Genomic DNA, 57,389 nt, shown 5'->3' with positions numbered 1-57,389 from the left:
GGTCCCCAGCAAGAATACCGGCAACGGACGCCACGGTACCTGACACGTGACCAAGCCCATGTTTCACCGTATGACCGACCGGGAAGCAATCCATGCGGCCCGTCGTTAGTGTTGAAGCAGGCCGGGTCCGCAACCTGCACCACCTTCCACGGCCTGGCTCCGTCCGTTGTCAGTGAAAGGCCACCATGTCCTACCCCGTTGAACAGAACGAAAAGTTTGCCTCATACGCGAATCCTGAGCGGCTCGTCTCCACCGACTGGCTCGCGGCAGCAATAGCTGACGGCGCTCTAGCCGACGGCAGATTGGTGCTGGTCGAGTCGGACGAAGACGTCCTCCTGTACGAGACCGGGCACATCCCCGGAGCGGTCAAGATCGATTGGCACACCGACCTGAACGATGAAGTCACCCGCGACTACGTCGATGGTGCCGCCTTCGCGGCCCTCGCCGCCTCCAAGGGCATTTCACGGGACAGCACCGTGGTGATCTACGGAGACAAGTCCAACTGGTGGGCTGCGTATGCACTGTGGGTCTTCACGTTGTTCGGCCACCAGGATGTCCGCCTCCTCGATGGCGGCCGCGACAAATGGATCGCAGAGGGCCGCGAGCTGACCACCGAGGTTTCCCAGCCCGCCCCCGGTGAATACCCGGAGGTGGAGCGCAACGACTCCCCCATCCGCGCCTTCAAGGAAGACGTCCTGGCACACCTGGGCAACCCCCTGATTGACGTCCGCTCCCCGGAGGAATACACCGGCCAGCGGACCCACATGCCTGCCTACCCCGAAGAGGGCGCATTGCGGGGCGGCCACATTCCCACGGCCGCATCCATCCCGTGGGCCCGTGCCGCCGCCGAGGACGGTACCTACCGCAGCCGCGAGGAGCTTGAGGCCCTGTACCTGGGTGAAGCCGGCCTGAAGGCAGGCGACGACGTCGTGGCGTACTGCCGCATCGGCGAGCGTTCCAGCCACACCTGGTTCGCTTTGAAGTACCTGCTGGGCTTCGACACCGTCCGCAACTACGACGGCTCCTGGACCGAATGGGGCAACGCTGTACGGGTCCCCATCGTCAAGGGCGCCGAGCGCGGTTCCGTTCCTTCCACGCTGGTCCACAACTAGCACCGGCCACTTCATCGCCTTTGTGCGTAAGCTGGAAGAGATGAGTACGAACACCTTGCCTACCGCCCTGGCGGAAATCGTTGACGACTTCCAGGCGTTGACCGAACCTGACCGCCTCCAGCTCTTGCTGGAGTTCTCCAGGGGGCTGCCGGAGCTTCCGGAGCGCTTGAAGGACCACCCCGAACTGCTGGAGCAGGTCGTCGAGTGCCAGTCGCCACTGTTCCTGACGATTGAGTCGGAGAAGAACGACGACGGCGACCGCGCCTACCGCCTCTTCTTCAAAGCACCGCCGGAAGCACCGACAACACGCGGGTTTGCAGGGGTGTTGCACGAGGGTCTGGACGGCCTGACCGCACGGGAGATCCTGGCGGTTCCCGACGACATGCCCGAACTTTTGGGACTGACGCGGGCCATCACGCCGCTGCGGATGCGCGGCATGACGGCAATGCTTGGCCGCATCAAGCGGAAGGTCGCGGCCGCGAGCCGTCTGGATCACTGAAAGGTATTGCCACTCGGTATGGCCAGGAAAATGGCTTCACAGGGAACGCCGGCTACTGCAGCACTCGCTGCGGCCGGCGTTCCCTTCGTGCTTCATCCCTATGCCCATGATCCCGCTGCGCCAAGCTACGGGCTGGAAGCGGCTGAAGCGCTGGGTATCGATCCCGAACGCGTCTTCAAAACCCTGATGGTGGAAGTGGAAGGCAGGCTGGCCGTTGCCATTGTCCCCGTGTCCGGAAATCTGGACCTGAAGGCCGTGGCGGCCGTTCTCGGGTCCAAGAAAGCGGTGATGGCCGATCCCAAAGCCGCTGAACGCCGCACAGGCTACGTCCTGGGCGGAATATCACCCCTGGGGCAACGCCAGGGGTCCCCCACCGTCCTCGACGACTCAGCGCTGGCCTTCGACACCATCCTCGTCTCCGGCGGCCGGCGGGGCTTGGATCTGGAGCTTGCTCCCGCGGATTTGCTCCGCCTCACCAACGGCACAACCGGACCTATCGGCACAGGACGCAGCTGACCTCAGCTTGCCGGCGCCGAAGGATATGAAGCCGCGGCGTCGCCGGATTGTCCCGGGTTCTTCCGGGGAGCGAGCTGGGTTTGGAGCCACGAGCGCACCAACCGCTCCCAACGTTCCGGATCAACGTTCCACTCCTTGGTATGGCGCGCGCCATGGAACGGCTCAAAGGTCACCATCTCGGGATTCTTTTCGGCGAGGCTGGCCGATGGTCCGAAGGGGACGTAGTCGTCGTCGACGCTGTGGATCAGCAGGGTCGGCGTGCGCAGCTCAACGGCGCGGCTTTCCCAGTCCATTGCTTTGAAGTCCACGGGTGCCGCTAGCCCGGTCAGCCTGCGTCCCAGGGGATGGCCCAGCATCAGCTGTCCGTGACGCCCCACGTTGTAGGGAATCCTGTTCATTTCGGCATGGTGGGCCATGACGTTCACCCAGTTGATCACCGGCGCGTCCAGGACCAGTGCCCTGACTACGTGCCGGTATTTGGAGAGGTCCGCGGCCTGGAGGCTGATCGCACCGCCCATCGACCAACCGAAAAGCACAACCTCCCGCGCTCCATTGTCCAGGGCGTACCCGATGGCTGCCTCCACATCGCGCCATTCCGTCGAGCCCAGGCCGTAGCGGCCGTCCAGGGCGGAGGGGGCCAGTCCATCATTGCGATAGGAGATCAGCAAGCTGTCCAGTCCCAGCCCCTGTGCGGTGCGTACCGCCCGGAGCCCTTCGAGCCGGGTCGCTCCCCGGCCATGGACCATGATCGCCCACACCGGGGCTGGGCCCGATGCTTGGGCGCGGACCAACCACGCAGGCGCCTTGCCGCCGTCGACGTCTATGTCAACGTCCTCGGCCGAAAGGCCCATCGCTGCCGGGTCCGGATAGGTTGCCCCGCTCCACCACGCCCTGCGGGCCTCCGCGAGGTCACCACTGTAGACCTCTTCGACCTCCCGAAGGACGGTCTGTTCTGCCGGCGAGTAGGACACGATCCGACCTATCCTCGCGTGCCCCGTGCCGCCGGAGAAGAAGAGGCTGAAGACGCCGTCGATGGTCGAGTCGGGGGTGGCAGCCAAGATGACCTGCGGGCCCTTGTCTCCCTTGATGACGGCAAGGACTTCCTGGTCCTCGTGGCGTGCAGCCGGGGTGATGACCCGGCGGGCGAAGTAGACGGCGAGCGCTGAGGATCCGGCTCCGACAAGCCCCGCAATGGTTCCTCCGGCGAGGAAGCCGGCAATGGCCCACTTGGTGCGGGGGGTCAGTTTCTTCGCGGCAGCGTCGCTCGCTGGCCTTGTAGTCGATGCCATGGTTCCATTTTGCCGTGAGTCGGGGCACCTCGGTGCAGGCGGCGCCGCGCGGCGGCCGGGTGTGGCCGAATCGTGCCCGGAAACCCTGCGGACGGCCGCGCCCGGGACTACGCTGTAGCCATGAGTGATCCCATAGTCATCCTGACTGAAGAGCCCCTTGGCCCCGACGACCGCGTGAACATTGCCAAACTGATCGACGGCGGTGATACCCCGTTGGTCTTGTTGGTCCCCGCCAATACCGAGCGCCACCTGTTGGTGGATTTTTTGGAGAACCTTTCGCTGCTGGACGTAGCGAAGGCGTTCCGGGAGCTTACTGCGCAGTCTCCGGATCCTGCCACGGAGCGCGCAGAGGCTGCGGAGACTTTGTCGACCTCGCTGGCGGCCTTGGATGGCTTGGGGAGCGGCGTCACCGGTGAAATCGTCGACGGCGGTGCCGTGGCGGGCTTGGTGGCCAAGGTCCGGGACGTGGATGCCGCACAGGCCGTGGTCATCACCCGTCCGCACGCGATCGCCGACACGTTCCGCACGGATTGGGCCAACAAGGCCCAGGATCAGTTGGGACTCCCGGTGCTCCATCTGTATGCGGGCTCGGGATTTATCGGCGACTCGTGAGCGTTGCATAAGACATGAACACTCCTGAGAACATCAGCAAGACACCTTCTGTGCCCGTCGAGAAGAGCGATGCCCAGTGGCGCGAGGAGTTGACCCCTGAGGAATACCGTGTGCTGCGGCAAGCCGGAACCGAGCGCCCGTATACCGGTGAGTACTGGGATACGCACACTGAGGGCGTCTACCAGTGCCGGGCCTGTGGCAGCGAGTTGTTCACCAGCAAGGAGAAGTTCGACTCGCACTGCGGGTGGCCGTCCTTCTGGGCACCGTTGGCCGAAGGTACTGTCAGGTACCTTCATGACCGCACCATGGGAATGGACAGGGTTGAGGTCCGGTGCGCCACGTGTGATTCGCACCTGGGCCATGTTTTCGAGGGCGAAGGCTACGGCACGCCCACGGACCAGCGGTTCTGCATCAACTCCATCTCGCTCCGCTTGGTGAACCCGGACGAGAGCTAGACGCCTCAGTGGCCCCCGAACTGGATCTCAGGGTCCAAGTTCGGGGGCTATGAGCAACAGTTTCTTATGCTCACCCCATTCTTGAATTAGCGATGCTTTTCGCTTGCTACGCTCGGCCCAGAAGCAACAACAACTTCGGAAAGGGCCGAGCACCATGACCAACACCGCAATCGCAACCCGCCCCCGTGTCACCGCTGACAACGCCGAGTGGGTAACCCTTAAAGCCGCTGCCACCGCCCTCCAGGGCCACCAGGAGCAGGACGGCTCCATCATCGATCCTGCCGTCCATGAGGAAGCAGCCGAACTGGTGGGCACCATCACCACAGCCATCATCAACCTGGCACCCAGCTTCGAGCACGATGCCCAGTACCTTTCGCTTCTGGTGGAGGACTTCAACCGCTGGGTCGAGGGCGGCTTCGGAGTCCCGGACTTCCTTGACTCCCTCCAGGCGTTCCAGCCCCAAAAACTGCGCATCGATGGCCTCCAGCACCTGGTGGTCTTCCCCATGTACACCCAGAACGGCAGCACCAACCGGCTGGTCGAAGCCGTGCTGATCGAGGTCATCTGGCCGGAATTCATCAGTGGCCTGGAGGCCGGCGATTACTCGAACAAGCTCTTCGTCCCCATCCGGTTCGTCGACTTCACGCCCGGCTACGACACCAACTCTGCTGTGCTGTTCCCCGAGACCGTCGCCGTCCGCGAGACCCCCACGTTCACCTGGGGCGCCATCTTTGCCGACCGGGAAGCCGCGCGTTTCCGCCGCGTCCTCAAGTCGGCAGCGGAAACAACTTCCCTGGAACTGCCGGAGGACGCTGCACAGCTGATCGATGACCAGGAACTCACGCAGCGCACGTTCGTCATGTGGGACCTGATCCACGACCGCACCCACATGCGTGGCGACCTTCCGTTTGATCCGTTCATGATCAAACAGCGCATGCCGTTCTTCCTCTACTCCCTTGAGGAGCTTCGCTGCGACCTTACGGCATTTCGCGAATCCGTCCTGATCGAGAAGGACGAGAACGCCGATCCCGATGCACGCAAGCACGCCAAGCTGGTTCAATACGCAGTGATTTTCGATCGGATCTTCCGCTTCGCCATCACCGGAAACCGCGTCCGCAACTACGACGGACTGGGCGGCCAGCTCCTGTTCGCATGGATGCACCAGCACCATGTACTCCACTGGACGGACAGCAAGCTCTCCATCGACTGGGATGACGCGGCTGCCGTAGTGGTTGAACTCGGTGCCAAAATCGAGGAACTATACTGGCGTTCCATTGATCGTCCCAAGGCGGCCCACTGGCTGGCCGCCTATGAGCTGATCTCCAGCACCGTGACTCCCCACCCGGCTTCGGTCTGGGCCAAGGGTCCGGACGCCCTGCCTTTGGACGGCGCTCCCCGCGGGCTCACCGACCAGGTCCTGGACGATGAATTCCCGCTGTCCATGTTCTACGAAGCCCTGGAGAAGAAGATGCGTCCCGTCATTGAATCCACCACCGGCATCACAGGCGCCACGGCGGCCTGATGACTCCACTGACAGTCTTGGTAACGGGCGGTAGCAGCGCTTCAGGCGTGGCTGCCGCCCGGGCCTTGTCCAGCGCCGGCCACCGGGTCTTGACTGTTGGTTCCGACCAGGCACGGATCGAGGCGGCCGCACGGGAAGCAGGCGACGCCGTGACTCCCATGGTGTGCGATCTCGGCAATCTGGAATCCGTACGCAAGCTGGCTTCGACGATCACGGACCGCGGCATTGGGGGCATCGACGGTGTAATCCACCTCGTCGGTGGTTGGCGCGGGGCCAAGGGCATCGAAGACCAAACGGATGAGGACTGGGAGGCGCTGGAACGGGGCGCCGTTACTACGCTGCGCAACGTATCCCGGGTTTTCTACGGTCAACTCGAAGCGTCGCCCCACGGCCGGTTTGCCATGGTGTCCTCAACCGCCGTCAGCCATCCCACAGCCGCAGCTGCCAGTTACGTTGCGGCGAAGGCCGCCGCCGAGGCATGGACGATGGCTATGGCCGACGGCTTCCGGCGGGCGCAGTCGGCCGACAGTTCCGAAGAACAGCACAGCGCGGCCGTTGTCTTTGTGGTCAAAGCGCTGGTGGACGATGCCATGCGACGTTCGCATCCGGAACGGCGGTTCCCCGGCCATACGGACGTCGAGGAACTGGCCGCTGCCGCCGTCGGCCTTTTCGAACAACCTGCCTCCATCCTTAACGGCCAGCGGATCCAGCTGGCCAAATAGACTTGAAAGCGTGAATGAACAAGTGACGAGCACAACAGAGGCATTGCCCAGCACGACCCACACTTCGGCCAGCCAGCTGCACGACCCCTCGGTCCGCGGCTTTGCTTCGGACAACTACTCGGGCGTGCACCCGGAAATCCTGGCAGCGCTGGCCTCAGCCAACGGAGGCCACCAGGTTTCCTACGGCGAGGATGTCTACACCGCCAAGCTGCAGTCGGTCCTTGAACAGCAGTTCGGCCAGGGCATTGAATGCTTCCCCGTTTTCAACGGCACTGGCGCCAATGTCTTGTCGCTGCAGTCATTGCTGCCCCGCTGGGGGGCCGTGATCTGCGCGGCCACTGCGCACATCAACATGGACGAGAACGGCGCGCCGGAACGGGTCGGCGGCATCAAGCTGCTGCAGGTCCCTACAGAGGACGGCAAGCTCACTCCTGAGCTCATTGACCGCGAAGCGTGGGGCTGGGGCGATGAGCACCGCGCGCAACCCCTGGTGGTCTCCATCACCCAGACCACGGAACTGGGCACCTGCTACACCCCCGAAGAGGTCCGCGCCATCGCTGACCACGCCCACTCCAAGGGCATGAAGCTGCACATGGACGGCGCCCGGCTGGCCAACGCCGCAGCCCACCTTGACGTACCGCTGCGGGCCGTTACCCGCGACGCCGGCGTGGACATCCTTTCCTTCGGCGGGACCAAGAACGGCCTGGTTTTCGGTGAAGTGGTTGTGGCCCTGAACCCCGAAGCCGCGGACGGCCTGAAGTTCCTGCGGAAGATGAACATGCAATTGGCTTCCAAAATGCGGTTCATCTCGGCCCAATTCATTGCCCTGCTCGAGGACGGCTTGTGGCTGCGCTCGGCGGCGCACGCCAACGCCATGGCGGCCCGCCTGCGGAGCGCGATTGACGGAATCGACGGCGTCGAACCCACCCAGGCCACCCAGTCCAACGGCGTCTTCGCCATCCTGCCGGAAGGGGTTGCCGACCGCCTGAGGAAGTCCTTCGCTTTTTACGACTGGGACGCTGCCCGACGCGAAGTCCGCTGGATGTGTTCCTTCGACACCACGGAGGAAGACATCGATACCTTCGTCGCAGCCATCAGGCGTGAGCTGGCGTAACGCTGGCGCCCCCTGCAGTCCGGGGCGGCGAGCCTGCACAGGATCGCCGCCCCGGACGCATAATCTGCGAGTGTGAACGCCCTCGCACAAGTTCCCCCGGACTTTCTCTTCGCCTTGGGAACGCTACGAAAAGCACAATGCCGCAGCGAACTGCGGCTTGACGAAATCCCAGCACCGGCACGTTTGGCCCCCTACGCGGTAGCCCTGGGAGCTGAAGTCTTCAGCCCCACCGCCGCCACCCGCCAGGTTCCCGTCCATGGACCTGCAGCCAAGGCCTTTGCCAAGAGCCAAGGCAACAGCCCATCCAGCGAAGACGAGGACGAACTGGCCACCGGCCGCTTCATCCTGCTCTACGATCCCGAGGGATCGGCAGTGTGGGAAGGCGAGTTCAGGATCGTCACCTACATTCGCGCCCAAATGGATGCCGAGATGGGCAACGACTCCATGCTTGGTTCTGTGGCATGGACCTGGCTCGTTGAAGCCCTGGAGCACCGCTCAGCGCCGTACCGCGCCGCCGGTGGAACGGCAACAAGGATCCTCTCCGAGAGCTTCGGCACGTTGGCCGAACGTCCCGACACCATCGACATCGAGCTCCGCGCTTCCTGGACGCCCGCCAGTTCCAACGTCCAGTCACATCTGGAGGCCTGGTCCGACATGGTGTGCACCTTCGCGGGGTTGCCTCCCCTGCCGCCGGGAGTTACCGGCCTGCCCAACAGGAGGCGCAATTGAGCACCAGGCAAGCGAGGGGAACTGCCCTCCGGAACCCAAAAGCGCACCACAGCGGGACGAATCGGTAAGCTTAAGCCACCATGACCCCTGAAAACCTGGAAAATACCACAGCCGGCGATCCGGTTGCTGATCCCACCACCCACATCAAGGTTGACGGCTTTGACAGCCACGTCCCGGAAGTGATTGACCTCGACACTCCCCGTGAAGGCGTGCCTTTGGTCATCGACACACCGGCCGGACTTGAACGATGCGCAGCCGCCATCGCCGCCGGCACCGGGCCCGCCGGCGTCGACGCAGAGCGTGCTTCCGGGTTCCGTTACGGCCAGCGCGCCTTCCTGGTCCAGATCCGCCGTGAAGGAGCCGGGACCTGGCTCATCGACCCCGAACCGTTCGACAACCTGGATATCGTCAATGATGCTTTGCGGGGCGTCGAATGGATCCTGCACGCCGCCACACAGGACCTGCCCTGCCTGTCGGAGCTCGGCATGTGGCCGGACAAACTTTTTGATACCGAGCTTGCCGCCAGGCTGGCCGGCCTGCCCCGCGTCGGCCTGGCAGCCGTCATTGAGCAACTGCTTGGATTCGGGCTCGCCAAGGAGCACTCTGCCGCAGACTGGTCCACGCGGCCCCTTCCGGAACCTTGGCTGCGCTACGCAGCGCTCGACGTCGAGGTCCTTGCCGAGCTGCGCGAGGAACTCATCGAATTGCTGGAAGCCGACGGCAAGCTGGAGTACGCCGAACAGGAATTTGCCGGGATCCTCGCCGCAGGCCTTCCTGCGCCAAGGGTCGACCCGTGGCGCAAAACCTCCGGCCTCCACCAGATCCGTGACCGCCGCCAACTGGCAGCGGTCCGGGAACTGTGGCAGGAACGCGACCAACTGGCACGCAAGCGCGACGTCGCCCCGGGCCGGCTCATTCCCGACTCCGCCCTCGTTGCCGCCGCCAAGGCCATGCCCACCACGGTCCCCCAACTCCTGGCCACCAAGGGATTCCACGGCAGGTCCGCCCAGCGCGAAGCTCCCCGCTGGTTGCGCTGCATCACCACGGCCAGGACCATGACCGACCTGCCGCCCCTCCACCTGCCCACCAACGCCCCACCGCCTCCCCGGGTGTGGGCCGACCGGGACCCGGAAGCCGCTGCACGGCTCGCCACGGCAAGGCCGGCGCTCCAGGCCAAAGCCGACGAACTCAAATTGCCCGTCGAAAACCTCCTCACCCCTGACTACCTCCGGCGGGTAGCCTGGCGGCCACCGGCAGAGGTTTCAGTGGACTCGGTCGCCGCGGAACTGAGGGCTCTTGGCGCCAGGGAATGGCAGATTTCCTTCGCCGCGCCAATACTGGCCGAGGCCTGCTTGAACCCCAAGCCGCTGCCCGCCAAGGAGTCCAAGGACGCCAAGGACTCCAAGGCCAGGGAAGTCCAGCAAGCCAAGGACTCTGACTGAGCACCGCCTTCGCCAAGGCCCGCCCCCCGAACACTCGTTCGTGGCGGCGGGCCTTTTGCGTGCCGGATTCGGGGACCACGCCGACAACCCTTGGCCTTGCACGCTAAGTTACCGACGAGTAACATGGCGTTAATGCCAACCGTAACCGCCCAGCGGGACACGGTGCCATGTCTCAACGAGGAGTTAACACATGAGTCCATCACGCAGTGCTCAGCGGAACGTCCGCGACGTCGTCTTCGTGGACGGCGTCCGCACACCCTTCGGCAAAGCCGGCGAAAAGGGCATTTACGCGGGAACCCGCGCCGATGACCTGGTGGTGAAATGCATCCGCGAGCTCATGAGGCGAAATCCGTCGCTGCCAGCGGAGCGCGTCGATGAGGTAGCCATTGCCGCTACTACCCAGACCGGCGACCAGGGCCTTACTATCGGCCGGACAGCGGCACTGTTGGCCGGCCTCCCCCGTTCGGTTCCCGGGTTCGCCATCGACCGCATGTGCGCCGGTGCCATGACGGCAGTAACGACGACGGCGAGCGGCATCGGCTTTGGCGCCTACGATGTCGTCATTGCAGGCGGCGTGGAACACATGGGCAACCACCCCATGGGTGCCGGGGCCGACCCCAACCCCCGCTTCATGTCCGAGCGACTCGTGGATCCCGCGGCCCTGAATATGGGAAACACCGCCGAGAACCTGCATGACCGCTTCCCCGCAATTACCAAGGACCGCACGGACGCCTACGCCGCAGCTTCGCAGGCCAAGCTGGCCGCAGCCTATTCCAACGAGCAGATCCAGCACGACCTCGTGCCCGTAGCCACCATGAAACCCGGCCAGGGATGGGCGCTCCACACCACGGACGAGCCGCCACGCCCGGGCACCACCGTGGAGGACCTGGCTGAACTTCGCACTCCTTTCCGCGCCCACGGCCGCGTCACCGCCGGCAATGCCGCGGGGTTGAACGACGGAGCCACAGCAGCCGTCCTTGCCTCGGCGGATGCGGCCGAAGAACTTGGGCTCTCCGTCAAGATGCGGCTGGTCTCCTACGCCTTCGCAGGAGTCGAGCCGGAAGTCATGGGCATCGGCCCCGTCCCGGCCACCGAGAAAGCCCTCAAGAACGCCGGCCTGGGCATCGAAGACATCGGACTGTTCGAAATCAACGAGGCATTCGCAGTCCAGGTACTGAGCTTCCTGGACCACTTCGGGATTGCCGATGACGACCCCCGGGTCAACCGCTATGGCGGGGCGATCGCCGTCGGACATCCGCTTGCCTCCTCAGGCGTGAGGCTGATGAACCAGCTCGCGCGGCAGTTCGAGGAAGACCCGACCGTCCGTTACGGCATCACCACCATGTGCATCGGGTTGGGAATGGGCGCCACGGTCATCTGGGAAAACCCGCACCACGCCGATTACGCATCCTCCGTCACTGAGCAGGCCACTGCCACCACCGCACCCACTGAAGGAGCCGCCGCATGAGCGCCGCAGAATTCCAAAAGCTCGCAGCCCTGTTCCCCGACGAAGTAGTCACGCACTCCTATGTCCAGGACATCGAACTCCCGGGCGGCGTTGGAACCTTCGCGCTCATCACCCTGGACAACGGCCTGGACCACACCAAGCCGACCACGCTGGGTCCCAACACCCTGGTGGAACTCGGCGGCGTCCTGGAGAACCTCAAGGAGCGGGCGTCGCGGGGCGAGATCGTGGGAGCAGGCGTCACTGGCAAACCGTATTTCCTGGTTGCCGGTGCCGACCTTTCGGCGGTGAAAACCCTCAAGGAACGCGAACACGGGCTCTGGATGGCCCAGCTTGGCCACGCTGTCTATGCCACCCTGGCTGACCTGGGAGTGCCCAGCTTCGCCTTCATCAATGGCCTGGCACTTGGCGGGGGGCTCGAGATCGCCCTCCAGTCCACCTACAGGACCGTCTCCACGGGGGCCGGAGCGCTGGCCCTCCCTGAAGCCTTCATCGGCCTGGTTCCGGGTTGGGGCGGCGTCTATATCCTTCCGCGCCTGATTGGCCCGGAAAACGCGGTCAAGGTGATGATCGAGAACCCGCTGAGCAACAACCGGACCCTCACAGGACCACAGGCCTACGAGCTCGGAGTGGCCGACGCCATCTTCGAGCCCGCTGATTTCCTGGAACAGTCACTGGCATGGGCAGCACGCGTCATCGCCGGTGACACCACGCCGGATCGCAAGAACGCCGTTGATGTTTCCGACGACGCGGTGGCTGCGCGCTGGGCAGCGGCAGTGGCGGCAGGACGGGCCTTCGTTGAGGCCAAGACCTCCAATGCGTCCCCCGCGCCTGCCAAGGTGCTGGACGTCATGGAAGCCAACCGGACCATGACGCAGCAGGAATCGGCGGAGCTCGAGTGCGAGACCTTGGCCGACCTCATGCAGACCGACGAATTCCGTTCCACCGTGTATGCGTTCCTGGACCTCGTGCAGAAGCGCTCCAAGCGCCCTGCCGGAGCACCCGACCGCAAGCTGGCACGCCCGGTGACCAAGGTGGGCGTGGTAGGCGCCGGACTCATGGCAAGCCAGTTGGCGCTACTTTTCGCGCGTCAGCTCAAGGTGCCTGTCGTGATGACAGACATCGATCAGGCCAGGGTGGACAAGGGCGTTGCCTATGTTCACGCTGAAGTCGACAAATTGCTGGCAAAGAAGCGGATCAAGGCCGACGCCGCCAACCGGACCAAGGCGCTCGTAACCGGTTCGGTATCCAAGGAAGTCTTCGCTGATGCCGACTTTGTCATCGAGGCCGTGTTTGAAGAACTGAACATCAAGAAGCAGGTCTTCGCTGAGGTCGAAGAGGTCGTCTCCCCCGAGTGTATTCTGGCCACCAACACCTCCTCGCTCTCCGTCACTGCCATGGCCGAGGACCTGAAGCACCCTGAACGCCTTGTGGGCTTCCACTTCTTCAACCCGGTGGCCGTCATGCCACTCCTGGAGATCGTGAAGGCACCAAAAACCGACGACGCCGTCCTGGCTACCGCTTTCGAGCTCGCCAAGGGACTCAAGAAGACCGCTGTGCTGGTCAAGGACGCGGCCGCCTTCGTGGTGAACCGCATCCTCCTGCGCCTCATGGGCGAGGTCATCGCAGCGTTCGACGAAGGCACGCCGGCCGAGGTGGCCGATACCGCTTTGCGTCCCATGGGCTTGCCCATGTCCCCGTTCACGCTCAGCGCCATGGTTGGCCTTCCTGTGGCACAGCACGTTCAAGAGTCACTGCACGCAGCATTCGGTGACCGCTTCCCGGTATCACAAAACCTGCAGAAGCTGATCGACAACGGAGTGAAATCACTGTGGGTTCCCGGGCCGGATGGCAAACCGGTCATTCCCGCTGAGACGCTGGCCATCCTGTCCTTCGGCAACACCCCCTCAACAGGCGAGGAAGTCCTGCGACGCACGCAAGACGCCCTGGCGGAGGAAATCGGGCTCATGCTCGAAGAGGGCGTCGTAGCAGGACCGGAGGACATCGACCTCTGCGTCATCATGGGCGCCGGCTGGCCAATGTTCCTCGGTGGCATCACCCCGTACCTGGACCGTGTGGGTGCTTCCGAGCGGGTCAACGGCAAGCGGTTCCTGGCACCAGGAACAGCTTCCGCGCCAGCCTAGGCAAAGCGTTGGAAACGGGCCGGGCCCGGAGCTGTTGCTCCGGGCCCGGCCCTGTTTGTGCTTTGGGATCAGAAAAGTGCAACCTTGGGCGACCTCGGGAAGATTTCGTCGAGCTCGTCACGGTCCTCCTGCGTGGGAACCCAGGCGACGGCTTCGGCGTTTTCACGGATTTGTTCGGGCCGGGTCGCACCAGCTATGACGCTGCTGACGCCCGGTTGCGCCGCCAGCCATGAGAAGGCCAACTGCAGCTCGCTGAGCCCGCGCTCCTTGGCGAACTGGCCAAAACGGCCCAGCTGCTCCCAGTCGGCGTCGTGCACGAGGTTGGTGCGGGTGTGGCTCAGCCGCGACCCTTCGGGCGCCTTGCCCGCGGAGTACTTTCCCGTCAGGAGTCCATTGGCAAGGGGGAAGTACGGCAGCACCCCCAAGGAGAAGGCTTGGGCTGCCGGAAGGACTTCGAGTTCGGCCCGCCGGTCGAGCAAGTTGTAGTGGTTCTGCGTGGAAATAAAGCGCGCACCACCGGCCTGGCGCCCAACATACTCTGCCTGAGCAATCTGCCACCCGGCAAAATTGGAATGCCCGATGTAGCGGACCTTACCGCTGGAGACCAGGTCATCCAGGGCGGACAACGTCTCTTCGATGGGCGTCCGAGGATCCGGTGTGTGGAACTGGTAGAGGTCGATCCAGTCGGTGTCCAGGCGCCGCAGGGACTCTTCAACGGCCTTGACGATGTACCGGCGCGAACCACGGGCATCGAAATCATTGCCATTTACTCCGCGCATGTCCATGCCGAACTTGGTGCCGATGACGACGTCGTCGCGGTAGCCCTTCAGCGCTTTGCCGAGCATGGTTTCGCTGAGCCCCGGCTCGCGTCCGTAAACATCGGCGACGTCGAAAAAGGTCACCCCGGATTCGACGGCGGCGCGGACTACTGCGTCGGTGCCTTCCTGGGACTCCGTGGGCGTGTTGGCCCGCCCCAGGTTGTTGCAACCCAGCCCTACAGCTGAGACGGTCAGTCCGGAATGGCCAAGGCGTCGGTATTCAGTCATGAAGCCAGCCTATCCCGCCCTCAAGCGGAGATGGTCACCCCGGGCAACCAAAACTAGCTGCCGGCGGCTCCGTAAGGGATACCGGACTCTTCCAGTGCGTCCTCGAGCTGGGCGATCGCCACCGGCCCCATGCCATGGAGCTTGGAGATCTGCCCGTCCCCGTACTCCGCCAGTTGTTCCAAGGTTTCTATGCCCTGGTGGGCCAGGGCCCGCCTGGCAGGTGCCGCCAGGCCCTTGGGCAGAGGCGTATGTCCTGGCCAATTGCTCTTGGATGACATGGGGATCCCTCCTGATGCGTTGGGTGCTACTTAGAGACTAAAGCCCAGACCCTGCTTCGGCGAGTGCTTGACCTTGAAAGCCGTGGGATCGCCAGGGGGCGCGGCCGCCACTGTGAGCTTGGTGAAGTCCAGGTCTTCGCCGCGGACGCAAATCTTGATGGCGTTGACGGCCTTGTTGACGTCCGGGCAGAGGCAGAAGATGTTGAGGTGGCCGTTGCCGATTTCGGAACGGTCGACGATTCCCAGGCCACGCCACGCCAGTTCGCCGGTCAGGGCAGCCTTGGCCTTTCTCTCGAGGTGGCGGTCCCGTTCGGTGCCGTCCTTGGTCTTCAGCGCAATCTGCGCCACCACCCAGAACTGCTCGGAATCGGGGATCTCCGCATAGCCGTCCTCCTCGCACTGGGCAGCGAACGCGGTCATCAGTCCTTCAACGGCGGACTCGTCGTCCACTCCGGTTTCGTTGGTCTTGCTTTGGTGGCCGACGACGCCGTGGTTGACCACGAACTGCTGGTCTTCCTCGTCATACCAGGCTTCCCGAAAGTGAAGGACACCCTCGTCGTCTGTCTTGTACGTCCGGATGATGCCGGTCATGCGCGTCCTTTCCTGAACCACTCGGCGCTGGCGCTGTTGGGGCCTGCAACATCGAATGGTGCTTTCATGGTGTCCACTGCTTCGAAAAGCGCTGCGCACTCGGTGCGCATGGCATTCACCGTTTCGTCCGGATAACCCATGGCCACCCGGTGTTGCTCAAACTCGTCCTCGTCATCGACGAACACTCCGTGCGTGGTGGAGCGAATGACGTCCAAATCCATGTCGATCATGTGGAACTCGGTCACACCAGGCTTGATCGGCGTCCAGTCGTGCGCGGTTGCCAGGTCCACGTAGATGCGGAAGTCGCCGGGGTAGCTATCGTCGTAAAAGGTCACTACGAACTCACCCGCGCGCGGAACCAACAACAAGCAATCGGAGGCGGTGTAAAAGGCCGCACCAGGGCGGGAACAGAACTCCCCCGCACCTTGGAAGATCCACCAACCATGGATGTCTTCGCCCAGATAGCGGCCGGGAACCACCCAGTGGGCTGTGCCATCCCACTTCCTGTTGCGGGCCACGACGAGGTCCCCGGGCTGCAGCGCGCCCGGTCCGCGATCCGTCCTCACAGGGTGGGCAAGCTGCCTGTAGTGGGGTGTTCCTGGCCCGGGAGGGGCCTCGCGAAGGGGACTTTAGTCCCCAAAACCTGCGCAACGACGTCGTGCGTGATTTTTTGGGCGGTCAGGCCGACACGTTCCAGTACCTGGCCACGGGAGCCGTGCACCAGGAACTCCACCGGCAAACCGACTTCGTTAAGGGCGGTGTCCACGCCTGCTGCACGCATTTCCTGACGGATGCGGGAACCGACGCCTCCGGCGCGTACCCCGTCCTCGATGCAGATCACCAACCGGTGCCGGGCGGCGAGGGCAATGATCGACTTCCGGACGGGAAGTACCCACCGCGGGTCGACCACCGTTGAGCTGATTCCTTGTGCTCCCAAGCGTCCGGCCACATCCAGGGCGAGCTCGGACATCGCACCCACACTGACAATCAGGACGTCGTTCTCGGTGGAGCCCTCAGGCCGCCGCGCGAGGATGTCCACACCGTCATGAAGCCGTTCGATGGCTTCCACTTCCGAGCCGACGCTGCCTTTGGAGAAGCGCACCACGGTGGGAGCATCGTTGATGGCAACGGCCTCCCGCAGTTCCTCCCGGAGCCGGGTGGCATCACGCGGGGCAGCCAAATGCAGCCCGGGCACGATCTGCACCATGGCCATGTCCCACATGCCGTGGTGGCTGGGCCCATCGGGTCCCGTCACGCCGGCGCGGTCAAGCACGATGGTGACACCGGCCTTGTGCAAGGCGACATCCATGAGGAGCTGGTCGAAGGCCCGGTTCAGGAAGGTGGCGTACACGGCAACAACCGGGTGAAGGCCACCAAAAGCCATACCAGCGGCAGAGGTGAGGGCGTGCTGTTCGGCAATACCTACGTCAATGACGCGCTCGGGGTGGCGCTCGGCGAACTTGTGCAGGCCGACCGGGATGAGCATGGCCCCGGTGATGCCAACGATGTCCTCGCGTTCATCGGCTATGTCCGCGATCTCCTCGGCGAATACTGAGGTCCAGGACCTGGCTCCCGGGGTTTCCGTGGACTCCCCTGTTTCGGGGTCGATAATGCCCACAGCGTGGAACTGGTCGGCCTCGTTGGCAAGCGCCGGTGCATACCCGTGGCCCTTTTCCGTCATGGCGTGCACGATTACCGGTCCGCCGTAGGCCTTGGCGGTGTTCAACGCGTGTTCCAGGGCTTGGAGGTTGTGTCCGTCCACCGGCCCGATGTACTTCATGCCGAGGTCCTCGAACATGCCCTGCGGGGCCCACCAGTCCTTGATGCCCTTCTTCATGGCGTGCAGGCTCTTATAGGTGAACTGGCCGGCGGGGCCGCCATTCTGCAGCTTCTTTTTCCACCAATCGAGCATGCGCTCGTAGGCCGGTGCCGTGCGAAGCGAGTCGATGGTGGGGCGCAGCGAGGCAAGGTAGTCGGCCAAACCACCGACTGTGGGGGCATATGAGCGGCCGTTGTCATTGACCACGATCACGACGCGGCGCCGCTTGTCAGCGGCAATGTTGTTGATGGCCTCCCAGGTCATCCCGCCGGTCAACGCGCCATCGCCGACAATCGCGACGACGAACCGGTCGCCTTCGCCGGTCAACTGGCGGGCGCGGGAGATGCCATCGGCCCAGGACAGCGAGGACGACGCGTGTGAACTCTCCACGATGTCGTGCTCTGACTCGGCACGTTCCGGGTAGCCTGAGAGGCCGCCCTGCTGGCGGAGGGTGCTGAAGTCCTGGCGGCCGGTCAGGAGTTTATGCACGTAGGACTGGTGCCCTGTATCGAAGACGATGCTGTCCCGCGGGGAATCGAACATACGATGGACGGCGAGGGTAAGTTCGACCACACCCAGGTTCGGGCCCAGGTGGCCCCCTGTCGCGGCGACGTTGGTGATCAGGAATTCCCTGATTTCGCCGGCCAGTTCTTCCAGCTCTTTGCCGGACAGTTTGGCCAGGTCCTGTGGATCCTTGACGGTTTCCAAAAGTCCCAACGGCCCTCCTTAGGGTGAATGACGTGCTCGTTAACTTTAGCGCGTGCCCGGCGTCCGCGTGTTTTCCGCTGGCTTCGCATCGATGGGGCGGGAATCTCCCGAACGCCAGCAGCCCCGGCCGGTCAAACGACCAGCCGGGGCTGCGTGGCACCGGAATCGGCTGTAATCCAGCCGGATTCGCTAAGCGGAGATCTGGCGCAGTACGTACTGCAGGATGCCGCCGTTGCGGTAGTAGTCAGCTTCGCCCGGAGTATCGATGCGCAGGACGGCGTCGAAGGACTTCGAGGTGCCATCCTCAGCCGTCGCCGTGACCTTGAGCGTCTTCGGCGTGGTGCCGTTGTTCAGCTCGGTAACGCCTTCAACTGCGAACGTTTCGGTACCGGTCAGGCCCAGGGTGGCTGCCGATTCTCCTGCCGGGAACTGCAGCGGAAGAACGCCCATGCCGATCAGGTTGGAGCGGTGGATGCGCTCGTAGCTCTCGGCGATGACTGCCTTGACGCCCAGGAGCGCGGTGCCCTTGGCTGCCCAGTCACGCGAGGAACCGGAACCGTACTCCTTGCCGGCCAGGACCACCAGGGGCGTTCCCGCGGCCTGGTAGTTCTGCGCAGCGTCGTAGACGTATGCCTGCGGAGCACCTTCCTGGCTGAAGTCGCGGGTGAAGCCACCCTCGACGCCGTCCAGGAGCTGGTTCTTGATGCGGATGTTGGCGAACGTGCCACGGATCATGACTTCGTGGTTTCCGCGGCGCGAGCCGTAGGAGTTGAAGTCCTTCCGCTCCACACCGTTTGCCAGCAGGTACTGGCCGGCGGGGGTGTCGGACTTGAAGGAACCGGCCGGGGAGATGTGGTCAGTGGTGACGGAATCGCCAAGCTTCAGGAGCACGCGGGCACCCGAGATGTCCTTGACGGGATCCGGCTGGGCCTTCATGCCCTCGAAATATGGGGGCTTCCGGACATAGGTGGAGTCCTCGGCCCAGGCGAAGGTGTCGCCAGCGGGGGTGTCGAGCGCCTTCCAGCGCTCGTCGCCGTCGAAGACGCCTTCGTAGCCCTTGGCGAACATGCCCTCGTCGATGGACGAATCGATGACTTCCTGGACCTCGGTGGGGTTCGGCCAGATGTCCTTCAGGAAGACTTCGTTGCCTTCGGAGTCCGTGCCCAGGGCATCGGTGTCGAAGTCGAAGTCCATGGAACCGGCCAGGGCGTAGGCGATGACCAGCGGCGGGGAAGCCAGGTAGTTCATCTTGACGTCCGGGTTGATGCGGCCTTCGAAGTTACGGTTGCCCGAAAGGACTGCCGTTACCGAGAGGTCGTTGGCCTGGATTGCCTCGGAGATTTCCGGCTCGAGCGGGCCGGAGTTACCGATGCAGGTGGCACAGCCGTAACCCACGATGTAGAAGCCGAGCTTCTCCAGGTACGGGGTCAGTCCGGACTTCTCGTAGTAGTCGGTGACTACCTTCGAGCCGGGTGCGACGGAGGTCTTGACCCACGGCTTGGACGTGAGGCCCTTGTCGACGGCGTTGCGCGCCAGCAGGGCTGCAGCGAGCATCACCGACGGGTTGGACGTGTTGGTGCAGGAGGTGATCGAGGCGATCGATACCGCACCGTGGTCCAGTTCGAACTCACGGCCGTCGGCCGTGGTGACCTTGACCGGCGACGACGGGCGGCCGTGCGAGCCGTTGGCGGCCGAGAACACGCGGTCCGTCTCGGTGGTGTGGGAATCAGCGTGCGTGAAGGACGGAGCGTCCGAGGCCGGGAAGGACTCGTCCAGGGCCTCGTCCACGCTGCCGTCTTCGATGGAGACGTAGTTGTGGATGTCCTTGCGGAACTGCTCCTTGGCATCGGTGAGCTCGATGCGGTCCTGGGGACGCTTCGGGCCGGAGATGGAGGGAACCACAGTGGAGAGATCCAGTTCGAGGAACTCGGAGAAACGCAGTTCGCGGGAAGGATCGTGCCAGAGGCCCTGTTCCTTGGTGTACGCCTCCACGAGGGCGACGTTCTCTTCGGAGCGACCGGTCAGGCGGAGGTAGTCCAAGGTGACGTCGTCGATCGGGAACATGGCAGCCGTGGAACCGAATTCCGGGCTCATGTTGCCGATGGTTGCGCGGTTGGCCAGCGGCACAGCCGCAACGCCTTCACCGTAGAACTCCACGAACTTGCCAACGACACCGTGCTTGCGCAGCATTTCGGTGATGGTCAGGACGACGTCGGTAGCGGTCGCGCCGGCAGGGATGCTGCCGTTGAGCTTGAAGCCCACGACGCGCGGAATCAGCATGGAGACGGGCTGGCCGAGCATTGCTGCCTCGGCTTCGATGCCACCAACGCCCCAACCCAGAATGCCAAGGCCGTTAACCATGGTGGTGTGGGAGTCGGTTCCCACGCAGGTGTCCGGGTAAGCCCGGAGAACGCCGTCGACTTCGCGGGTCATGACGGTGCGTGCCAAATATTCGATGTTGACCTGGTGGACGATGCCGGTTCCCGGGGGAACAACCTTGAAGTCATCGAACGCGGTCTGGCCCCAGCGAAGGAATTGGTAGCGCTCACCATTGCGCTGGTATTCGATCTCCATGTTGCGCTCCAGCGCGCCGGAGTTGCCGAAGGCATCGATCTGGACCGAGTGGTCGATGACCATTTCTGCAGGCGCCAACGGGTTGACGCGCTTGGGGTCACCGCCCAGTTCCTTGACGGCTTCACGCATGGTGGCCAGGTCAACGACGCAGGGAACGCCAGTGAAGTCCTGCATGATGACACGTGCCGGGGTGAACTGGATTTCCGTATCGGGCTCCGCGTTGGGATCCCAACCGGCCAGGGCGCGGACATGGTCAGCCGTTATGTTGGCGCCATCCTCAGTCCGCAGGAGGTTTTCAAGCAATACCTTAAGGCTGAACGGAAGGCTGTCTGCGCCCTCTACGGAGTTCAACCGGAAAATTTCATAGTCGGTGCCGGCTACATTCAGTACGCCTTTGGAACCGAAGCTGTCCACAGTGCTCATGGCAGGACTCCTCTCGCAACAGTTTCATCTTTGTCGCGTGGTTGGCCGCTAGCCAGTTAGGCGCACCTTACTTAGCCGGGCGGCATCTCTGTTGGTCACCCCGCCCCGGAGGCCTTCGCATCCAGTGGAACGGGACTACTACGCCCATCGTAGTGGCATTATCTCCGCCGGGGGCAGGGAGCCGCCAAAGCCGCGCCGCCCGCGGTGTCCCGCGGGCGGGCGGCGCCCACCTTATGCGGCGGGAACGATCAAGCCCACCGTTTCCAGGTGGTGGGTGTGGGGATAAAGGTCGAAGGCGCGCAGCGACTCAAGGCGCCACCCGCCTTGGTGGAAGTAACCCAGATCACGCGCGAAGGACGCAGGGTCACAGGACACATATGCGATGGCACGGGGTCCGGTGGCCATCAGTTGCTTGACAACCGCTTTGCCTGCGCCCGCCCGCGGAGGATCAAGCACCAGGGAGTCGAAGCTCCGGGCACGCTGGTGCAGCACACGCTCCACCCGTCCTTGGACGATCTCCACCTGGGGTGCTTCGTGGAGGTTCTTGCGTGCATCGCGGCTGGTGCCCGGGGAGCCTTCGACGGAAAGCACCGACCCCGTGACCCCCACGGCGTCTGCCAGCGGTGCCGTGAACAGCCCTGCACCGGCATAGAGATCGGCAACTGCAGCGCCGGGCTGCAAGTACCCGCCCTGGGATAGATAGCCGGTCACCGCGCCAACCAGCGTCTCTGGCGCGTCTTTGTGGATTTGCCAGAAACCCTCACCGGTCACGCGGTACTCGTGGCCTGCGGCGCTCTCCTGAACCCAGGTCCTCCCCCGCAATTGCCGGACGTCTCCACTGACCGGATCGAAGCTTGCCACTGACACCTCGTGCGGCAGTTGGGACACGACGCTGTGCAACCTTTTGGGGCTGGTGCCCTCCTCCGGAGCCAACAGCACCAACGGCCTGGAACCATTGGCCGGAACTGCAACCTCTACGCGAGCAATACCGGAAAGATCGAGGTCCCAGAGCCGGAGGTCGTTGATCCCCTGAAGTGCCAGTGGCATTTCCTTGATGGGAAGTACCATGTCCGATCGGTGGGCGTGCATGCCCAAGCGGCCTTTGGAGGTCACCGCGAAGCTGGCGCGCGTACGCCAGCCCAGTCCGTCGTCGTGATTTTCTCCTACAGCTTCCACTTCGGTGGCGAGTTCCAGGCCCGCAAGCCGCTTCAGCTGCTCGGCCAGCACCTCCGCTTTCAGCTCGCGTTGACGCTTCAGCGAGATGTGTCCCAGCTCGGCGCCACCTACCGGCGGCGCGCCGCGTTTCCAGGAGCCCAAGGAGTCCGCGGCTTTCCAAAAGTGCGGAACCCGATCGGGTGAGGCCTCCAGGACCTCGACGACGTCGGCCCGCCAGAAGCGCGACGAGTCACCGGAGTCGGTCAACCGGACGCGGACCACTTCACCGGGAACCGCATGCCGCACAAAGATGACGCGGCCCTCGTGGCGCGCAACGAAATGTCCGCCGTGGGCGATCGGTCCGATCGCGACGACGAGCTCCTCACCTTCCACTGCCTGGTTTTCATGGGTATTGCTCTGTCCCGTGTGGGACGGATTGCTGTGGAAAGTCATTGGGTATCCTGCAGTGCCTTTGCTTCTTCGGACGACTTCAGCTGCCAGGGAACACTGGCAACCATGACTCCAGGTTCAAAGTGGAGCCTCGTCTTGATTCTGAGTGCTGTCTGGTTGTGCACCAGCTGTTCCCACCATTTGCCCACCACGTACTCCGGGATGTAGACGACGATGAGGTCCCGTGGTGAGTCGCGGCGCATGTTCTTGATGTAGTCCATGATCGGTGTCACGGTCTCGCGGTAGGGGCTGGCCAGGACTGTCAGGGGAACAGGGATTTCCAGCTTTTCCCAGTCCCTGACGGTGTGCTCGGTCTCTTCGGAGTTGATGTCCACCGTCACTGCATCCAACCGCGATGGCCGTGAGGCCCGGGCGTAGGCCAGCGCCCTGAGGACCGGCTTGCGGACGTGCGAGACCAAAAGTACCGCGTGGACACGGGTTGGAAGGGCACGGGGAGAGGAGTCCTCGTCCACGGCCAGTTCCTTGGCAACGTTGTCGTAGTGGGCGCGGATACTCCACATGATGAGGAAGAGGATGAACATGGCGAGCAAGGCAATCCATGCGCCCTGTTCGAACTTGGTGATCAGGACAATGACCAGCACCAGCGCCGTCATTCCGAAGCCCATCATGTTGATGGTGCGGGATTTGATGATCCTGCGCCGGACAGCCTTGTCCTTGGCCAGCTTCAGCTCACGGCCCCAGTGCCTGATCATGCCGAGCTGGCTGGCCGTGAAGGAAATGAAGACACCCACGATGTAGAGCTGGATCAGCTTGGTGACATCTGCGTTGAAGGCAAGAATCAGCACCAACGCCCCGGCTGCCAGGGCCAGGACACCGTTGCTGAACGCGAGCCGGTCTCCCCTGGTTCGCAGCTGGCGGGGAAGGTAGCCATCCTGGGCGAGGATGGAGCCCAGCACCGGAAACCCGTTGAACGCCGTGTTGGAGGCAAACACCAGAATGATGCCCGTGGCAGCTACGACGACGTAGAAGGGGATGGAGCCCGCGCCGAAGATGGTGTCGGCAATCTGGCTGATGGCCGGTGTCTGGATGTATCCCTCAGGAAGTGCCTTGCCGTCCAGCAGGAACTCCTTGGCGGGGTCCAGGACAATGTGCACCTTGGTCGCGTTGGCCAGGTACAGGATGCCCGCCAGCATTGAAGCGGCGATGACGCCGAGGAGCAGCAAGGTGGTTGCGGCGTTCTTGCTCTTGGGCTTCTTGAAGTTCGGCACGCCGTTGCTGATGGCTTCCACGCCGGTCAGCGCGGCAGCACCCGAGGAAAAGGCGCGAAGCAACAGGAAGGCTCCGGCGAGGCCAACCAGGCCTTCATCGAATCCCGGCGCAGGAACAATGGTGAACTGCGCTGACGGCGCCTCCCCCAACTGGCCTGTCGCAGCCTGGAAGATACCCACGGCCGTCATGCCAAGGATCGATGCCATGAAGATGTAGGTGGGGACGGCAAAGACCGTGCCCGCCTCCTTGATTCCGCGCAGGTTGACCAGCGCGAGGATCGTGACACCAATGGTGGCAATCAGCGCTTGCTGCCCGTGCAGGGACGGGATGGCGGTGGTCAGGTACGTCGCCGCCGAGGACATGGATACGGCAACAGTGAGGACGTAGTCCACCAGCAATGCCGAAGCAACGGTAAGGCCTGCGTACTTGCCAAGATTGACGTTCGCGATCTCGTAGTCGCCGCCACCGGAAGGATAGGCGTGGACGTTCTGGCGGTAGGACGCCACGACTGTGAGCAACACCACCATGACGGCAAGGCCAACCAGCGGAGAGAACGCCACCGCGCTGACGCCGGCAAGTGCCAGCGTCAGCAGGATTTCATCCGGGGCGTACGCCACCGAGGACAGGGCGTCAGAGGCGAAGATCGGCAAAGCGATGCGTTTGGGCAACAGCGTGTGGGACAGGCGGTCGTTCCGGACAGGCCGGCCCACCAGCACCCGCTTCGCGGCATTCAAAATTGTCAGCACTCCGCAAAGCTACTCTGAATACCCAGCGATGTCATGACGGCGAAGGCGTACTTGGCCGCGCGGCAACGGTAAAGTCATACCGAGCGGCAGGGACGACACACATTAGGAGACATGGTGGCTCACTTCGTGATCATGGGTTGCGGGCGTGTTGGCGCGACCCTGGCACACACTTTGGAGGATGCGGGCCACTCGGTGGCCATCATCGATCAGGACGAACGGGCCTTCCGCCGCTTGCGGAAGTCCTTTACCGGGCGCAAGGTCACCGGTGTGGGCTTCGACCGCGACACCCTCAAGCAGGCCGGCGTCGAAGAGGCTTATGCCTTCGCAGCGGTCTCCAGTGGCGACAACTCGAACATCCTGGCTACCCGGGTAGCCCGCGAGACTTTCCATGTCGCCCATGTGGTGGCGCGCATCTACGATCCCGGACGTGCCGAAATCTACCAACGCCTGGGCATCCCCACTGTTGCGGCCGTTCGCTGGAGCGCCGACCAGGTCCTGCGCCGGATCCTGCCTGAGCAGCATCTTGCCGGCGATTACCGGGAACCCTCAGGCCGCCTGGTCCTGGCCGAAGTGGACCTCCACCAGGATTGGATAGGCCACAGGCTCAGCTCCATCGAGGAAGCCGCGGGCATCCGTATCGCCTTCCTCACCCGCTTCGGCGAGGGCCTGCTTCCGCAAGCAGGCACCGCCTATCAGGAAGGCGACACGGTCCACGCCATGTTGAACCTTGAACGAACATCCGAGATCAGCCGGATCCTCGCCAAAGCACCCGCCAAGGAGTCTTAGTGAAAGTTGTCATTGTTGGCGCCGGCAGCGTTGGCTCGTCCATTGCCCGTGAGCTCCTGGCCCACCATCACGAAATCCTGCTGATTGACCTCAAACCCGAAGTGATAGGACGCAGCGGACTCCGCGGCGCTCGATGGCTGGTGGGCGACGCCTGCGAGTTGAGCACCCTGCAGGACGCCAAACTTGACGATGCCGACGTCGTGGTTTCCGCCACAGGCGACGACAAAGTAAACCTGGTGGTTTCCCTGCTTGCCAAGACCGAATTCGGCGTGGGACGCACTGTAGGACGCGTCAACAACCCGAAGAACGACTGGATGTTCAACGACTCCTGGGGCGTTGACGTGGCCGTCAATACTCCCCAGCTCATGACAGCCCTCGTGGAAGAAGCGGTGGAGATCGGCGACATCGTGCGCCTGCTGACGCTGCAAACAGGCGTGGCGTCGATCGTCGAGTTCACGGTGCCGCACGACTCACACGTGATTGGAAGTACGGTAGGTGCCATCGAATGGCCCGAAGACGCCACGCTGGTGGCCATCCTCCGGGACCAGGCCCCCATCACTCCCACCCGCGACGACGTCCTGGACGGCGGCGACGAACTCTTCTTCGTCACCACCATCGCAGCCGAAGACGGCTTGCGGGCGTTGTTGTCGAAGAACTCAGGAGCACGCCAAGGTTCCGGCGACCACGGCGTCGAAGCGGATCAGGCTTCTGACGACGACGGATTCGACGGCTGAGGCGACGTGACGGCGGGCTTGGTCACCAGCCAAGCCACCCACAAGCCCAGGATGTAAAGGGGTGCGCCCATGAGCAGCCGGGTGGTGGCAAGGGCGGTCAATCCGGCCTCGCCCATGAAATACAGGGGCACTTGCACCACCAGGCGCAAGGCCAGTACGGCCACCACGATCCACGTACCGAGCTTGTAGGCGCGGAGCCGCTCGGGATCCTTGCGCCATTCGAGCCCCTCATTGCGCACGAATCCAAAAAGCAGGCCTGCCACCGGCCATTTGAGCACGATGGAAAGCACCATGGCGGCGATGTAGGCGATGTTGGTGAAGAACCCCAGGACGTAGAAATCCTCGGCTTTGCCCGTCGTATTGGCCAACCAGGCCGAAATCCCGACGCCGACCACTCCGGCCAACGCCTGCGTGAGCGGACGCCGTTGGATCAATCGGACAACGGTAAAGACAGCGGCAACAGCCAAGGCAGCGATGAGCGACGGCGTCAGGTCCCGCGTGAGGGTAAAGGCCACCAGGAAGACAAGCCCTGGGAAGATGCTCTCGGCAATTCCTTGCACGCCACCAGCTGACTTCAGCATGTCGACGTGGCCTGCGCTGTTGCGGTGGAGACCAGCTTTTTCGGCGTACCCTGCCGCGAGTTCGGACATTCGCGGGCCCTCAGTGGCAGGCTTGGGCTCCCCAGGGTGGGGGGCATCGCCGTGCTGGGGCGAGGACGGACCGGTGTCCTTTGGTTCGGATCCTTTGGCCACGGTCATAAGTGCTCCTGACGGGAAAGTATTTCGTAGCGCGGGTTGAACATTGCAGGGAAGCCGTCAAGCTGCGTCACCATGCCGTTGAGGCGAAGTTCCACGCCCGCTTCGATGCCCGGGACGCGTGTCCGGCCGAGCCAGATAACGCGAAGGCGGTCGTAGGGCTTCCTGGCTCCCCCGGTCGACGCCGATGATTCGATGCCAGGCCGAAGGGCGTCCACCACCATGGCGGAGAAGAACGGTTGTGTACTGGGCGGCTGGTGCGTGACCGATTCGATGATCCCGGTGCAGGTTGCCCTTCCCCGCTCGGGAAGGTCACGGACCCCCCGTTCCCCGGGAAGTTGGGCTGCCACTCCACCGTGGCCCGGCGAATCAGCCAATCTGGGTAATCTCCGGGCCCCGCTCGGGCTGTTGCATGGCCGGGTCCGATGGCGGCACGGCGCCCTGGGGAGCGCCACCCTGGCCGGGAACGGCCGCATCCTTGGGCAAGCGCAGCTGCAGCAGTTCGCGGGGCGGCATCGGGTTGTCGCCGCGGACCACTACTACCCGGCGGAAAAGCTCCTCCAAGTCGGCGGCGGCGTCCCGCTCCAATGCCGCCTGTCCGCCCAGGACACCCCGGAGGAACCACCGCGGTCCGTCCACGCCCATGAACCGGGCAGCGCGGAAACCCTTGGACCCATCAGCAGCTTCGGCAGGCAGTTTGGCAACAAGCTCCGGCCCGAAGTCTCCTTGGATCTCCTCGGTTTCGCCCCCTTGGCTGGCTACGGACTGGGTGATCTGCTCCCTGATTTCGTCCCACAGGCCTTCCGAGCGAGGGGCCGCAAAGGCTTGGAGCTGCAGGCTGGAACCGCCCAGGTCCAAGGTCACAGCCACCACGCGCTGTGTGGCTTCTTCGACCTCCAAACGGAGCTGGAGGCCTTCAGAGGGGGCAATGAGGAGGGCGCCAAGGTCAACGTAGCCTTCGCGGCTGTCGATCTCGTCCACGTCCAACGGACCTTTCCCGAGCCGGAAGTCACCACGCACGCCTGCCTCATTGGCTTGAGGATCCTGCGCCCCGGTAACGGATTCCTCGACGGTGCCGGGGGCGTCAAGCCGCTCGGTCCTGGACTTTTTGCCGCGCCCAAAGAGCATTGGGTTTTCTCCTTATTAGTGGTCTATCCCCAAGTAAACCGCAACCACGTTGGTCCACGTTAACCACGCACGTGGCCAGGCTCAGGCCTTCGGTGCGTTGAATCCGCCGGTGGACCCGAAACCGCCCGTGCCACGGACAGATTCGGACAGCTGGTCTACGGTAACGAACCGCGCGTACTCGACGCGCTGAATTACCATCTGTGCAATTCTATCGCCGCGCTTGAGGCTGATGGCGTTGCTTTGGTCCGTATTGAGCAGGGTCACGGCAATCTCGCCCCGGTACCCGGCATCAACGGTTCCGGGAGCGTTGACCACGGTGAGGCCATGCTTGGTGGCAAGGCCGGAGCGCGGATGGATGAGGGCGACGAAGCCATCGGGCAGCGCGATGGACACTCCCGTGGGAACGAGCTTCCGCTCACCCGGGGCGAGATGCACGTCTCCGCGGGCGCGGAGGTCGGCTCCGGCATCGCCGGGGTGCGCGTAGGACGGCGCTTCCAGGCCGGCGTCGAGCATTTTCAGCTGCACGTCCAAGGTGGGGGCTCCGTACGTTGCGGTGGTGTCCGCATCCTGGCCGGCGGCGTCTTTACTGAATACTGCGGTCTCGTTACTCACAGTGGTTCATTCTACTGTTATTGGCACTGCCTGCTTCAGGAGCGGCGATGCCTTCGCGGACGCGCGGGGGTCGGCGGCCCGATAAGCTGGGTACATGCCTACGCCTGACCAGTCCTCCCCCGTGCCTGCCCGGAACACCCCCTCCGATTCCGGGGTCCTGTACACGGAGAAGTTGTGGCCGTCGGTGTGGATCTGGATTGTGGTGGCAGGCCTCTCAAGCGCGGGCCTGCTGATGTTCGGGCCCATCAGCCCCACTGCCGGAATCATTGCCGCCCTCGCGTTGCTGGCGATCATGACCACCATGCTGGTGCTTTCCACCCCCACTATCACAGTCACCACGGACACTGTCCGCGTGGGCCGCGCGAGCATCGACCGTTCGTTCGTGGGTTCGGTGGAGGCATTCAAGAAGGCCGAAGCCACCGCTGAACGAGGCCCCCGCCTGAACGGGCTGGCCTACATGTGCTTCCGCGGCTGGATAGACCCCGTGGTCAAGATCGAGATCACGGACCCCGCCGACCGCACCCCCTACTGGCTCGCATCTTCCCGCAGGCCGGATGAGCTCGTCGCAGCCCTGGCTACGCCCCGCGCCTGAGCCCGTTACCGGAACCGTACTGCCGGCTAGCTTTCACATTCAGTGCAGTACAAGTGACCGCCACGTTCGGCGGCAATCTGGGATTTGTGCTTGACCAGGAAACAGTTGAAGCAGGTGAACTCATCAGGCTGCGGCGGCATGACCTGGATCAGCAGTTCCTCCCCGGAGAGATCGGCTCCCGGCAGTTCGAATCCTTCGGCAAGATCGGTCTCGTCGACATCCACCGCTGAGGACTGTTTCCCGGACTGGTGCGTCTTGAGCTCCTCCAGGGAATCCTCGCTGACGTCTTCCTCGGTCTTCCGGGGAGCATCGTAATCCGTGGCCATTGTCTTTCTTCGTCCTCCATACCAGTTATGGGTGGGATAAGGGGCCGGCATGCTCGGTGCTGCCGGTGTATGGGTGCAACACCGGACGCACCGGATTTGTGCCCGATATCGGGCAGATTGTCCTCCGCTGGTCAACAAAAGTCCATAGCCCTCCCGTGGACCGGTATTCCTTCGGATACGCGCGGGGTTTCTGCGGAAAATCACGGCACGCCCTCGCTCCTAGTAGGAAATGCCCCCGGTGGGTGGCAGAGTTTCGAATGTCAGTTATGCCATGTGGTGGAGGGTGTTATGCAGGATCTACGGCTGGTAGGCGTCCACGACGACGGCGGGCACCTGCTCTTAAGCGGCCCGGGCGGTGCGATGTTCCAGCTACCGATCGACGAGGCTTTGAGGGCTGCAGCGAGCCGGACCCCGGCCCAGGTAGCCGCCCGCGCCTCCAACACACCCATCGCCATGTCACCGAGGGACATTCAAGCCAGGATCCGCAGCGGTGCGACGGCGGCCGAAGTGGCTGAGCTCTCAGGCCTGCCGCTTGCCAATGTCCAGCGATACGAAGGTCCCGTCCTCGCCGAGCGCGAGTACGTTGCCCGGCAGGCCCGCGCCATTGAAGTAGCTGCCCCAGCTCCTGGCCACGACGCATACCGGTCCGCCTTCGGGGACGCCCCGGCCACCCTTGGCGAAATGGTGGACCACAGGCTCTCTGCACACGGCATCGATTCATCGACAGTCGAATGGGATTCATGGCGCCGCTCCGACGGCTCCTGGACGGTGGTTGCCAGGTTCGACGCCGTTCCCGGCGCCCACGCCAGCATTGGCGAGGAGCCCCCTGCAATGTGGACTTTCAGCCCTCAACGGAAGTCATTGCACAACGCCAACCGCTGGGCCCAACAGCTCAGCGAACTGGAGCCGTTGGACGGCCCGGTGCCCGCCCGAAGGCTTGCCGCGGTCTCGGACCGGCCCTTCGATTTTGAGACGGACGCCGAAACGGCCGCCCGTGCCTCCGCCAAGGAGTCGGACAGCCTCCTGGAGATGCTCCGTTCACGCCGAGGCCAACGCTTGGGCGTGGATGAAGACGGGGACGACGCCTTGGCCGTCCTGTTGAGCAACGTGCCTGCAGCCCACCCGAGGCCGGGCGAGGACACAGCCGGCGTTTCGGAAGAAAGCGGCCTTGACGACGCAGCGTCCACCGCTCCCGCCGAAGAGGAGCCCGCACGCAAGGATGGACGGCCGTCAATGCTTTCCCGGTTGAGCCTTGCACCAAGGCATGTCGAAGCCGACGATGAGGACGATTCGCTGAAGCTTCACAACGGCGTCAGCACCGATACCCGTGAAATCACGGTAGTCGCCGGCCCGATCCGCCCTGTCAGTCCACTGACGGGCCGCAAACCGGCGGGGCTTGACGAGCTGCTCGGTGGCGGTCCGGCGAGCGAGGCCCCTTCCGGGCGTCCGGAAGACCTGCCCACGGACGAAGCTTCGGCGGAAGAGTCCAGCGAACCGGACGTCCAGCAGCACGCCGGGGCTCCGGCAGAACGCCAGCCGGCACGCCCCAAAAGGTCAAGCATCCCCAGTTGGGACGAGATCGTTTTTGGAGCGCGCGGAGACTAGCGCTTCCGCATATTAGCGGTGCGTACCCGGTTGTCCTGCACCCGGTTGTCCAGCACCGGGCCAAAGGCATGCATCGATGTCGAAGGGCAGTGGTTGATCGCCGCCAGCCATGAGGTTGGCACCGTGAGCCGTTACCCTTCGCATGTAGTGACGCCGGCAGAGGGTTTCGTAGCCCACGACGCCGGCATCCGGCGGGTCATGGGACGGGCCCTCAGCGGCGGTGGAAGCGACATCGCCCACCATGACCTGCTCACCTTCGACCACCATGATGCCGTTGAGTGTTCGCGCGTTTTGCGTTGCCCGGCGGCCACACCAGCACAGTGCCTCTACCTGCAGGACCTGGACTCTGTCAGCCAGCTCAATGAGCCGCTGCGAGCCAGGAAACAGCCTGGTACGGAAATCGGACGTGATTCCGAAGGCGAAAACATCCACGTCCATCTCGTCCACCACGCGCGCCAACTGTTCAACCTGGGCCGGCGAGTAGAACTGGGCTTCGTCACAGATGAGGTAGTCCACGCGGAGCCCACTGGTGCGGCGAATCACCACTTCGTCCCAGAAGTCCGTTCCGTCTTCGACTTCCACGGCGTCGGTCTGCAGGCCCAGCCTGCTGGAGATCGTGGAATCGCCTGCTCGGTCGTTGCGGCTGAAACGCACGCCACCGCGTCCCCGTGCACGGTGGTTGTGGTCCATTTGCAGCGCCAACGTTGATTTTCCACAGTCCATGGTGCCGGAGAAGAAGACCAGTTCAGCCACGCCTGCCCTGCCTGCCGGTCGCAGCAAAGCAGAGGAGCGGTACTTCGCGTTCAGCCCGGGTCAGTGAACCGTGCTGGCCCACCACCTCAAGCGAGGCCGGCCGGGCACGACGGGTGTCGTACAGGGCCAGCGTGTCCCTGGCTGCGACCATGACATCGCCGATCCGCGGAGCCACCCCCGGGAGGACCTCCCCGAACAACCCTGCAGCCACGGCTTGGTCGCGGGTAAAGACCCAGATCCTCTCGCCGAAGCGCCGACGCCAGGCCTCAACCAGCGAAGCGCGGTGGGCGTCCGTGGCATCAGGCTCCAGGTAAAGGTGCACCATGCGCGGTTCCCCTGCTGTGTGCCGGACACCGGCCACCAACGACGCGTCGGCGGAGTAGTCGATCCTCTGGGATTCCGGCACGTCCAGCATGCCGTGGTCACCGGTGAGCAGGATGGTGGTTCCTTTCGGCAGGGACGCGGAGAGCCGTTTTACCGTGGAATCAAGCTCCTCGATCTGGTGCTCCCAGCGATCGGACTGGCAACCGTAGCGATGACCGGCTTTATCGAGCTCGTTGACATAGAAGTACATCAGGGACCGGCCACCGCCCGACATGGCTTCGCCGGCGGCAGAGGTACGGGCGTGCAGCGACGTCCCCCCAACGAAACGGCTGCCCCGCAGGGCCGCCTGTGTCATGGGGGAATTGCCAAACTGGGGCAGGCTCACCGTGACGACGTCCAGCTCCGCGGCTGCGCGTTCGAAGACCGTGGCGTGGGGCTGCCACGTCGCAGGATCGACCTGTGGGTCCCAGTTTCCAAGGAGGTTGACCACCTTGTCCTGGGCAGGGTCCAGGACGTCGTAGCCCACCATCCCGTGCTGGCCGGCCGGCAGCCCTGTGCCCAGGCTCGCCAGGGAAGCGGCCGTGGTGCTCGGAAACGCAGAATCTATCCATGGCGGGACGTTTCCCTGGCCCGCGGACATCACCGAACGCAGGAACGGCGTATGGGAAGCCTTCTGCTTCAGCAGGTTCCTTCCCAGTCCGTCGGCCAGGACAACGCAAACCCTCTGGCTGGAAGGCAGCTGGAGTTGATTGCTGAAGCCCGGGACCCCGAGGGCGGCAGCAGAACTTGTCAGGACTTCCGCGATCGATCTGGTCCCGAAAAGCGGCGGTGCTGGAAGGTCAACTGCCGCATTGGCCACTGACACAGGGGTCTGCGCGGTATCGCTCAACGCTGGTGTCCACGGCTCAGGCGGTTGCTGAAGACGCCCGAACGCGGCCTGGGGGCCGGCATGCTGGAGTGCTGGACAGGAGCAGGGTTGCCGGTGTTGACCGCACGGAGGGCCCGGGCGAAGAGCTTGGCATCCTGGACAGCCTGCAGCCCATCGGCTTCGGCACTGATACGCAGCACGATGTCTTCCTGGGCGATGGTTCCGCTGTAGCCGTGGTCGGCCTCGCACTGGGGATCCCCACAGCTTGCCGGGCCCATGTCCAGCCTTTGGCCGCCGGACCAGGCGATGGATACGGTCAGCTCACGGACAGGATCGGACGACTTGTAGTTCTGCGGCTGGGAGTACATGTAGCTGAGGACCACAGAACGGATCTGGGCAACGGGGACCGATTCGGTGGAGATCTGGGCAACGATCTGTTCGCCGGCCTCGTCCAGCTGCTGGTCGTCCACATGAGTAATCACCAGCATGTCCTCCGTGAGGACCAGGACAGTAATGTGCCGCCGCACCTCGGCGCGGTCAAAATGCGTCTCGAGGTGGACCAGGTGCGACAGGCACTCGCGTCCGTCCAAAGCATCATCCACGACGTCGGCCACCAACCGGGGATAGAAACCGGCCTGTTGCAGGGCCTGCTCCAGGCTTTGTCCCTGCGAACTGTGGTTGTGCGCGGTGTGGTTCCCGGTGGTGGACGGGCGGGATTGAGGCGTCGGAGACTGGGTGCTCATTCCCCCATTTTCACAGATCGCATGGTGACTTCCTAACTGCGCGCCCCGCTCCTGTGGCTAACTTCGCATCGCACGGCGGGCGCTGTCCGTACGCTGGGCTGCGTTGCCGATCCATACTTCGGCCCCCAGGATAGTAGCGCCTGCAGGCCCGGCAAGGACGGGGTTGAACTCCACCAACGCAATCCCAGGGTGGTCGTCCTTGAGTTTGGCAAGCCTGGCAGCGATGTCTTCAAGGGCTGCTGCGTCCACGGCCGGAAGACCTTGGTATCCGAAGAGCTTCCGGGAGGCCCGCGGCGAACGAATGACGTCGTGGAGGTCTGCGGCCGAGAGTGGTGGCACCCTGTGGGCCCAGTCATCCAGGAGGTTCACGGCGTCGCCGGCCAAGCCGAAGGACACCACCGGGCCCAGGAGCGGGTCCTCCATGGCACGGAAAGTACAGGCCTGGCCCACCGGAGCCATCGCCTGCACTTCCAGGGCCGGAGATCCGTAAGGCTCCAGTACCCGGCGCATCTGTGCGATGTTCTGCCGCAGGGATTCGGCGTCCTGGATGTCCAGCCGCACGCCGCCGAGGTCGAGCCTGTGCCGAAGGGCCGGGTCCGTCGTCTTCAGCACTACCGGCCAGCCCGCAGTCTCAGCGGCACTGATGGCTTCCTCGTCCGTGCCAAAACCAAAGCTGGGCAGCACCGCGATACCGTAGCCGGCCAGCAGGGCCGCAGCTGCGCCGGCGTCGAGCTTTCTGATCTTTTCGCCCGTGACGCCGGCCAGCATGGCCGCCAGGGTGTCCCTGGTGCCGTCGAGGTCGCAGCCTTCAGGTTCCACGAAAAGTCCCTGGTCGCGGTCCCGCCACTGGGCGTACTTGACAATGGCAGCCAATGCCGAGACTGCTGCTCCGGCGTTGGAGTAGCAGGGCAGCGGCGGCTTGGCCGCAGCACCCACCATCCCCTCCACCTGGACCGCGGGATCCAGGATTCCGGTGAAGGCGGCAATAACGGGCTTTCCCGCTTCCGCGGCGCACTCCGCGAGGACACCGGCCAAGGACTCCACGGTCAGGCCGCGGGCCGGGAGAAGAGCGGCCACTACGGCGTGGACGGACTCGTCCGCGAGGCTCTCCAGGAGGCTGGTCCGGAGCGCCGGAAGCGCAAGGGACATACCGGCGTCGAGGTCCACATCGGTCACCAGGCGGTTGACATCCAGGCCCAGCGGTACGGCGCTGTCCGCCACCACTTTCGCCAAGGCGACGGAGTTGGAGTACACCGCAACTCCCGGGCCTTGGGGCAGTGCCTGGGAGGAAGCAATCTGGGCAATGTCCATGAGTTGTTCGATGGTGTCAACGCGGATGACGCCGGCCTGGCGCATCATGGCATCCAACGCCGCGGACGGGGCTTGCGTGGTCCTGACCTCATGGCCCGGCGGCAGGCTGAGTCCGGTGACGTCGGACTTGGCGACAATCACGGGCTTGCTGCGGGACAGGCGGCGGGCGAGGCGCGAAAACTTGCGCGGGTTGCCGATGGACTCAAGGTACAAGCCCACGGCGGAGGTATCGGCGTCGTCCTCCCAATACTGCATGAGGTCGTTGCCGGAGACGTCAGCCCGGTTGCCGGCCGAGAGGAAGGATGACAAACCCAGGCGTCGGCGGCTGGCAGCCGCATAGACCGCCACGCCGACGGCGGCCGATTGGCTGAACAGGCCCAGGCTTCCGCGAGGTGGCATGGTGGGCGCCATCGATGCATTCAGGGACACCGCGGGGTGGGTGTTCAGGATACCGAGCGACTCGGGACCGATCACGCGCATCCCGTTTGCACGCGCCCGCCGCACCAACTCGTGCTGGCGCGCCAAGCCCCGCTCACCGTCGTCGGCGAATCCCGCCGTGGCCACCACGATCCCCTTGACGCCGGCCCCAGCGCACTCATCCACCACTTTGGGCACTTCCTCATAGGGAACCGCCACTATGGCCAACTGGACCGGGTCAGGTATCTCGGAGAGTTTCGAGAACGACATCATGCCCGCGAGTTCAAAAGCTTCAGGATTGACGGCGTAAACCGGTCCTTTGAACCCTCCTTCGATGATGTGCTCAAGGAGTTGGTAGCCAACGGTCCCCCACTTGCGGCTGGCACCGATGACGGCCACGGACGACGGCGACAACAGGTCGCGCACGCTGCGCGCCTCGGCACGGTGCTCACGCGACTCCATCACGGCCCGTGATTTTTCCGTGGGGTCGATGTTGAACTCGACGCTTACGACGCCGTCGTCGAATTGGCGCTTGAGGTCGTAGCCGGCGTCGGCGAAGACCATCAGCATCTTGCGGTTATCAGGCAGGACTTCGGCGGTGAACCGCCGGATGCCGTTCTCGCGGGCCGCCACGGCCAGGTGCTCCAGCAGGATGGAGCCAATGCCGCGGCCCTGGTGGGCATCGGAGATGTTGAAGGCCACTTCCGCTTCGCTCGGATCATCGAGCCGGTCATAGCGGCCGATGCCCATGATCTCGCCACCGATGGTGATGACAAAGGCCACGCGGTTGATGTGGTCCACTTCCGTGAAACGCCGGACTTCCTTGCCGGAGAGCCGAGGCTTGAAGGAGAAGAACCGCATGTAGATAGAGGCCTGGGACTGGCCCGCATGGAAGGCCTGCAGGGCGTCGGCGTCTTCGGGACGTATGGGGCGAAGGTGGGCGGTTCCGCCGTCGCGCAGGACGACATCGGCCTCCCAATATTCCGGATAAATGCCGACGCCGGGCTGATCCACCATAGGCTTAGCCTAGCTAATACATCCGCAGTACGACTTTCGAGGATCCACCACCCCCATGGCCCGCAGCCAAACTTCCGCACGCAAAGCAGAGCCGCTCGGCGATTTCACCGAGAACATCGTTGATATCGACGTCACGTCCGAGATGGAAGGCTCCTTCCTGGAGTACGCCTATTCGGTGATCTATTCACGTGCCCTCCCGGACGCGCGCGATGGGTTGAAGCCTGTCCAACGGCGCATTCTTTACATGATGTCGGACATGGGCCTGCGCCCCGACCGCGGGCACGTCAAGAGCGCCCGCGTTGTGGGCGAGGTGATGGGCAAGCTCCACCCGCACGGTGACGCCGCCATCTATGACGCCATGGTCCGCATGGCCCAGGACTTCTCGCTCCGCCTGCCACTGATCGACGGTCACGGCAACTTCGGCTCGCTCGACGACGGCCCGGCAGCTCCCCGCTACACCGAGGCCCGCCTGGCGGCCGCTGCGCTGACCATGACCGACCACCTCGACGAAGACGTGGTGGATTTCGTCCCCAACTACGACAACCAGCTGACCCAGCCGGACGTCCTTCCGGCCGCGTTCCCCAACCTGCTGGTCAACGGAACTACCGGCATCGCTGTGGGCATGGCAACGAACATGGCCCCGCACAACCTGGTGGAAGTCATCGCCGCCGCCCGCCACCTGATCGCCAACCCGGATGCCACCCTGGATGAGATCATGCGGTTCATTCCGGGGCCGGACCTTCCCACCGGTGGCCGCATCGTGGGACTTGATGGAATCCGGGACGCCTATGCCACGGGCCGCGGCTCCTTCAAGACGCGCGCCAAGGTGGAGGTGGAACAGTTATCTGCCCGCCGCACGGGCCTGGTGGTCACCGAACTCCCCTACATGGTGGGCCCCGAAAAGGTCATCGAGAAGATCAAGGATGCCGTCAACGCCAAGAAGCTGACCGGCATCAGCGACGTCGTGGACCTCACCGACCGCAACCACGGCCTGCGCCTGGTCATCGAGCTCAAGAACGGTTTCAACCCGAACGCCGTGCTGCAGCAGCTGTACCGGTACTCGCCCATGGAAGACTCCTTCGGGATCAACAACGTCACGCTGGTGGACGGCCAACCTCAAACCCTGGGCCTCCTGGAGCTGCTTCGGGTCTACGTGGATCACCGCCTCAACGTGGTGCGCAGGCGGACATCGTTCCGCCTGGGCAAGAAGAAGGACCGTCTCCACCTGGTGGAGGGCCTGCTGATCGCGATCGTGGACATCGACGAGGTCATCCAGATCATCCGTTCCTCCGATGAGGCCTCAGCTGCGCGTGAGCGGCTGATGTCCATCTACGACCTCACCGAAATCCAGGCCAATTACATCCTGGAACTGCGGCTGCGGCAGCTGACCAAGTACTCCCGCCTTGAACTGGAGAAGGAACAGGACGAACTTCGCCGCGAAATCGAGGCACTGGAAGCCATCCTGGCTTCCGACGAACTGCTCCGCGATCTTGTCTCGGGCGAACTCGGCCTCATCGCGGAGAAGTACGGCACGCCCCGGCGCACGGTTCTGCTGGAATCCGAGGCCGTCTCACCCACCGTCGCCGCCGCCTTGGCGGCACCCGGGCCCAAGGGGAAAGCCGCCGCGCTGCCCCTGGAAATTCCGGACGACCCCTGCTGGGCTTTGCTGAGCACATCGGGGCAGATCGCCAGGACGTCCAACCAGGAGCCTTTGTCCGAGGCCGGTCCACGCACCAAGCACGATGTTTTCCGGTCCGTGGTCAAAACCACGGCCCGCGGGGAAATTGGCGCCGTCACTTCGCAGGGAAGGATGCTGCGCCTGCAGGTCATGGACATGCCGGTCCTGCCGCCAGTCTCGGGGCTCCCCAACCTTGCTGGCGGCGTCCCTGCCAAGGACTTCATCACCCTGCTCAAGGGCGAGTCCCTGGTGGCGTTCGTACCCCTGGACCAGGTTCTGGCCATCGGTACCCAACAGGGCGTCGTGAAGCGGGTACAGCCGGACTACCCGCTCAACCGCGAGGACTGGGAAATCATCGCCCTCAAGGACAAGGACTCGGTTCTTGCCGTGGAGCCGGCGCAGGAGGACGACGTCGATCTCGTCTTCGTGACCAGGCAAGCCCAGCTGCTTCGGTTCAGTGCCTCCAACGTCCGTCCGCAGGGACGGACAGCAGGCGGCATGGCGGGTATCAAGCTTGCTGCCGGCGACGAGGTGATCCACTTCGGTGCCGTGCGCGCCAGTGACCCTGCCGCCGTCGTCGTAACCATTGCCGGGACCAACGGCGCGCTGCCGGGCACGGCCCCCGGAACAGCAAAGGTGACCGCTTTCGAGGAGTATCCGGCCAAGGGCCGCGCAACGGGTGGCGTGCGGGTCCACCGGTTCCTCAAGGGCGAAGACACCCTCCTGCTGGCATGGGCCGGGCATGGGCCTGCCAAGGCCGCCTCAGCGGCCGGGGTTGCAAGGGCGCTGCCCCACGAGCATGGACGGCGGGATGGTTCCGGCGTTCCGTTGTCGCAGCCTGTTGAAGCCATTGGACCGAGCATGACCTGGGCGGACGCCGCAGAGTAGGCGTAGTGGAGGCACAGCAAAGGCCGGAGCTCCCAGACCTCCGGCCTTTGCCCTGCAACGGCCACCACGCCGCTGCCCGGGCTAGCCGTTCTGGTTGATGCTCAGAATGTTTCCCTCGCTGTCGAGGAACCACGCCGCAGCGCTGCCGTCGGGCATCGTAGCCACGCCGTCTTCGGTTTTCAGGCCTGGGAAGTCATAGTCCTCAAACGTGACTCCCTTGCCGCGCAGCTCCTCCACCGTGGCCCTGACATCACTGACTGTCCAGCCCATCTGGGTGTTCTTCGCCGTCCCCGCGTTCGGCGTCTGATACACGAAGAATCCGGTCCCATCGCCGCACCTGTATTGGAGGTTGTCGTCGTCGTCCGGATTTTCGGGTTCGAGTCCGAGCTTTTCGCTGTAATACGCGCGGGCCCGGGCTATGTCCTGTGCCGGCAGAACGGCACCAACCTGCTGATCCTTGAGCATTGTTTTCTCTTTCCGGCTCTCCCCCCGGAACGAACTTTACTCTTGGCTGGTACGGGAAGTAATCGCAAAATGCCGCATATTTCAGGGCCCTGCGCTGGCACGGGACGCGATGAGTTTAGACTGGCGGCATGCCGATCATCCCTGATGAAAAAGACTGGACCTGGGTCCTTTCCGAGCCGTGCCCTGAATGTGGTTTCGACCCCGCCACGGTGACTCCCGCAACTGTGCCGGGCACCGTCCTGAACATGCTCCCCCGGTGGCGGGCAGTCCTGCGGCGGGAAGGGGCAACAGTACGCCCGAACGACCACACCTGGTCTCCGCTGGAATATGCGTGCCATGTCCGGGACGTCTTCAGCCTCTTCGAGCAGCGCCTGACCCTGATGCTCACGCAGGACGATGCCCGGTTCGCCAACTGGGACCAGGACCAGGCCGCGATCGACGGCGAGTACGAATCCGCAGATCCCCGTGCCGTGGCGGACGAATTGGAGACGGAGGGTACCGTCATCGCGGAGTCCTTTGCCCGCGTTGTGGAGGATGACTGGCAGCGCAAGGGAACCCGCAGCAACGGTTCCTCCTTTACCGTGCTGACGTTTTCCCAGTACTTCCTCCATGACGTCGTCCATCACCTCCACGATGTGGACGGATAGTTAAGGGAGCATCTTCTCCCACGTCATGCTTCGGTTTACCGGGGTATATCCCATGCCCAGGTAGAGTTGCAGCGCTCCTGTGGGGTTGGCTGAATCCACGTCCAGCGACGCCACGTCCATCCCGGCGAAGGCGTACCGGCGCATCGCGTCAGCGAGCAGGGCCTGGGCGATTCCCCTGCCGCGGTAGGCACGCCGAACGCCCAGGAGCTCGGTGTAGCCTTCCTTGAAGCCGCGCTCGGCCGCAGACTGGGGATCGTGGCTGGTCAGTTGATAACCGGCGACTCCGCCCGTGGCGCCATCGATCACCACTGCGCTGAGATCGTGCCGCCCCGTTGGTTCTTCCAGGGTGAAGCGCCAGGACTCCTCGTCGCGGGGTTCGCTCCCCCAATGGTCCCGGAAGGCATCGTTGTGGGCCAGGCGCACGGGTTGAAAGAGCGAGGCGTCCAGTGTCCTGAGCTCAAGTCCCGCGGGCAAGGGAGCATCAGGGAGTTGGCCCGCCAAAGGCCTGTGCATTTCGTTGAACCAGCGCACGGCACCGTAGCCGTGGCCCATCAGGAGTTTCACCTGGTGCTCGTGCTGCTCCTCGGTCTGGATCCGCAGCCGGGGCGGGTTTGCCGGATGGCCTGCGGCCGCGTCAGCTTCGAAGCGTCGGCGGGTTTGCTCTTCCTGCCACAGAAGAATCGCGGAGCCGATCCCTCGTTGTTGCCACTGCGGATCGACGCATGCCTTGCCCGTGGCTTTGTCGCCGCCGGGGTTTTTGGCGATGCGTCCGTAGGCACGCGCCACCCCTACGGGGTCAAAACCCATCAGAGTGTGGGTCTGTGGCGGATTCTTGGTGGACTCCAGAATGTGGACGAGGTCGCCGCGCTTCTCGTACCAGACAGGATGTTCGACGGCGGCCGTCCGGGCGATCAATCCGGACCAGGCATCCAGGTCCGCCATGGTGGCCGGCCGCCATTGGAGTCCGGTGGTCAGGGGGTCGGGCATGGCGTGGCTTGCGGCTTCGAAAGTCATGCCATCAGGTTACTGAGCAGTAGGCCGTGCCACCAGCTCCGCCGCGCCCCGCCGCGAGTCCACCGGAGTCCCGCTGGCGGACAGTTCAAGCCGCGCATCGGCAGGGTCGATGTCCTCCGGATTGTGGGTCACCAGAACCACCGTGACGTCCTTCAGGCCCTTGCGCAGGACAGCCATCATTTCCCGCGCCGACCCGGCGTCCAGGTGGGCCGTTGGCTCATCCAGCAACAGGACGGAGGCGCCCGTCAGCAGGGTCCTGGCCATCGCAAGCCGCTGCCGCTCGCCACCGCTCAAGAAGGAACCGCCGGGACCAATGCGACCATCAAGGCCACCGGGCAGCCCAAGTACCACGTCATCAAGCCCGACGGCGGCCAGCGCCTTGTACATCTCGTCCTCGCCGGGCTTCTGGCCGGCCGGACGGCTCAGTAGGAGGTTTCCCCGCACCGTGGAGTCGAAGAGGTGCGCTTCCTGCGGGCACCACGCCGCTGTACCCGTCAGTTTGGCCGTTCCCTCCGTGAGCGGCAGGAAACCCAGGAGCACGGAGAGGAGCGTGGACTTTCCGGCACCGGAAGGTCCAGTGACAGCGAGCCAGCGGCCCGGCTCCGCCACGGCGTTCACGCCTGAGATGACGTTGTGCCCACCCGGCCAGGCTGCTGCCGCACCTATCAGCTCCAGCCCTTGTTTTCCGGGCCGTTCAGGCAAAGGCGACGGCCCGGCGTCGTGGTTTTCCTTGCGGTCCGAACCGTCCGCCTCGTCCAGGGCACCGGAGGCTGCCACTTTCCCGAGGACGTCGGCGAGCGCCGGCGCCTGGCGTACGGCGGAGACGATGCCGGCAAAAGGTTCCACCAAGGCGAGCTGCATGAGGACTATGACGGCCACGAGTTCGGGGGCGGCCGAGCCGTCCAGCACGGAGGGGGCGCTGAGGGCGCCGGCCCAGAGCGCGGCCAGCGAGCAGCCCAGGACGATGACCGCCTGGCCCAGGCCTTCAGCCCATGCCGAGCGCTTGGCCGAGACGGTGGCTGCCCGGTCCTTGGCCCCCAGCGAAGCGATCACGGGTTCGCTGAGGTTGTTGGCGTTGAGCTCGGCACGGGCGTCCAGTACTGCGGCCACATCCCGCAACACGGCTGAGCGCAGATGCTGGCCTGCTTTCACAGCGTTGCGGTCGGCCAGGAGAGCCAGCAGCGGGGCCACCATCAGTCCCAGCACGGAGGCGAACAGAACGGCAGGCACCGCGGCGGGCAACACGATGCCCGTGGCAAGGATGGCCGCTGCCCCCACGGCCACGGCAGTTGCCGGCGGCAGGGCCACCCGTGGCAGGAGGTCACGCAGGGTGTCGACGTCGTCCACTATCGATCCCAGCACATTGCCGCCCTGGAGGAGTCGTCGGAGGGACAGTGCCCGCCGGCTCAGCGTCGCCCAGAGGGCCCCGCGAAGGCGGGTCATGGCGGCAAATACGGCGTCATGGGTGAGGAGCCGTTCGCAGTACCGGAGCACGGCCCGTCCGATGCCAAAGAACCTGACCCCCACGATTGCGCCCAGGAGGTAGAGGATAGGTGGCTGCTGGCTGGCCCTGATAATGAGCCATCCCGACAGGCCGGACAACGCGACCGCGAACAGCGCCGCCAATACGGCCACGATGATGGCAGCGGGGAACTTCCAGCGGACAGGTTTCAGGATTGTTGCCAGGCGCCGAAGGCTGCCGCTGGGGAGGCGCTCCTTCCCAGCGGTCCGGCTGGCGCCGTCCGCAGCCGGTATCCTGCCCGTTGTCGGTCCGGAAGCGCGCACTGTGTCCGCGCCTGCTGCCTTGCCTGTTGTATCAGCTGCTTCGTGTGTATCAGATGCTTCGTCTGGCCCGATGCGGACAAGATGGTCTGCGAGCGCACGGGTCCCGGCGTCGTGGGCCACCAGAATGACGGTGGTCGAGCCGCGAAGTGTCTCGATGGCCTTACGCACGGCATCGGCCGAGGCGTCGTCCAGATGTGCGGTGGGCTCATCGAGCAGCAGGAGCGTGGCTCCCGCCTCCACACGCGCCAGGCCGCGGGCAACGGCGACCCTCCGCAGCTCTCCCGGGCTCAGTTCCGCCGGGTGCTTGGCAGCCAGGTGGCTTGCCGAAGCATTGCGCAGGACACGCTCTACGGCTTGGTCCACATCAAGGCGGTGTCCGTTGAGGTAGAGCTCGATCTCTTGCCGGACGCTTTCCGATGCCATGACCGGGTGCTGCGGTACCCAGGCGACGGTACCGGGCCCGGCCCCAGTGATGCTGCCGGTGACGGTGGCCCCCGGTCCTTGTCCAATGAGTCCGGCGATGACCCCCAGGACTGTGCTTTTGCCCGTGCCGCTGTGGCCGTCGAGGGCTGTAATGCTCCCCCGCGGGGCGGTAAAGCTGAGGGGCCCGACGGCGGCAGCGGACCTTCCGCTGTACGTCACCGACAACCCGGCCACCACCACGTCCCCGTCATCGTCCCGCGTGCCTTCGGGCAGTTTGTGCTGGACGGGGGCGAGTACCTCGTTGGTGGTTTCCAAGGCTGCCCTGCCGTCGTCGCTGGCGTGGTGGGCGGTACCGAGTTCCCGCAGCGGCAGGTAGCAGTCGGGGGCCAGGATCAGGGCAAGGAGGCCGGCTTCCAGGGCCATGTCCCCTGCCACCAACCGCACTCCGATGAAGACGGCTACCACGGCAACGGAGATGGTGGCAATGAGCTCCAGGGCCAGGGCTGACAAGAACGCGGTGCGGAGGGTGCCCATGGTCCGGTTCCGGTATTGCTCGGAGATCTCCTCCAGGGCGGCCCGCTGCTCGCTGGCGCGGCCAAGTCCCACCAGGACGGGCAGCCCCTTGGCAAGTTCAAGGATGTGGCCGGAGAGTTTCCTCAGGGTGGTTTGCGCGTCCCTGACACTGTCTTCGGTGTGCCGGCCGATCAGCACCATGAACAACGGCACCAACGGCACCGTCAGCACGATCACTACCGCACTGACCCAGTCGGCGAAGAGGATCCGTGCTCCGATCAGGAGCGGCACAGTGGCGCAATTGACCAACGCGGGCAGGTACTGCGTGTAATAGTCGTCCAGCGCATCCAGTCCACGCGTGGCCAGGATCGCCAGGCCGCCGTCGTTCATTCCCTCAACCGGCACCGGGCCGGCGTCGTCCAGGGAACGCTTCATCAGCTGCGCCCGCAGTTCCTCCTTCACGCCCAGTGCAGCGTGCCGCGCGGCAATGCCTTGGCCCCAGACCGCCAGGGACCTCAGCACCGCTCCCACGGCACCCCAGAGCAGTCCACTGTTCCAGTCTGCCGAGCCCGTTGCGAGACCTGCGAGCATTCCCGCAACGGCCTGCGCCATGAGGACCAGGGACAGGGCCTTGAGTGCGGACATCAGCCCTATGGCGTAGAGCGCCGAGCGCGTGGCCTGTCCGGAAGGAAACACCGGTTTCATGGAGCGGCTAGCTTCCCGGCTGCGCGGGCTTGGTGGACGGGGCACCGTCCTTGGGAACCAGTACCTTTGCCGCGATGGCCGGCAGGAACCCGTGTGCTTCGGGAATGTGCGCTGCACTGACACGCCGCCGGAAGACCCAGTACGTCCAGGACTGGTAGGCGATCACCAACGGCAGGCCCACGGCAGCGACAACGCTCATCAGGCCCAGCGTGTAGTCCGAGGACGAGGCATTGGAGATGGTCAGGTTGAAGGCCGGGTCAAGGGTGGAGGGAATGACTACCGGGAACGCCGCTCCGAAGATTGAAGCCGTGGCGCAGAGGATGAAGGCGCCCAAAGCCCCGAACGCCCGCCCTTCGGACCCCGCGCGGGCAAGTGTCCAGGCGAGGACCACTGCCACCACGGCGGCGGCTACCAAGGCCCATGTCCATGGTTTGCCGCTGAGTAATTGGACTGCCACCATCCAGCCGAACATGGGAAGGACGGCTACCGGCACCAAACGGACAAACCATGCGCGGGCCCGGTGCCGCACATCGCCGTCGGTCTTCAATGCAAGGAATGCAAGCGCGTGCACCAAGGCGAAGGCCACCACACCGAAGCCACCCAGGAGCGCATAGCCACTGAACCAGGACATCGGACCGCCTTGGCGGTCTCCGTTGGCATTCAAGGGCAATCCGGTGGTGGTGAGCGCCAGCGCCGCACCGATGCCGAAGGCAGCAACAAAGGACCCGATCGCGATCGCCCAGTCCCAGCGGTTGCGCCAGCGCACGGAATCCACCTTGCCCCGGTATTCAAAGGCAACAGCCCGGAAGATCAAGGCAGCCAGGACCGCCAGCAGTGGCAAGTACAACGCCGAGAACAGGGAGGCGTACCAGAGTGGGAAGGCTGCGAACGTGGCTCCTGCAGCGGTCAGCAACCACACTTCGTTGCCGTCCCAGACCGGGCCGATGGTATTGAGCAGGACGCGCCGGTCCGTGTTGTTGCGCGCGAAGACCTTCATGAGCATTCCGACGCCGAGGTCGAAGCCTTCAAGGAAGAGGTAGCCGGTCCACAGGACGGCGATGGCTATGAACCAGATGGTTGGCAACAGTTCCATTGTCAGTTTCCCCTGCTCCTAGTAGGCGAACGCCAGGACGTCGTCGCCGGACTTGTCCCCAGTGTCGTTGTCTTTGTCATGACGATCCCCGTGTTTGTCGTCCTGGTCTGCAACGTGTGCCAGTTCCGGCATTGCCGAGGCCACGCCGCCTCGGACGTACTTGACCAGAAGCTTCACTTCGACGACCAGCAGCACTGCGTAGATGGTGGTGAGCACTACCAGCGAAGTCATGATCTCGCCTGCGCTGACTCCGGGCGATACTGCTGCCGCGGTGAACATGAACACCTGGTCAATGCCATTCATGTCCGGGTTGGGCGCCACCACGAACGGCTGGCGTCCCATCTCGGTGAAGATCCAGCCCGCGGCGTTGGCGCCGAAGGGCGCCAGGATTCCGAAAACTGCAAGACGCATGAGCCACTTTGATTCCGGAACAACACCTTTACGGGTTACCCAGAGGGCCAGCAGCGCGGCGAGGGCTGCGATGCCGCCGAATCCGATCATCATCCGGAAGCCCCAGTAGGTCACTTCCATGACCGGAACGTACTGGATCTCCTGGCCGGCGCGCTCGCCGTACAGCGGGTTGTCCGGAAGGTGCGTGCCGTACTTTTCCTTGTACTCCCCCAGCAGACTGTTAACGCCCTTGACCTCGGTGGTGAAGTCACCCTTGGCCAGGAAGGAAAGGATGCCGGGCACCTCGATGACGGCCACGATGTCGTCACAGTTCGAAGCACCGAGGTTGCCCACGCTGAGGACGGAGAAGCCGGTGCCGTCGTGGCAGGCTGCTTCGGCGGCAGCCATTTTCATGGGTTGCTGTTCGAACATGAGCTTGCCTTGGAGGTCGCCTGTGATGGCCGTTCCAGCGAAGGAGATCATGGCCACGACGGCGCCGATCCTCAAGGACTTCATCCAAACCGTGTAGTCCGCCTTGTCACGTCCGGGGATGTCCCGCACCTCGCCCGGAACGATCCGGCCATCGTTGCCCACAGTGTCGATGCCGTCATGCCGGCGACGCCACAGGTGGTACCAAGCGATGCCCAGGAGGAAGGCGCCGGCTACGGCCAGTGCACCGAACAGCGTGTGAGGCACCGCAACCAGCGCCGTGTTGTTGGTGAAGACCGCCCACGCGTCGGTCATGACGGGACGTCCGTCAACCATTTCGACGCCCACGGGGTGCTGCATCCATGAGTTGGCCACAATGATGAAGTAGGCAGAGAAGACTGAGCCGATCACCGCGATCCACAGGCAGGCCAGGTGCACGCCCTTCTTCAGTTGCTTCCAGCCAAAGATCCACAACCCCAGGAACGTGGACTCCACGAAGAACGCCAAGAGCGCCTCGAGGGCAAGGGGTGCGCCGAACACGTCGCCGACGAAGCGGCTGTACTCGCTCCACGCCATGCCGAACTGGAACTCCTGGACGATGCCCGTGGCGACGCCCATGATGAAGTTGATCAGGAAGAGCTTTCCCCAGAACTTGGTCATCCGCAGGTATTCGGGCTTGCCCGTGCGGTACCACATGGTCTGGATGATGGCCACGACCAAACCGAGGCCGATGGTGAGGGGCACCATCATGAAGTGGTAGACGGTAGTGATACCGAATTGCCAGCGTGCGATTTCCAAGGCGTCCATGGCTGTCCTTTGTGCGGTGGACCGAAGTACGATGACGTTACTTCTACGTAGCGTAGAAAACTTCTCTTCTACACAGTGTAGAACAAATGCCGGGCAACGAAACCCATTCTTCAAGTGGCATCGGCCACGCGCAAGGGGCCTACGCAGAGCGCGACGCGCCGATTGTTCTACCTCACGTAGAATCAAGACCGGAAAAGCGGTAGATTTGTCGTGGAATGTTGGATCATCGCTCCGGCTGGCAGTCACCCTGCAGCCGGAAGCGGAAGGTAGGGAAGTAACGATGGCAAGTCTTGGGGAACTGGAACGGGCAGTCATGGATCTGCTCTGGGCAGGCCAGGAAGCTGCAACTGCCAATACACTGCGTGACCTCCTGGCGCAGGATTCGGAGGCCGGCGACGGCACCGCGGGCCATCAAGGCAAAGACCTGGCAGTTACCACTGTCCTGACAGTGCTCTCGCGCTTGGAGAAGAAGGGCCTGGTGGAGCGCGAACGCGGAACCCGCCCGCACCGCTACCAGGCAGTTTCCAGCCGCGCGGACCACACTGCCGAGTTGATGCACGAGGTCCTGGGTTCGGCTCCGGACCGCGAGGCCGTTCTTGCCCGCTTCATTGGCTCCGTCACCGAAAGTGAAGCCGCTACCCTGCGCAAACTGCTCGGCTACAATTAGCCACTATGTTCTGGACCTCATACCTGCTTGCGGTCCTGGCATTGATTCTGGCGTGGCCGGTTCCCATCCTGCTGTCGCGGGCGCAATGGCCGGCACGCTCCCCCTTCACGGCCATGGTGCTGTGGCAGGCCATAGCCCTCGCCGGTGGACTATCCATGATTGGGGCCATGCTGGTCTATGGCCTGGAACCCATCGGCGAGAACCTCCTTGCCGGGCTCAGAAGCCTGGCCGGAATGGTGTTCAACAACGAACCGACCACCGCACTGGGGTTTTGGCACCTCTTTGCGCTCTCTGCCGCCGCCCTGCTCACGGCACATCTGGTCTTTACACTGCTGCTGACGTACTACAAGATCGAACGCCAGCGTCGAAGGCACCGGGAACTGCTGGCCCTGCTGGCGTCGCCGTCTGACGACGGTCCCGGGACTGTGGTGATCAACCATGAGTCTCCGGTCGCCTACTGCCTGCCCGGCGGCGCCCGTTCGGTCACCGTCCTCTCCGACGGACTTATGGCTGCCCTCGATCCGGCTGAGCTCCGCGCCGTGCTCATCCACGAAAATGCACATCTTTCGCAGCGCCACGATCTCCTGCTCTGGGCTTTCGCTGCCTGGCGACAAGCCCTGCCCTGGTTTCCGACGACCCGCCTGGCCCAAACCGCGGTCAACTCGCTGATCGAGATGCTGGCCGACGACGTCGCCCTCCGTACAGAGAGCAAAGGGACGCTCATCAAAGCCATTGCGATCGTCTCCAGCGGAAGTTCGCAACCGGCCGTCAGCGCCGCAGCCCTGAAGGGTAGCGGCGCCGTCGTCGAAGGCAACGGAGTCAGCGCCACCGGCGGTGCCGATTCACCGCGGACGACGGCGTCACGCGTCAGCCGCCTGCTCTCACCGCAGCCACCACTCACCACGGGCCTGAGGGTGCTGGTCCTTGCTGCCTCGGCTCTGCTGCTGGCCGTTCCCACGGCCCTGTTGATCGTGCCTGGGCTGCTGGGCTAAGCCGCGCTATTCATGCAAGGTGGCCTCGTAGACCCGGGACGCGAAGCCCTCCAGGGCTGCTGCGCATCGGGCCAGGTGGTCCGCCGACTCCCCTGCCTGCCGAAGGTGGAGCACGTCGCGTGATTTCAGCTCGCGGAACCAGCGCCTGAGCCGCTCCAGGCTCTGCTCTTCTTCCTCGAGTTCGGCAAAAGTGAACTTTTCCTGGGCGATCTCCTTGGCAATCTCAGCCTCGAACTTCAGGCAATCTGCCATGAACTCCGCCCACTCCTCCTGCCGGGCCGCCTCGTAGGCCGCCCTGAAAGTCTCTTCACCCTGGTAGCGAGGCGAGGCATCCACCACAGTCCAGCTTCCGCCTCCCTTGGCCACGAGTTCTCCGGCGCGGACCAATCCCTCATCGAACGCCGGATGCGCGGGAAGCAGCCACGTACCTGGCGTCAACGGCACAGCACCGATCCGCCGCAACTCCCGCCAGACAGCCACGCGGTGCCTTGACGGTTGCGAAGGGACCTGGACCAGGATCAGCAACCAACGTTCATCAATCACACTAGAGAATGTAGCAGCTGTTACATTGGTGGTGTGATTCCTTCAGAAGCAGGCACCCCTCAGCGCACTATGCCCTATCACCGATGGCCCCTCTATGCCGCTGGTTTCACTACCGCTTTCGGGGCCCATGCCGTAGCTGCCGGGCTGGGCGCCGAAAGCGCGGATATTGGGCTGAGCCTTCTCGGCCTGGGCATCCTGCTTGCCCTGTACGACATCGCCGAGGTCTTCCTCAAGCCGGTCTTCGGCGCCTTGAGCGACCGTATCGGGCCCAAACCGGTAATCGTGGGTGGATTGCTGGCCTTCGCGGCGGCCTCCTTGATCGGTCTCTGGGCGGACCAAGCCGCCATGCTCGCGGCGGCCAGGCTTGGGCAAGGCATGGCGGCGTCGGCCTTTTCCCCGGCGTCCTCGGCCAGCGTTGCCCGGCTCGCCGGCACAAGGACCGGCCATTACTTCGGACGATACGGCTCCTGGAAAGGCCTGGGCTACGCCATAGGGCCGCTGCTGGGCGCCCTCGCCATCCTGGCCGGTGGCTTCGCGCTCCTGTTCTTCGTCCTGGCGGGCCTGGCTCTCGTGATAGCCGTATGGACCGTGATTTCCATGCCGCGCCTGGATCCATTGCCCAGAACCCGCTACACCATAGTGGACGTGTGGAGGCAAAGCACCGAGAAGTCATTCCTGGGGCCAACGGTGGTGCTGGCCGCTGCCACAGGCGCTCTGGGGGCTGCCGTGGGCTTCCTTCCCGCGCTTGCCGCCAGGGAAGGACTCGGCACGACGGGGAGCGTGGCCGTGGTGACGGTGCTCGCCCTCGCCTCCTCCGTAATCCAGCCCCGTATCGGCGCGCTGCGTGATCGCGGGCTTGTAGCGGACAGGGCCGGGATGGTTGCCGGATTGTCCGCCATAGCCCTGGGGGTCGTCGTCGCCGCCGTCCTGCCGGGAGCGTTGTGGATCTATGGTGCGGCAGTCCTCATCGGACTGGGAATAGGAGTGGCCACACCGCTCGCGTTCGCCCACCTCGCAGATTCCACGCCAAAGGAGAGGCTCGGACGGACCATGGGCTCTGCCGAGCTTGGACGCGAACTCGGCGACGCCGGAGGTCCCCTGTTGGTGGGCGGCGTCGCCGTCGCCACAGGGTTGCCTTGGGGGCTCGGTGCGCTGGCGCTGCTGGTGGGAGCCGCAGCCTTCGCCGCACCTGCAGCTGCCGCGACCCGCGATCCGTCCGCCAGCGATCCGTCCGCCAGCGCCGGTGACGGCAGCTCAGCGGCTATGCGTCGATGCGCTCCCGGTCCAGGGTGGCTGCGCCGGCGATGATGAATTCCTTGCGCGGCGCCACGTCTGAGCCCATGAGGAGGTCGAACACTTCTTCTGCGCGCTGGGCACTGTCGATGCCCACCTTCCTCAACGTCCTGTGCCGGGGATCCATGGTGGTTTCAGCCAGTTGCTGGGCGTCCATCTCGCCCAGGCCCTTGTAACGCTGGATCGGCTCTTTATACCGCTTGCCTTCTTTGACCAGTTTGGCAAGAAGGACGTGGAGTTCGGCCTCCGAGTAGGTGTAGATCATCTCGTTGGCCTTCTGGCCCGGATTGATTACTTCCACGCGGTGCAGCGGCGGGACTGCGGCGAAGACTCTGCCGGCCTCGACCATGGGCCGCATGTAGCGGAAGAAGAGGGTCAGCAGGAGCGTGCGGATGTGGGCGCCGTCGACGTCGGCATCGGTCATGAGGATGACTTTGCCGTACCGCGCCGCGTCAAGGTCAAAGCTGCGCCCGGATCCTGCGCCCACCACCTGGATCAGCGCGGCACATTCAGCGTTGGACAGCATGTCGCCGACTGACGCTTTCTGGACGTTCAGGATCTTTCCACGGATGGGAAGCAGGGCCTGGAAATCCGAGGACCGCGCAAGTTTGGCTGTTCCGAGCGCCGAGTCGCCTTCCACGATGAACAGTTCCGATCTGGCCACATCATCGGTCCGGCAATCAGCCAACTTGGTGGGCATGGACGAAGTCTCCAGCGCGTTCTTCCGCCGCTGGGTTTCCTTGTGCACACGGGCCGAGATGCGGGACTTCATCTCGCTGACCATCTTCTCCAGCAGGAGTGCCGACTGGGCTTTGTCATTGCGGTTGGCCGAATTCAGCCGGGCAGTGATTTCCTTTTCGACCACCTTGGCCACAATGGCCCGAACCGCTGACGTGCCCAGGATCTCCTTGGTCTGCCCCTCGAACTGCGGCTCAGCAAGGCGGACCGTCAGCACTGCCGTCAAGCCGGCCAGGATGTCGTCCTTCTCGATCTTGTCACTGCCCGCTTTGAGCTTGCGGGCATTCGTTTCCACGGCTTTGCGGAACGTCTTCAGGAGTGCGGCCTCAAAGCCCGACTGGTGCGTTCCGCCCTTGGGAGTTGCGATGATGTTGACGAAGCTTCGCATGGTGGTTTCATAGCCGATGCCCCACCGCAGTGCGATGTCCACCTCGCAATCACGTTCCACTTCGGCAATCTTGCTGTGCCCGTTCTCGTCCAGCACAGGAACGGTTTCCTTGAACTTTCCGGATCCGTGCAGCCGCCAAACATCCGTCACGCCGGAGTCGGCTGCCAGGAATTCCACGAACTCGCTGATGCCGCCATCGTGGTGGAACACTTCTTCGTGGACACCGTTCTCGCCCGGCGTGCCGGCAAGCTTGCGCTCATCACGGACGGTGATTCTCAGGCCCGGCACAAGGAACGACGTCTGGCGCGCGCGGGCCACGAGATCGTCGTACGAGAATTTGGCGTCCGGCGTGAAAATCTGCCGGTCCGCCCAATAGCGGACACGGGTTCCCGTAACTCCCCGCTTTGCCTTGCCCACAACGTCAAGCACGGAATTCTCAATGAACGGCTCGAACGGGGAATTGGGCCCGGGCTTGGAGCCGGCATCCACGAACCTTCCGGGCTCGCCCCGGCGGAACGACATCTGGTAGGTTTTGCTGCCACGGTCCACCTGGACATCGAGGCGGCTGGACAGGGCGTTGACTACAGAGGCACCCACACCGTGCAGGCCGCCGGAGGCCGTGTAGGAACCGCCACCGAACTTGCCGCCCGCGTGGAGCTTGGTGAAGACAACCTCGACGCCGGACAGTCCTGTCTTGGGCTCGACGTCAACGGGAATGCCCCGGCCGTCATCGTGGATTTCCACTGAATTGTCCGCATGCAGGATGACTTTGATGTCGTGGCCGAAGCCGGCCAGGGCCTCGTCCACCGCGTTGTCGATGATTTCCCACAGGCAATGCATGAGGCCACGGGAGTCGGTGGAACCGATGTACATGCCCGGGCGCTTGCGGACCGCTTCCAGGCCCTCAAGGACAGACAAATGCCGGGCGTTGTATTCAGAACTCGGTGCCACGTGGGGGTGTGCTCCTTCGGGGGTATATCTCAAGGTGTTTCCCAGCCGTATTTCGCTGGTAATTCAAGGCAAACACTGCCCATACTAGGCTAGCCGCGACGACCCCCGCGTACGGGTTGCCACTCCCTGCACCCGCGGATCTGCATCCTTACGTTATGCACATGTGATACGCGGACAGCGAAAGTGACCCATCCTTGCCATGGATCTGCCTCGAATGCTGGTTATATGGATGTACAGAACTACTAAGGAGGCCGACATGACAACAGCAGTTGCAGACCGCACACTGAACGCCGCTGACCGGTGCGATCGTTGCGGAGCCCAGGCGTATGTCCGCGTTGTACTCGAGTCCTCCGGCGGTGAGCTGCTTTTCTGCGGCCACCACGCACGTGCAGTTGAAGCCACGCTCCGGCCCATGACTTCCGACTGGCATGATGAGACCGAGCGCCTCAACGAGAAGGCACCCGTCCCCGTCGACTAAAGGGCAGGCCGGGCAAAGTTCCGGAACCATCCAAGCCGAAAGGGCTCCTCCCCACCGGGAGGGGCCCTTTTGCTTTGCCGAACCGGAAACGTCCACCAGGATCGACACGAAAGCGGCCCAGCCGGAAAGTCCGACTGGGCCGTTGTCGCGCATGCAAGTGCATGCGTGGAACTGTTTAGTCCAGGTAGTCCCGCAGTACCTGCGAGCGGGAAGGGTGACGCAGCTTGGACATGGTCTTGGATTCGATCTGGCGGATGCGCTCGCGCGTCACTCCGTAGACCTTGCCGATTTCGTCTAAAGTCTTCGGCTGGCCATCGGTAAGGCCGAAGCGCATGGCCACCACGCCTGCCTCCCGCTCGGAGAGGGTGTCCAGCACGGAGTGCAACTGCTCCTGCAGGAGCGTGAAGCTCACGGCATCGGCCGGGACAACAGCTTCCGAATCTTCAATCAGGTCACCGAACTCCGAGTCGCCGTCCTCACCCAAAGGGGTGTGGAGCGAGATCGGTTCGCGACCATACTTCTGGACCTCGACGACCTTCTCGGGAGTCATGTCCAACTCCAGCGCCAGCTCTTCGGGCGTAGGTTCACGGCCCAGATCCTGAAGCATCTGGCGCTGAACGCGGGCCAGCTTGTTGATGACTTCCACCATGTGAACCGGGATACGGATGGTGCGGGCCTGGTCGGCCATGGCGCGGGTAATCGCCTGGCGGATCCACCACGTGGCGTACGTGGAGAACTTGAAGCCCTTGGTGTAGTCGAATTTCTCGACTGCGCGGATGAGGCCAAGGTTGCCTTCCTGGATCAGGTCCAGGAACAGCATGCCTCGTCCGGTGTAACGCTTGGCGAGCGACACAACCAGGCGGAGGTTGGCCTCGAGCAGGTGGTTCTTTGCACGCTTGCCATCGTGGATGACGAACTCCAGCTCGCGCTTGAGCTTGGGATCCATGGATCCGTCATCTGCGTTGATCTTTTCCTCAGCGAAGAGGCCGGCCTCGATGCGGAGGGCCAGATCGACTTCCTGCTCGGCGTTCAGCAGGGCAACCTTGCCGATTTGCTTCAGGTAGTCCTTGACGGGGTCTGCGGTTGCGCCAGCCGACATGACCTGCTGGACAGGTGCGTCGTCGTCATCGGCATCCGAGTAGACAAAGCCCGAGCCGGACGGGGCAGCCTTGTCCTTGGCGGCAGTTGCGCCATCCTCGGTGTCGTCGTCTCCGACTTCAACTTCCTCCGCTGCTGCGGGGTCGAAGTCTTCGTCCTCGGCGCTGGGCTCGTCGGCATCGGCGGCGGAGGAGTTGTTCGCTGCTTCAGCAGCGGCCTTCGCACCGGGCTTGGGTCCACGCTTCTTGGGGGCAGGCTTGTCAGAGTCGCCCTCTGAGGCCTTGTTGGCAGCACGTGTCGCGGCGCGCTTTGCCGATGTGGCCGCCTTCTTTTCCTCAGCGGACAATTCGGCCTGGGCGGCGGGTTCCTTCTCGACGGAAGACGGGGTCACAGAAAACCTTTCTAGCGGCGGTCTGTGGAATCACCATACGGGCAACACCACTATGACCCTGTCAAGTCCGCGATCAATTTCAAATGCGATCGCCGCCTGCAGAGTCTTTGAGTACAACTGCCGACGACACTGGATTGTTCCCGTTGACCGGACCCATCCAGGGCATTCAAACGCGGACCCAACCGGGTCTCGGCATCCATTGTCTCACGGTTTTGCGAAACGGACGCCTGCTGAATGTGCGGAAACTAAACAGGTGCACTCCTTGAGCCCTTCCATGCCGAGCCGGGACGCCGCGCCCACCCGCAGATGGCCCCCTGCCCCATGATCTCCGTGAGCAACTCCGCCAGGCGGTAGCCAGGTTGGGCGTCTTCGGCCCGGCTCAGGCAGGCATGGGCGATGGAGCCACTTCCCTTGCACCAGAAAATCCACCCCTGCAGTGTCAGCGCTGCGGCAGCCACGTCTCCTTCTTCACCATCCACGCTTAGTCCGGCGAGGACCTGCTGCAGGACATCAAGGTCCTTCCAGCAGGGCACCTCCGGATGCATGCCCAACAGGACATCGCCATACGTGTAGACGTCACTGGTGTCACCTGGCTGGTCGGAGGGGGCAGTCTGGGGGGAGGCTGTGCCGTTGGCCTCGAAGGGAGGCACGCCCACTTCACGGGGGTGGAAAGGTGCGGTGTCCGGTTCGTCGTCCACGAACAGGCTGAAACCGGCAGCACCGGACTTCGCAGACTCCACACCGGCCGCCGCCATCACCACCACGGCATCCCGCCACGACGGCACTTTCAACGTGGTCCTCAGGAAGCCCATAAGTTCGGCGTCAGTCGCGGCTTCCAGGAAGTCACCGCTCAGGGCCCTGGCCACAACGTGCTGCCACACCGCAAGGACAGCGTCAAAACAGGCCTCGCTGCGCCACAAACCGAGTATCCGGTCCCCAAACCTGGCCTCCGCTTCCAGGACTCCGGGTTCGTAGGCTCCTGCCCGGGCGAGCCGCATTGCTTCGGGCCCTTTCCTGGGAGACGGCCCGATGGCGCTCCCCTGGTACACCATTTCAGTACTCAGCCGGCTCGCCTTGATCTGTTCAACCGGGAACCCCGGAACAGGGCAACAGCGCGCATCCACACAGTAGGCCCCACGCCAGTACTCCGCCCCCACCAACCAGGCGTCACGGACAGCAAGGTCAACGTTGTCGAGACTGGCTCGCAGGGCGTCCAGCAAGGGCGTGGTCCGGGTGATGACGGAGCCATCATTCCAGCCCTCATCGGTGTAGACGGCCAGCAGCACTCCGTTGGCTGCGTCATCAGCCATCAAGTAGCTGCGGATCTGGTCTGCGAAGCAGGCCAATCCCACCTCTGAAGTGGAAACGGGCAAATCCACGCGGAGCGTCGCGCCGAGGATCTTACCCTGCATGGTGATGGCCACGAGGCTGTCATCGGGCCAATACCCCAACATATGGGGTATGTAGCCCAGGATGTCCTCGGGTTGATGGATGCTGAGTGTTCTGTTGGTGGTCATGCCTCAAGCCTGGGCACCAGCCGGGAACAGGAACAGGGACTACTTTCCGTATGTGGACAATCAACCGGAAAACAGGGCAACCGGAAAACAGGGGGGTCTCTGCGCTCTACTGTTCCCCTGCCACCTTGGCACGTGCCTCACGGCGCCGCTCCAGCCGCTCACGGCGCTGCCTGGCAAGCGCCGTCGCCAACGGCGGCACATGGACACCTTGCGCAGCCATCTGCCGCCGGACTTTCCGCCGGGTGACCACAATGAGCAGGGTTCCGACGGCGAGCAACAGGAACTGGACGCTGAGGGCAATCCGGAACGGCGCGAGCCCGTAGAGGTCACCACCAGAGAATCCGCTGGCATTCAGGAGGTCAAGCACCAGCCCGATGAGATAGATCGCGATGAGCGCGGCAATAAAGCCTCCGACGTTGACGATTCCCGTGGCCGTACCGATCCGGTGCGAGGGATTGAACGTCCGGGCGAAGTCGAATCCGATCATGGATCCTGGTCCGCCGACAGCCAGTACCACTACCAGGATGACAAGCAGCCAGAGTGGAGCACGCTCAGGAAGCAGCAGCACAGTCGCCCAGGCCAGAGCCGTAGCCGTGGTGATCAAGAGGACCATTGCCGACCTCCGCATCGGGTGCCTGGACACAAACCGCCCCAAACCAGGTCCGGCAACAATGGCCGTAGCTACGAACAATGCCATCAAGGCGGACACCGTTCCCGCATCCAGCCCTTGGGCGGAGAGCAGGAACGGGTAGCCCCACGTCATGGCAAAGAGATTGCCACTGAACTGGACGGTGAAATGGCTCCAGAGCCCCAGCCGTGTCCCCGGCTGCTTCCAGGCGCGGGACAGGGAAACACCTGTGGCCCTCAACCCCTGGGTCGACGCC

At 64.0% G+C, this 57,389-nt stretch carries 50 protein-coding genes (1 of these 50 running past the window's edge); 22 read left to right on the top strand and 28 right to left on the bottom strand.

Annotated features, from left to right (window positions below):
* The first annotated feature begins 185 nt into the window (after nucleotides 1-185).
* From AB0N72_RS00780 to ybaK, 3 genes are read left to right on the top strand one after another with little or no spacing between them, the layout of a single operon-like run.
* Nucleotides 186-1,112, top strand: a complete 927-nt coding sequence (locus AB0N72_RS00780; RefSeq protein ID WP_363931392.1) for a sulfurtransferase — start codon at nucleotides 186-188, stop codon at nucleotides 1,110-1,112.
* A gap of 40 nt (nucleotides 1,113-1,152) precedes the next feature.
* Nucleotides 1,153-1,611 carry a SufE family protein gene (locus AB0N72_RS00775; protein ID WP_363931391.1) on the top strand — a complete coding sequence of 153 codons (459 nt, stop codon included), beginning with the start codon at nucleotides 1,153-1,155 and terminating at the stop codon, nucleotides 1,609-1,611.
* An 18-nt stretch (nucleotides 1,612-1,629) separates the two neighbouring features.
* The gene (ybaK, locus tag AB0N72_RS00770; protein WP_363931390.1) at nucleotides 1,630-2,127 is read left to right on the top strand and encodes a Cys-tRNA(Pro) deacylase; all 498 of its coding nucleotides are present in this window, start codon (nucleotides 1,630-1,632) and stop codon (nucleotides 2,125-2,127) included.
* 2 nt (nucleotides 2,128-2,129) lie between these two features.
* On the opposite strand, the gene AB0N72_RS00765 is transcribed toward ybaK, so the two are convergent.
* A complete protein-coding gene (locus AB0N72_RS00765; protein ID WP_363931388.1) occupies nucleotides 2,130-3,416 on the bottom strand; it encodes an alpha/beta fold hydrolase in 1,287 nt (428 codons plus the stop codon).
* A 120-nt stretch (nucleotides 3,417-3,536) separates the two neighbouring features.
* Between AB0N72_RS00765 and AB0N72_RS00760 the strand changes: the two genes are divergently transcribed.
* From AB0N72_RS00760 to AB0N72_RS00720, 9 genes are all read left to right on the top strand, one after another.
* On the top strand, nucleotides 3,537-4,028 hold the full coding sequence (locus AB0N72_RS00760) for a hypothetical protein (RefSeq protein ID WP_363931387.1): 492 nt from the start codon (nucleotides 3,537-3,539) through the stop codon (nucleotides 4,026-4,028).
* 14 nt (nucleotides 4,029-4,042) lie between these two features.
* Complete coding sequence (msrB, locus tag AB0N72_RS00755; RefSeq protein ID WP_363931386.1) at nucleotides 4,043-4,483, top strand: peptide-methionine (R)-S-oxide reductase MsrB; 441 nt, start codon at nucleotides 4,043-4,045, stop codon at nucleotides 4,481-4,483.
* A gap of 154 nt (nucleotides 4,484-4,637) precedes the next feature.
* The gene (locus tag AB0N72_RS00750; RefSeq protein WP_363931385.1) at nucleotides 4,638-6,005 is read left to right on the top strand and encodes a DUF6421 family protein; all 1,368 of its coding nucleotides are present in this window, start codon (nucleotides 4,638-4,640) and stop codon (nucleotides 6,003-6,005) included.
* Entirely contained in the window at nucleotides 6,005-6,727 is a 723-nt protein-coding gene (locus AB0N72_RS00745; protein ID WP_363931384.1) for an SDR family NAD(P)-dependent oxidoreductase, read from the top strand. Before AB0N72_RS00750 ends, AB0N72_RS00745 begins: the two co-directional genes overlap by 1 nt.
* A 10-nt stretch (nucleotides 6,728-6,737) precedes the next feature.
* A complete protein-coding gene (locus tag AB0N72_RS00740; RefSeq protein ID WP_363931383.1) occupies nucleotides 6,738-7,841 on the top strand; it encodes a low specificity L-threonine aldolase in 1,104 nt (367 codons plus the stop codon).
* Nucleotides 7,842-7,913: 72 nt separating this feature from the next.
* On the top strand, nucleotides 7,914-8,570 hold the full coding sequence (locus AB0N72_RS00735; protein WP_363931382.1) for a DUF3000 domain-containing protein: 657 nt from the start codon (nucleotides 7,914-7,916) through the stop codon (nucleotides 8,568-8,570).
* 80 nt (nucleotides 8,571-8,650) lie between these two features.
* The gene (locus AB0N72_RS00730) at nucleotides 8,651-10,012 is read left to right on the top strand and encodes an HRDC domain-containing protein (protein WP_363931381.1); all 1,362 of its coding nucleotides are present in this window, start codon (nucleotides 8,651-8,653) and stop codon (nucleotides 10,010-10,012) included.
* Between the two features lie 190 nt (nucleotides 10,013-10,202).
* Nucleotides 10,203-11,480: an acetyl-CoA C-acyltransferase gene (locus AB0N72_RS00725; protein ID WP_363931380.1), complete on the top strand. Its 1,278-nt coding sequence runs from the start codon at nucleotides 10,203-10,205 to the stop codon at nucleotides 11,478-11,480.
* A complete protein-coding gene (locus AB0N72_RS00720; RefSeq protein WP_363931379.1) occupies nucleotides 11,477-13,621 on the top strand; it encodes a 3-hydroxyacyl-CoA dehydrogenase NAD-binding domain-containing protein in 2,145 nt (714 codons plus the stop codon). Before AB0N72_RS00725 ends, AB0N72_RS00720 begins: the two co-directional genes overlap by 4 nt.
* 68 nt (nucleotides 13,622-13,689) lie before the next feature.
* Here AB0N72_RS00720 and AB0N72_RS00715 read toward each other — a convergent pair whose 3' ends face one another.
* The 8 genes from AB0N72_RS00715 to AB0N72_RS00680 all read right to left on the bottom strand — a co-directional run bounded on the left by AB0N72_RS00715 (nucleotide 13,690) and on the right by AB0N72_RS00680 (nucleotide 24,641).
* The gene (locus AB0N72_RS00715; RefSeq protein WP_363931378.1) at nucleotides 13,690-14,667 is read right to left on the bottom strand and encodes an aldo/keto reductase; all 978 of its coding nucleotides are present in this window, start codon (nucleotides 14,665-14,667) and stop codon (nucleotides 13,690-13,692) included.
* Between the two features lie 53 nt (nucleotides 14,668-14,720).
* Nucleotides 14,721-14,945 (bottom strand): hypothetical protein, encoded by a 225-nt coding sequence (locus AB0N72_RS00710; protein WP_363931376.1) that lies wholly within the window; start codon nucleotides 14,943-14,945, stop codon nucleotides 14,721-14,723.
* A gap of 30 nt (nucleotides 14,946-14,975) precedes the next feature.
* Nucleotides 14,976-15,536, bottom strand: coding sequence for a hypothetical protein (locus AB0N72_RS00705; RefSeq protein ID WP_363931375.1), 561 nt, complete (start codon nucleotides 15,534-15,536; stop codon nucleotides 14,976-14,978).
* Nucleotides 15,533-16,102 carry a DUF402 domain-containing protein gene (locus AB0N72_RS00700; protein WP_363931374.1) on the bottom strand — a complete coding sequence of 190 codons (570 nt, stop codon included), beginning with the start codon at nucleotides 16,100-16,102 and terminating at the stop codon, nucleotides 15,533-15,535. Before AB0N72_RS00700 ends, AB0N72_RS00705 begins: the two co-directional genes overlap by 4 nt.
* Nucleotides 16,099-18,072, bottom strand: coding sequence for a 1-deoxy-D-xylulose-5-phosphate synthase (gene dxs, locus AB0N72_RS00695; protein ID WP_363931373.1), 1,974 nt, complete (start codon nucleotides 18,070-18,072; stop codon nucleotides 16,099-16,101). The genes AB0N72_RS00700 and dxs overlap by 4 nt, the downstream gene beginning before the upstream one ends.
* 180 nt (nucleotides 18,073-18,252) lie before the next feature.
* Entirely contained in the window at nucleotides 18,253-21,060 is a 2,808-nt protein-coding gene (gene acnA, locus AB0N72_RS00690) for an aconitate hydratase AcnA (RefSeq protein WP_363931372.1), read from the bottom strand.
* Nucleotides 21,061-21,291: 231 nt separating this feature from the next.
* Nucleotides 21,292-22,668 carry a TRAM domain-containing protein gene (locus AB0N72_RS00685; protein WP_363931371.1) on the bottom strand — a complete coding sequence of 459 codons (1,377 nt, stop codon included), beginning with the start codon at nucleotides 22,666-22,668 and terminating at the stop codon, nucleotides 21,292-21,294.
* The gene (locus AB0N72_RS00680) at nucleotides 22,665-24,641 is read right to left on the bottom strand and encodes an APC family permease (protein ID WP_363931370.1); all 1,977 of its coding nucleotides are present in this window, start codon (nucleotides 24,639-24,641) and stop codon (nucleotides 22,665-22,667) included. The genes AB0N72_RS00685 and AB0N72_RS00680 overlap by 4 nt, the downstream gene beginning before the upstream one ends.
* A gap of 114 nt (nucleotides 24,642-24,755) precedes the next feature.
* Between AB0N72_RS00680 and AB0N72_RS00675 the strand changes: the two genes are divergently transcribed.
* Entirely contained in the window at nucleotides 24,756-25,427 is a 672-nt protein-coding gene (locus tag AB0N72_RS00675; RefSeq protein ID WP_363931653.1) for a TrkA family potassium uptake protein, read from the top strand.
* Nucleotides 25,427-26,161 carry an NAD-binding protein gene (locus AB0N72_RS00670; RefSeq protein WP_363931369.1) on the top strand — a complete coding sequence of 245 codons (735 nt, stop codon included), beginning with the start codon at nucleotides 25,427-25,429 and terminating at the stop codon, nucleotides 26,159-26,161. Before AB0N72_RS00675 ends, AB0N72_RS00670 begins: the two co-directional genes overlap by 1 nt.
* Here AB0N72_RS00670 and AB0N72_RS00665 read toward each other — a convergent pair.
* The 4 genes from AB0N72_RS00665 to dut form a co-directional block, all read right to left on the bottom strand.
* On the bottom strand, nucleotides 26,128-26,919 hold the full coding sequence (locus AB0N72_RS00665) for a DUF3159 domain-containing protein (RefSeq protein WP_363931368.1): 792 nt from the start codon (nucleotides 26,917-26,919) through the stop codon (nucleotides 26,128-26,130). The two genes, AB0N72_RS00670 and AB0N72_RS00665, sit on opposite strands and share 34 nt — an antisense overlap.
* Nucleotides 26,916-27,293 carry a hypothetical protein gene (locus AB0N72_RS00660; protein ID WP_363931367.1) on the bottom strand — a complete coding sequence of 126 codons (378 nt, stop codon included), beginning with the start codon at nucleotides 27,291-27,293 and terminating at the stop codon, nucleotides 26,916-26,918. Before AB0N72_RS00660 ends, AB0N72_RS00665 begins: the two co-directional genes overlap by 4 nt.
* Nucleotides 27,286-28,044 carry a DUF3710 domain-containing protein gene (locus tag AB0N72_RS00655; protein WP_363931366.1) on the bottom strand — a complete coding sequence of 253 codons (759 nt, stop codon included), beginning with the start codon at nucleotides 28,042-28,044 and terminating at the stop codon, nucleotides 27,286-27,288. The genes AB0N72_RS00660 and AB0N72_RS00655 overlap by 8 nt, the downstream gene beginning before the upstream one ends.
* Nucleotides 28,045-28,125: 81 nt before the next feature.
* Entirely contained in the window at nucleotides 28,126-28,656 is a 531-nt protein-coding gene (dut, locus tag AB0N72_RS00650) for a dUTP diphosphatase (protein WP_363931364.1), read from the bottom strand.
* 94 nt (nucleotides 28,657-28,750) lie between these two features.
* Between dut and AB0N72_RS00645 the strand changes: the two genes are divergently transcribed.
* Nucleotides 28,751-29,248: a DUF3093 domain-containing protein gene (locus tag AB0N72_RS00645; RefSeq protein ID WP_363931363.1), complete on the top strand. Its 498-nt coding sequence runs from the start codon at nucleotides 28,751-28,753 to the stop codon at nucleotides 29,246-29,248.
* Nucleotides 29,249-29,274: 26 nt separating this feature from the next.
* Here AB0N72_RS00645 and AB0N72_RS00640 read toward each other — a convergent pair whose 3' ends face one another.
* Nucleotides 29,275-29,574, bottom strand: a complete 300-nt coding sequence (locus tag AB0N72_RS00640) for a DUF4193 domain-containing protein (RefSeq protein WP_363931362.1) — start codon at nucleotides 29,572-29,574, stop codon at nucleotides 29,275-29,277.
* Between the two features lie 288 nt (nucleotides 29,575-29,862).
* Between AB0N72_RS00640 and sepH the strand changes: the two genes are divergently transcribed.
* On the top strand, nucleotides 29,863-31,179 hold the full coding sequence (gene sepH, locus AB0N72_RS00635; protein WP_363931361.1) for a septation protein SepH: 1,317 nt from the start codon (nucleotides 29,863-29,865) through the stop codon (nucleotides 31,177-31,179).
* A 12-nt stretch (nucleotides 31,180-31,191) separates the two neighbouring features.
* Here the strand turns inward: sepH and AB0N72_RS00630 are convergent, their stop codons facing one another.
* From AB0N72_RS00630 to AB0N72_RS00615, 4 genes are read right to left on the bottom strand one after another with little or no spacing between them, the layout of a single operon-like run.
* On the bottom strand, nucleotides 31,192-31,932 hold the full coding sequence (locus tag AB0N72_RS00630; RefSeq protein WP_363931360.1) for a thymidine kinase: 741 nt from the start codon (nucleotides 31,930-31,932) through the stop codon (nucleotides 31,192-31,194).
* Complete coding sequence (locus AB0N72_RS00625; RefSeq protein WP_363931359.1) at nucleotides 31,925-33,145, bottom strand: nucleotide pyrophosphatase/phosphodiesterase family protein; 1,221 nt, start codon at nucleotides 33,143-33,145, stop codon at nucleotides 31,925-31,927. The genes AB0N72_RS00630 and AB0N72_RS00625 overlap by 8 nt, the downstream gene beginning before the upstream one ends.
* Nucleotides 33,142-33,867 (bottom strand): DUF5998 family protein, encoded by a 726-nt coding sequence (locus tag AB0N72_RS00620; RefSeq protein ID WP_363931358.1) that lies wholly within the window; start codon nucleotides 33,865-33,867, stop codon nucleotides 33,142-33,144. Before AB0N72_RS00620 ends, AB0N72_RS00625 begins: the two co-directional genes overlap by 4 nt.
* A 57-nt stretch (nucleotides 33,868-33,924) precedes the next feature.
* Nucleotides 33,925-36,612, bottom strand: a complete 2,688-nt coding sequence (locus AB0N72_RS00615; RefSeq protein ID WP_363931357.1) for a GNAT family N-acetyltransferase — start codon at nucleotides 36,610-36,612, stop codon at nucleotides 33,925-33,927.
* 55 nt (nucleotides 36,613-36,667) lie between these two features.
* Here AB0N72_RS00615 and AB0N72_RS00610 point away from each other — a divergent pair, with 55 nt between their 5' ends.
* Nucleotides 36,668-39,178 carry a DNA topoisomerase IV subunit A gene (locus tag AB0N72_RS00610; protein WP_363931356.1) on the top strand — a complete coding sequence of 837 codons (2,511 nt, stop codon included), beginning with the start codon at nucleotides 36,668-36,670 and terminating at the stop codon, nucleotides 39,176-39,178.
* Nucleotides 39,179-39,259: 81 nt separating this feature from the next.
* Here AB0N72_RS00610 and AB0N72_RS00605 read toward each other — a convergent pair whose 3' ends face one another.
* Complete coding sequence (locus AB0N72_RS00605) at nucleotides 39,260-39,643, bottom strand: VOC family protein (protein WP_363931355.1); 384 nt, start codon at nucleotides 39,641-39,643, stop codon at nucleotides 39,260-39,262.
* Nucleotides 39,644-39,771: 128 nt separating this feature from the next.
* On the opposite strand from AB0N72_RS00605, the gene AB0N72_RS00600 reads away from it, so the two are divergent.
* Nucleotides 39,772-40,290 (top strand): DinB family protein, encoded by a 519-nt coding sequence (locus AB0N72_RS00600; RefSeq protein ID WP_363931354.1) that lies wholly within the window; start codon nucleotides 39,772-39,774, stop codon nucleotides 40,288-40,290.
* On the opposite strand, the gene AB0N72_RS00595 is transcribed toward AB0N72_RS00600, so the two are convergent.
* From AB0N72_RS00595 to AB0N72_RS00580, 4 genes are read right to left on the bottom strand one after another with little or no spacing between them, the layout of a single operon-like run.
* Nucleotides 40,291-41,304, bottom strand: a complete 1,014-nt coding sequence (locus tag AB0N72_RS00595; RefSeq protein WP_363931353.1) for a GNAT family N-acetyltransferase — start codon at nucleotides 41,302-41,304, stop codon at nucleotides 40,291-40,293.
* A gap of 9 nt (nucleotides 41,305-41,313) precedes the next feature.
* Nucleotides 41,314-44,730, bottom strand: coding sequence for a thiol reductant ABC exporter subunit CydD (gene cydD / locus AB0N72_RS00590; protein WP_363931352.1), 3,417 nt, complete (start codon nucleotides 44,728-44,730; stop codon nucleotides 41,314-41,316).
* Between the two features lie 7 nt (nucleotides 44,731-44,737).
* Entirely contained in the window at nucleotides 44,738-45,823 is a 1,086-nt protein-coding gene (cydB, locus tag AB0N72_RS00585; RefSeq protein WP_363931351.1) for a cytochrome d ubiquinol oxidase subunit II, read from the bottom strand.
* 18 nt (nucleotides 45,824-45,841) lie between these two features.
* Nucleotides 45,842-47,449: a cytochrome ubiquinol oxidase subunit I gene (locus AB0N72_RS00580; RefSeq protein WP_363931350.1), complete on the bottom strand. Its 1,608-nt coding sequence runs from the start codon at nucleotides 47,447-47,449 to the stop codon at nucleotides 45,842-45,844.
* A 280-nt stretch (nucleotides 47,450-47,729) separates the two neighbouring features.
* Here AB0N72_RS00580 and AB0N72_RS00575 point away from each other — a divergent pair, with 280 nt between their 5' ends.
* Together AB0N72_RS00575 and AB0N72_RS00570 are read left to right on the top strand one after the other, a co-directional pair.
* A complete protein-coding gene (locus AB0N72_RS00575) occupies nucleotides 47,730-48,116 on the top strand; it encodes a BlaI/MecI/CopY family transcriptional regulator (protein ID WP_011774471.1) in 387 nt (128 codons plus the stop codon).
* A gap of 5 nt (nucleotides 48,117-48,121) precedes the next feature.
* Nucleotides 48,122-49,108, top strand: a complete 987-nt coding sequence (locus tag AB0N72_RS00570) for a M56 family metallopeptidase (protein WP_363931349.1) — start codon at nucleotides 48,122-48,124, stop codon at nucleotides 49,106-49,108.
* A gap of 6 nt (nucleotides 49,109-49,114) precedes the next feature.
* On the opposite strand, the gene AB0N72_RS00565 is transcribed toward AB0N72_RS00570, so the two are convergent.
* Nucleotides 49,115-49,651: a Chromate resistance protein ChrB gene (locus AB0N72_RS00565; RefSeq protein ID WP_363931348.1), complete on the bottom strand. Its 537-nt coding sequence runs from the start codon at nucleotides 49,649-49,651 to the stop codon at nucleotides 49,115-49,117.
* A 69-nt stretch (nucleotides 49,652-49,720) separates the two neighbouring features.
* On the opposite strand from AB0N72_RS00565, the gene AB0N72_RS00560 reads away from it, so the two are divergent.
* A complete protein-coding gene (locus AB0N72_RS00560) occupies nucleotides 49,721-50,959 on the top strand; it encodes an MFS transporter (RefSeq protein ID WP_363931652.1) in 1,239 nt (412 codons plus the stop codon).
* On the opposite strand, the gene AB0N72_RS00555 is transcribed toward AB0N72_RS00560, so the two are convergent.
* A complete protein-coding gene (locus AB0N72_RS00555; protein WP_363931347.1) occupies nucleotides 50,913-53,021 on the bottom strand; it encodes a DNA topoisomerase IV subunit B in 2,109 nt (702 codons plus the stop codon). The genes AB0N72_RS00560 and AB0N72_RS00555 overlap by 47 nt on opposite strands.
* Nucleotides 53,022-53,277: 256 nt before the next feature.
* Between AB0N72_RS00555 and AB0N72_RS00550 the strand changes: the two genes are divergently transcribed.
* Nucleotides 53,278-53,499: a hypothetical protein gene (locus tag AB0N72_RS00550; protein ID WP_018778705.1), complete on the top strand. Its 222-nt coding sequence runs from the start codon at nucleotides 53,278-53,280 to the stop codon at nucleotides 53,497-53,499.
* Between the two features lie 175 nt (nucleotides 53,500-53,674).
* On the opposite strand, the gene AB0N72_RS00545 is transcribed toward AB0N72_RS00550, so the two are convergent.
* The 3 genes from AB0N72_RS00545 to AB0N72_RS00535 form a co-directional block, all read right to left on the bottom strand.
* Nucleotides 53,675-54,988, bottom strand: a complete 1,314-nt coding sequence (locus AB0N72_RS00545; RefSeq protein WP_363931346.1) for an RNA polymerase sigma factor — start codon at nucleotides 54,986-54,988, stop codon at nucleotides 53,675-53,677.
* A 245-nt stretch (nucleotides 54,989-55,233) separates the two neighbouring features.
* Nucleotides 55,234-56,505, bottom strand: coding sequence for a DUF4192 domain-containing protein (locus AB0N72_RS00540; protein WP_363931345.1), 1,272 nt, complete (start codon nucleotides 56,503-56,505; stop codon nucleotides 55,234-55,236).
* A 106-nt stretch (nucleotides 56,506-56,611) separates the two neighbouring features.
* On the bottom strand, nucleotides 56,612-57,389 hold the 3' portion of the coding sequence (locus AB0N72_RS00535; RefSeq protein WP_363931344.1) for an MFS transporter. The gene runs 578 nt beyond the window's last position; only the last 778 of its 1,356 coding nucleotides appear in the window; the start codon falls outside the window, past its right edge; its stop codon occupies nucleotides 56,612-56,614.

It is taken from the genome of Paenarthrobacter sp. NPDC089307 (assembly GCF_040685055.1).
In the GTDB taxonomy this organism is placed as follows: domain Bacteria; phylum Actinomycetota; class Actinomycetes; order Actinomycetales; family Micrococcaceae; genus Arthrobacter.
The sequence above is the reverse complement of the archived record's forward strand: the minus strand, read 5'-3'. Positions and strand labels throughout refer to the sequence as shown.

Coding starts and splice junctions, on each gene's coding strand:
- AB0N72_RS00780 (WP_363931392.1), top strand. CDS start 186: ATGTCCTACCCCGTTGAACAGAACGAAAAGTTTGCCTCATACGCGAAT.
- AB0N72_RS00775 (WP_363931391.1), top strand. CDS start 1,153: ATGAGTACGAACACCTTGCCTACCGCCCTGGCGGAAATCGTTGACGAC.
- ybaK (WP_363931390.1), top strand. CDS start 1,630: ATGGCCAGGAAAATGGCTTCACAGGGAACGCCGGCTACTGCAGCACTC.
- AB0N72_RS00765 (WP_363931388.1), bottom strand. CDS start 3,416: ATGGCATCGACTACAAGGCCAGCGAGCGACGCTGCCGCGAAGAAACTG.
- AB0N72_RS00760 (WP_363931387.1), top strand. CDS start 3,537: ATGAGTGATCCCATAGTCATCCTGACTGAAGAGCCCCTTGGCCCCGAC.
- msrB (WP_363931386.1), top strand. CDS start 4,043: ATGAACACTCCTGAGAACATCAGCAAGACACCTTCTGTGCCCGTCGAG.
- AB0N72_RS00750 (WP_363931385.1), top strand. CDS start 4,638: ATGACCAACACCGCAATCGCAACCCGCCCCCGTGTCACCGCTGACAAC.
- AB0N72_RS00745 (WP_363931384.1), top strand. CDS start 6,005: ATGACTCCACTGACAGTCTTGGTAACGGGCGGTAGCAGCGCTTCAGGC.
- AB0N72_RS00730 (WP_363931381.1), top strand. CDS start 8,651: ATGACCCCTGAAAACCTGGAAAATACCACAGCCGGCGATCCGGTTGCT.
- AB0N72_RS00725 (WP_363931380.1), top strand. CDS start 10,203: ATGAGTCCATCACGCAGTGCTCAGCGGAACGTCCGCGACGTCGTCTTC.
- AB0N72_RS00720 (WP_363931379.1), top strand. CDS start 11,477: ATGAGCGCCGCAGAATTCCAAAAGCTCGCAGCCCTGTTCCCCGACGAA.
- AB0N72_RS00715 (WP_363931378.1), bottom strand. CDS start 14,667: ATGACTGAATACCGACGCCTTGGCCATTCCGGACTGACCGTCTCAGCT.
- AB0N72_RS00710 (WP_363931376.1), bottom strand. CDS start 14,945: ATGTCATCCAAGAGCAATTGGCCAGGACATACGCCTCTGCCCAAGGGC.
- AB0N72_RS00705 (WP_363931375.1), bottom strand. CDS start 15,536: ATGACCGGCATCATCCGGACGTACAAGACAGACGACGAGGGTGTCCTT.
- acnA (WP_363931372.1), bottom strand. CDS start 21,060: ATGAGCACTGTGGACAGCTTCGGTTCCAAAGGCGTACTGAATGTAGCC.
- AB0N72_RS00685 (WP_363931371.1), bottom strand. CDS start 22,668: ATGACTTTCCACAGCAATCCGTCCCACACGGGACAGAGCAATACCCAT.
- AB0N72_RS00665 (WP_363931368.1), bottom strand. CDS start 26,919: ATGACCGTGGCCAAAGGATCCGAACCAAAGGACACCGGTCCGTCCTCG.
- AB0N72_RS00655 (WP_363931366.1), bottom strand. CDS start 28,044: ATGCTCTTTGGGCGCGGCAAAAAGTCCAGGACCGAGCGGCTTGACGCC.
- AB0N72_RS00645 (WP_363931363.1), top strand. CDS start 28,751: ATGCCTACGCCTGACCAGTCCTCCCCCGTGCCTGCCCGGAACACCCCC.
- AB0N72_RS00640 (WP_363931362.1), bottom strand. CDS start 29,574: ATGGCCACGGATTACGATGCTCCCCGGAAGACCGAGGAAGACGTCAGC.
- sepH (WP_363931361.1), top strand. CDS start 29,863: ATGCAGGATCTACGGCTGGTAGGCGTCCACGACGACGGCGGGCACCTG.
- AB0N72_RS00620 (WP_363931358.1), bottom strand. CDS start 33,867: ATGAGCACCCAGTCTCCGACGCCTCAATCCCGCCCGTCCACCACCGGG.
- AB0N72_RS00615 (WP_363931357.1), bottom strand. CDS start 36,612: ATGGTGGATCAGCCCGGCGTCGGCATTTATCCGGAATATTGGGAGGCC.
- AB0N72_RS00610 (WP_363931356.1), top strand. CDS start 36,668: ATGGCCCGCAGCCAAACTTCCGCACGCAAAGCAGAGCCGCTCGGCGAT.
- AB0N72_RS00605 (WP_363931355.1), bottom strand. CDS start 39,643: ATGCTCAAGGATCAGCAGGTTGGTGCCGTTCTGCCGGCACAGGACATA.
- AB0N72_RS00600 (WP_363931354.1), top strand. CDS start 39,772: ATGCCGATCATCCCTGATGAAAAAGACTGGACCTGGGTCCTTTCCGAG.
- AB0N72_RS00595 (WP_363931353.1), bottom strand. CDS start 41,304: ATGACTTTCGAAGCCGCAAGCCACGCCATGCCCGACCCCCTGACCACC.
- cydD (WP_363931352.1), bottom strand. CDS start 44,730: ATGAAACCGGTGTTTCCTTCCGGACAGGCCACGCGCTCGGCGCTCTAC.
- cydB (WP_363931351.1), bottom strand. CDS start 45,823: ATGGAACTGTTGCCAACCATCTGGTTCATAGCCATCGCCGTCCTGTGG.
- AB0N72_RS00580 (WP_363931350.1), bottom strand. CDS start 47,449: ATGGACGCCTTGGAAATCGCACGCTGGCAATTCGGTATCACTACCGTC.
- AB0N72_RS00575 (WP_011774471.1), top strand. CDS start 47,730: ATGGCAAGTCTTGGGGAACTGGAACGGGCAGTCATGGATCTGCTCTGG.
- AB0N72_RS00570 (WP_363931349.1), top strand. CDS start 48,122: ATGTTCTGGACCTCATACCTGCTTGCGGTCCTGGCATTGATTCTGGCG.
- AB0N72_RS00560 (WP_363931652.1), top strand. CDS start 49,721: ATGCCCTATCACCGATGGCCCCTCTATGCCGCTGGTTTCACTACCGCT.
- AB0N72_RS00550 (WP_018778705.1), top strand. CDS start 53,278: ATGACAACAGCAGTTGCAGACCGCACACTGAACGCCGCTGACCGGTGC.
- AB0N72_RS00540 (WP_363931345.1), bottom strand. CDS start 56,505: ATGACCACCAACAGAACACTCAGCATCCATCAACCCGAGGACATCCTG.